Origin of the sequence: Castellaniella sp. GW247-6E4 (assembly GCF_040276065.1) — a bacterium.
GTDB lineage: Bacteria > Pseudomonadota > Gammaproteobacteria > Burkholderiales > Burkholderiaceae_B > Castellaniella.
In genome coordinates, this window is record NZ_JBELOI010000007.1 from 52,372 (window position 1) to 109,406 (window position 57,035).

General features: G+C 67.2%; 50 protein-coding genes (2 of these 50 only partly in view). 17 read left to right on the top strand and 33 right to left on the bottom strand.

From position 1 onward, the window contains the following. The 10 genes from hisG to ABS761_RS10110 form a co-directional block, all read right to left on the bottom strand. Positions 1-485 carry the 5' portion of an ATP phosphoribosyltransferase gene (gene hisG, locus ABS761_RS10065; protein WP_350408180.1) on the bottom strand. Its footprint begins 190 nt before the window's first position, so the window shows 485 of its 675 coding nt (coding positions 1-485); the start codon lies at positions 483-485; the stop codon falls past the left edge of the window. A gap of 35 nt (positions 486-520) precedes the next feature. Then, on the bottom strand, positions 521-1,774 hold the full coding sequence (murA, locus tag ABS761_RS10070) for a UDP-N-acetylglucosamine 1-carboxyvinyltransferase (protein WP_350408181.1): 1,254 nt from the start codon (positions 1,772-1,774) through the stop codon (positions 521-523). Beyond that, positions 1,767-2,015, bottom strand: a complete 249-nt coding sequence (locus tag ABS761_RS10075; protein WP_350408182.1) for a BolA family protein — start codon at positions 2,013-2,015, stop codon at positions 1,767-1,769. The genes murA and ABS761_RS10075 overlap by 8 nt, the downstream gene beginning before the upstream one ends. Before the next feature lie 2 nt (positions 2,016-2,017). Beyond that, positions 2,018-2,809: an ABC transporter permease gene (locus ABS761_RS10080; RefSeq protein WP_350408183.1), complete on the bottom strand. Its 792-nt coding sequence runs from the start codon at positions 2,807-2,809 to the stop codon at positions 2,018-2,020. Beyond that, positions 2,806-3,597 carry an ABC transporter ATP-binding protein gene (locus ABS761_RS10085; RefSeq protein ID WP_350408325.1) on the bottom strand — a complete coding sequence of 264 codons (792 nt, stop codon included), beginning with the start codon at positions 3,595-3,597 and terminating at the stop codon, positions 2,806-2,808. The genes ABS761_RS10080 and ABS761_RS10085 overlap by 4 nt, the downstream gene beginning before the upstream one ends. Positions 3,598-3,669: 72 nt before the next feature. Continuing rightward, complete coding sequence (locus ABS761_RS10090) at positions 3,670-4,317, bottom strand: MlaC/ttg2D family ABC transporter substrate-binding protein (protein WP_350408184.1); 648 nt, start codon at positions 4,315-4,317, stop codon at positions 3,670-3,672. Positions 4,318-4,331: 14 nt separating this feature from the next. After that, positions 4,332-5,129 (bottom strand): MlaA family lipoprotein, encoded by a 798-nt coding sequence (locus tag ABS761_RS10095; RefSeq protein WP_350408326.1) that lies wholly within the window; start codon positions 5,127-5,129, stop codon positions 4,332-4,334. A 147-nt stretch (positions 5,130-5,276) separates the two neighbouring features. Next, positions 5,277-5,777, bottom strand: coding sequence for an outer membrane lipid asymmetry maintenance protein MlaD (mlaD, locus tag ABS761_RS10100; protein ID WP_350408185.1), 501 nt, complete (start codon positions 5,775-5,777; stop codon positions 5,277-5,279). Positions 5,778-5,795: 18 nt separating this feature from the next. Continuing rightward, the gene (mlaE, locus tag ABS761_RS10105; RefSeq protein ID WP_350408186.1) at positions 5,796-6,584 is read right to left on the bottom strand and encodes a lipid asymmetry maintenance ABC transporter permease subunit MlaE; all 789 of its coding nucleotides are present in this window, start codon (positions 6,582-6,584) and stop codon (positions 5,796-5,798) included. After that, positions 6,581-7,405, bottom strand: coding sequence for an ABC transporter ATP-binding protein (locus tag ABS761_RS10110; RefSeq protein WP_350408187.1), 825 nt, complete (start codon positions 7,403-7,405; stop codon positions 6,581-6,583). The genes mlaE and ABS761_RS10110 overlap by 4 nt, the downstream gene beginning before the upstream one ends. A gap of 130 nt (positions 7,406-7,535) precedes the next feature. On the opposite strand from ABS761_RS10110, the gene ABS761_RS10115 reads away from it, so the two are divergent. The 4 genes from ABS761_RS10115 (at position 7,536) to ABS761_RS10130 (ending at position 9,587) form a co-directional block, all read left to right on the top strand. Then, entirely contained in the window at positions 7,536-8,087 is a 552-nt protein-coding gene (locus ABS761_RS10115; RefSeq protein WP_350408188.1) for an RNA polymerase sigma factor, read from the top strand. 11 nt (positions 8,088-8,098) lie between these two features. Further along, on the top strand, positions 8,099-8,530 hold the full coding sequence (locus ABS761_RS10120; RefSeq protein WP_350408189.1) for an anti-sigma factor family protein: 432 nt from the start codon (positions 8,099-8,101) through the stop codon (positions 8,528-8,530). Continuing rightward, positions 8,527-9,003, top strand: coding sequence for a Spy/CpxP family protein refolding chaperone (locus ABS761_RS10125; protein WP_350408190.1), 477 nt, complete (start codon positions 8,527-8,529; stop codon positions 9,001-9,003). The genes ABS761_RS10120 and ABS761_RS10125 overlap by 4 nt, the downstream gene beginning before the upstream one ends. Before the next feature lie 95 nt (positions 9,004-9,098). Continuing rightward, positions 9,099-9,587 (top strand): hypothetical protein, encoded by a 489-nt coding sequence (locus tag ABS761_RS10130; protein WP_350408191.1) that lies wholly within the window; start codon positions 9,099-9,101, stop codon positions 9,585-9,587. Between the two features lie 52 nt (positions 9,588-9,639). Here ABS761_RS10130 and ABS761_RS10135 read toward each other — a convergent pair whose 3' ends face one another. The 14 genes from ABS761_RS10135 to ABS761_RS10200 all read right to left on the bottom strand — a co-directional run bounded on the left by ABS761_RS10135 (position 9,640) and on the right by ABS761_RS10200 (position 30,494). Further along, positions 9,640-11,103 (bottom strand): glutamate synthase subunit beta, encoded by a 1,464-nt coding sequence (locus tag ABS761_RS10135; protein ID WP_350408192.1) that lies wholly within the window; start codon positions 11,101-11,103, stop codon positions 9,640-9,642. A gap of 12 nt (positions 11,104-11,115) precedes the next feature. Next, positions 11,116-15,852, bottom strand: coding sequence for a glutamate synthase-related protein (locus tag ABS761_RS10140; RefSeq protein WP_350408193.1), 4,737 nt, complete (start codon positions 15,850-15,852; stop codon positions 11,116-11,118). Between the two features lie 240 nt (positions 15,853-16,092). Then, positions 16,093-16,905 (bottom strand): 2,3-dihydro-2,3-dihydroxybenzoate dehydrogenase, encoded by an 813-nt coding sequence (locus ABS761_RS10145; RefSeq protein WP_350408194.1) that lies wholly within the window; start codon positions 16,903-16,905, stop codon positions 16,093-16,095. Continuing rightward, positions 16,902-17,540, bottom strand: coding sequence for an isochorismatase family protein (locus tag ABS761_RS10150; RefSeq protein ID WP_350408195.1), 639 nt, complete (start codon positions 17,538-17,540; stop codon positions 16,902-16,904). The genes ABS761_RS10145 and ABS761_RS10150 overlap by 4 nt, the downstream gene beginning before the upstream one ends. Then, positions 17,537-18,694, bottom strand: a complete 1,158-nt coding sequence (locus ABS761_RS10155; RefSeq protein ID WP_350408196.1) for an isochorismate synthase — start codon at positions 18,692-18,694, stop codon at positions 17,537-17,539. Before ABS761_RS10155 ends, ABS761_RS10150 begins: the two co-directional genes overlap by 4 nt. 7 nt (positions 18,695-18,701) lie before the next feature. Then, positions 18,702-19,823 (bottom strand): YncE family protein, encoded by a 1,122-nt coding sequence (locus tag ABS761_RS10160; RefSeq protein ID WP_350408197.1) that lies wholly within the window; start codon positions 19,821-19,823, stop codon positions 18,702-18,704. Further along, positions 19,820-23,845, bottom strand: coding sequence for a non-ribosomal peptide synthetase (locus ABS761_RS10165; RefSeq protein ID WP_350408198.1), 4,026 nt, complete (start codon positions 23,843-23,845; stop codon positions 19,820-19,822). Before ABS761_RS10165 ends, ABS761_RS10160 begins: the two co-directional genes overlap by 4 nt. Continuing rightward, positions 23,842-24,099: a phosphopantetheine-binding protein gene (locus ABS761_RS10170; protein ID WP_350408199.1), complete on the bottom strand. Its 258-nt coding sequence runs from the start codon at positions 24,097-24,099 to the stop codon at positions 23,842-23,844. Before ABS761_RS10170 ends, ABS761_RS10165 begins: the two co-directional genes overlap by 4 nt. Before the next feature lie 2 nt (positions 24,100-24,101). Then, positions 24,102-25,739: a (2,3-dihydroxybenzoyl)adenylate synthase gene (locus tag ABS761_RS10175; protein ID WP_350408200.1), complete on the bottom strand. Its 1,638-nt coding sequence runs from the start codon at positions 25,737-25,739 to the stop codon at positions 24,102-24,104. A gap of 101 nt (positions 25,740-25,840) precedes the next feature. Then, positions 25,841-26,539, bottom strand: coding sequence for a 4'-phosphopantetheinyl transferase family protein (locus ABS761_RS10180; protein ID WP_350408201.1), 699 nt, complete (start codon positions 26,537-26,539; stop codon positions 25,841-25,843). 8 nt (positions 26,540-26,547) lie between these two features. Further along, positions 26,548-27,354, bottom strand: coding sequence for an alpha/beta hydrolase (locus ABS761_RS10185; protein ID WP_350408202.1), 807 nt, complete (start codon positions 27,352-27,354; stop codon positions 26,548-26,550). Beyond that, complete coding sequence (locus ABS761_RS10190) at positions 27,351-28,649, bottom strand: ABC transporter substrate-binding protein (RefSeq protein WP_350408203.1); 1,299 nt, start codon at positions 28,647-28,649, stop codon at positions 27,351-27,353. Before ABS761_RS10190 ends, ABS761_RS10185 begins: the two co-directional genes overlap by 4 nt. After that, a complete protein-coding gene (locus ABS761_RS10195; RefSeq protein WP_350408204.1) occupies positions 28,646-29,431 on the bottom strand; it encodes an ABC transporter ATP-binding protein in 786 nt (261 codons plus the stop codon). The genes ABS761_RS10190 and ABS761_RS10195 overlap by 4 nt, the downstream gene beginning before the upstream one ends. A 7-nt stretch (positions 29,432-29,438) precedes the next feature. Continuing rightward, positions 29,439-30,494 carry a FecCD family ABC transporter permease gene (locus ABS761_RS10200; protein ID WP_350408205.1) on the bottom strand — a complete coding sequence of 352 codons (1,056 nt, stop codon included), beginning with the start codon at positions 30,492-30,494 and terminating at the stop codon, positions 29,439-29,441. Positions 30,495-30,612: 118 nt separating this feature from the next. Here ABS761_RS10200 and ABS761_RS10205 point away from each other — a divergent pair, with 118 nt between their 5' ends. Next, entirely contained in the window at positions 30,613-31,404 is a 792-nt protein-coding gene (locus ABS761_RS10205; RefSeq protein ID WP_350408206.1) for an alpha/beta hydrolase, read from the top strand. A gap of 21 nt (positions 31,405-31,425) precedes the next feature. Here ABS761_RS10205 and ABS761_RS10210 read toward each other — a convergent pair whose 3' ends face one another. The 7 genes from ABS761_RS10210 to ABS761_RS10240 form a co-directional block, all read right to left on the bottom strand. Then, the gene (locus tag ABS761_RS10210; protein WP_350408207.1) at positions 31,426-32,925 is read right to left on the bottom strand and encodes a M81 family metallopeptidase; all 1,500 of its coding nucleotides are present in this window, start codon (positions 32,923-32,925) and stop codon (positions 31,426-31,428) included. Continuing rightward, positions 32,922-34,214, bottom strand: a complete 1,293-nt coding sequence (locus ABS761_RS10215; RefSeq protein WP_350408208.1) for a Zn-dependent hydrolase — start codon at positions 34,212-34,214, stop codon at positions 32,922-32,924. The genes ABS761_RS10210 and ABS761_RS10215 overlap by 4 nt, the downstream gene beginning before the upstream one ends. Beyond that, positions 34,211-34,909, bottom strand: coding sequence for an ABC transporter ATP-binding protein (locus ABS761_RS10220; protein ID WP_350408209.1), 699 nt, complete (start codon positions 34,907-34,909; stop codon positions 34,211-34,213). Before ABS761_RS10220 ends, ABS761_RS10215 begins: the two co-directional genes overlap by 4 nt. Next, a complete protein-coding gene (locus ABS761_RS10225) occupies positions 34,906-35,685 on the bottom strand; it encodes an ABC transporter ATP-binding protein (RefSeq protein WP_350408210.1) in 780 nt (259 codons plus the stop codon). Before ABS761_RS10225 ends, ABS761_RS10220 begins: the two co-directional genes overlap by 4 nt. Next, the gene (locus ABS761_RS10230) at positions 35,682-36,674 is read right to left on the bottom strand and encodes a branched-chain amino acid ABC transporter permease (protein ID WP_350408327.1); all 993 of its coding nucleotides are present in this window, start codon (positions 36,672-36,674) and stop codon (positions 35,682-35,684) included. Before ABS761_RS10230 ends, ABS761_RS10225 begins: the two co-directional genes overlap by 4 nt. Next, complete coding sequence (locus ABS761_RS10235; RefSeq protein WP_350408211.1) at positions 36,674-37,531, bottom strand: branched-chain amino acid ABC transporter permease; 858 nt, start codon at positions 37,529-37,531, stop codon at positions 36,674-36,676. The genes ABS761_RS10230 and ABS761_RS10235 overlap by 1 nt, the downstream gene beginning before the upstream one ends. 126 nt (positions 37,532-37,657) lie before the next feature. After that, complete coding sequence (locus tag ABS761_RS10240; RefSeq protein ID WP_350408212.1) at positions 37,658-38,857, bottom strand: ABC transporter substrate-binding protein; 1,200 nt, start codon at positions 38,855-38,857, stop codon at positions 37,658-37,660. A 340-nt stretch (positions 38,858-39,197) separates the two neighbouring features. Between ABS761_RS10240 and ABS761_RS10245 the strand changes: the two genes are divergently transcribed. Then, positions 39,198-39,956 carry a FadR/GntR family transcriptional regulator gene (locus ABS761_RS10245; protein WP_502881411.1) on the top strand — a complete coding sequence of 253 codons (759 nt, stop codon included), beginning with the start codon at positions 39,198-39,200 and terminating at the stop codon, positions 39,954-39,956. A 148-nt stretch (positions 39,957-40,104) separates the two neighbouring features. Further along, on the top strand, positions 40,105-42,393 hold the full coding sequence (locus ABS761_RS10250; protein WP_350408214.1) for a TonB-dependent siderophore receptor: 2,289 nt from the start codon (positions 40,105-40,107) through the stop codon (positions 42,391-42,393). Here the strand turns inward: ABS761_RS10250 and ABS761_RS10255 are convergent. After that, positions 42,342-43,073: a hypothetical protein gene (locus ABS761_RS10255; RefSeq protein WP_350408215.1), complete on the bottom strand. Its 732-nt coding sequence runs from the start codon at positions 43,071-43,073 to the stop codon at positions 42,342-42,344. The genes ABS761_RS10250 and ABS761_RS10255 overlap by 52 nt on opposite strands. 126 nt (positions 43,074-43,199) lie before the next feature. Here ABS761_RS10255 and ABS761_RS10260 point away from each other — a divergent pair, with 126 nt between their 5' ends. From ABS761_RS10260 to ABS761_RS10275, 4 genes are all read left to right on the top strand, one after another. Then, positions 43,200-45,617: a 3-hydroxyacyl-CoA dehydrogenase/enoyl-CoA hydratase family protein gene (locus ABS761_RS10260; protein WP_350408216.1), complete on the top strand. Its 2,418-nt coding sequence runs from the start codon at positions 43,200-43,202 to the stop codon at positions 45,615-45,617. Between the two features lie 16 nt (positions 45,618-45,633). After that, on the top strand, positions 45,634-46,830 hold the full coding sequence (locus ABS761_RS10265; RefSeq protein WP_350408217.1) for an acetyl-CoA C-acyltransferase: 1,197 nt from the start codon (positions 45,634-45,636) through the stop codon (positions 46,828-46,830). Positions 46,831-46,839: 9 nt separating this feature from the next. Continuing rightward, positions 46,840-48,456, top strand: a complete 1,617-nt coding sequence (gene pgi, locus ABS761_RS10270) for a glucose-6-phosphate isomerase (protein WP_350408218.1) — start codon at positions 46,840-46,842, stop codon at positions 48,454-48,456. A 235-nt stretch (positions 48,457-48,691) separates the two neighbouring features. Then, positions 48,692-50,176: a nucleobase:cation symporter-2 family protein gene (locus tag ABS761_RS10275; RefSeq protein ID WP_350408219.1), complete on the top strand. Its 1,485-nt coding sequence runs from the start codon at positions 48,692-48,694 to the stop codon at positions 50,174-50,176. A 66-nt stretch (positions 50,177-50,242) separates the two neighbouring features. On the opposite strand, the gene ABS761_RS10280 is transcribed toward ABS761_RS10275, so the two are convergent. Continuing rightward, positions 50,243-51,136, bottom strand: coding sequence for a LysR substrate-binding domain-containing protein (locus ABS761_RS10280; protein WP_350408220.1), 894 nt, complete (start codon positions 51,134-51,136; stop codon positions 50,243-50,245). Positions 51,137-51,320: 184 nt separating this feature from the next. Between ABS761_RS10280 and ABS761_RS10285 the strand changes: the two genes are divergently transcribed. The 6 genes from ABS761_RS10285 to ABS761_RS10310 all read left to right on the top strand — a co-directional run. Continuing rightward, positions 51,321-52,580 (top strand): ribulose-bisphosphate carboxylase large subunit family protein, encoded by a 1,260-nt coding sequence (locus ABS761_RS10285; protein WP_350408221.1) that lies wholly within the window; start codon positions 51,321-51,323, stop codon positions 52,578-52,580. Continuing rightward, on the top strand, positions 52,577-53,941 hold the full coding sequence (locus ABS761_RS10290) for a four-carbon acid sugar kinase family protein (protein ID WP_350408222.1): 1,365 nt from the start codon (positions 52,577-52,579) through the stop codon (positions 53,939-53,941). The genes ABS761_RS10285 and ABS761_RS10290 overlap by 4 nt, the downstream gene beginning before the upstream one ends. Positions 53,942-53,970: 29 nt before the next feature. Then, entirely contained in the window at positions 53,971-54,762 is a 792-nt protein-coding gene (locus ABS761_RS10295; RefSeq protein WP_350408223.1) for an SDR family NAD(P)-dependent oxidoreductase, read from the top strand. 127 nt (positions 54,763-54,889) lie between these two features. Next, positions 54,890-55,915 carry a TRAP transporter substrate-binding protein gene (locus tag ABS761_RS10300; RefSeq protein ID WP_350408224.1) on the top strand — a complete coding sequence of 342 codons (1,026 nt, stop codon included), beginning with the start codon at positions 54,890-54,892 and terminating at the stop codon, positions 55,913-55,915. Positions 55,916-56,042: 127 nt separating this feature from the next. Continuing rightward, the gene (locus tag ABS761_RS10305; protein WP_350408225.1) at positions 56,043-56,900 is read left to right on the top strand and encodes an alpha/beta fold hydrolase; all 858 of its coding nucleotides are present in this window, start codon (positions 56,043-56,045) and stop codon (positions 56,898-56,900) included. 59 nt (positions 56,901-56,959) lie between these two features. Next, on the top strand, positions 56,960-57,035 hold the 5' end (the start) of the coding sequence (locus ABS761_RS10310) for a TRAP transporter small permease (RefSeq protein WP_350408226.1). Its footprint extends 404 nt past the window's final position; 76 of the gene's 480 nt are visible here — the first part of the coding sequence; its start codon is at positions 56,960-56,962; its stop codon lies beyond the right edge, outside the window.

The following is a 57,035-nucleotide window of genomic DNA, read 5'->3' on the forward strand; positions in this document are numbered from 1 at the left end:
CCGACCAGCGGGGCGAGCTCCATCGAGCCGTAGAGCTTGATGATGTCCACGTGCACCCCCTTGGCGGCAAAGTGCTCGCGCGCGGCGCGCACGTATTTTGTGGCGATGCGCAGGCGTGAGCCCTGGTGCACGGCGGCCTGGTAGTCAAAGCCCTCGGGCGCGGCCACGCAGAGGCGGCAGCGGGCGATGTTCAAGTCGATGGGCTGGTACAGGTTGCCGGGGTGCTGGGCCATGTGCTCGTGCAGCACATCCTTGCCGGCGATGCCGAAGTCGGCCGCGCCGTACTGCACGTAGGTCGGCACGTCCGAGGCGCGCACGATGATGATCCGCAGCTCGGGTGAGTCCGTGGGCAGGATCAGCTTGCGCGAGGTCTCGGGATTCTCGGGCACGCCGACGCCGGCCGCGGCCAGCAGGGGCATGGTTTCGTCGAAGATGCGGCCCTTGGAGAGGGCGAGCGTCAGAGGGGGGTCTTGGCTGATGCTCATGCCTGCGCGCTTCCTTGCGTGATGTCGTTGTCGGGCTAGCGGATCCGCTGGATGCGGGCGCCCAGGGCCTGGAGCTTGGCCTCCATGCGCTCGTAGCCTCGATCCAGGTGGTAGATGCGCTCGACGGTGGTTTGGCCGCGCGCGGCGAGCCCGGCGATGACCAGGCTCGCGGAGGCGCGCAGGTCGGTGGCCATGACGGTGGCGCCCGAGAGCTCAGGCACGCCGGTGACCACCGCAGTGTGGCCGTCGATGTCGATGTCCGCTCCCATGCGGCACAGCTCCTGCACGTGCATGTAGCGGTTCTCGAAGATGTTCTCGGTGATCACCGCCGTGCCCTCGGCCAGGGTGTTCAGGGCCATCACCTGAGCTTGCATGTCGGTCGGGAATCCCGGGTACTCGCTGGTGCGAAAGCTCGTCGCGCGCGGGCGGCCGTCCATCGAGGCGCGAATCCAGTCCTCGCCGCATTCGATGGCCAGGCCCGCGTCGGCGAGCTTGTCGAGGATGGCGCCCATGGTGCGGGGCGCCACGTCGCGCAGCGTCACCCGGCCGCCGGCCGCCGCCACCGCGCACAGGAAGGTGCCGGCCTCGATGCGATCGGGCACGATGCGGTGGGTGGCGCCATGCAGCGAGTCGACGCCTTCGATCACGATGCGGTCGGTGCCGTGGCCCTCGATGCGGGCGCCCATGGCGATCAGCACCTCGGCCAGGTCCACGACCTCGGGCTCGCAGGCGGCGTTCTCGAGGACGGTGCGACCCTCGGCCAGGGCGGCGGCCATCATGAGATTTTCAGTGCCCGTGACCGTCACCATATCGGTCAGGATCGAGGCGCCGCGCAGGCGTTCGGCCTGCGCCACGACGAAACCGTGCTCGATGCGGATGCGCGCGCCCATGGCCGCCAGGCCCTTGATGTGCTGGTCGACGGGGCGCTGGCCGATGGCGCAGCCCCCCGGCAGGCTGACGCGCGCCTGGCCAAAGCGCGCCAGCAGCGGCCCCAGCACGAGGATCGAGGCGCGCATGGTCTTGACCAACTCGTAGGGGGCCTCCTGGCTGTGGATCCGGTCGGCGCGCAGCCGCACCCGGCCACCGGTCTCGCGTTCGGCGTGCATGCCCATGCGCTGCAGCAGGGCCAGTGTCGTGCCGATGTCACGCAGATCGGGGACGTTGTCCAGAGCGAGGGTGTCCGCCGTCAGCAGACCGGCGCACAGGATCGGCAGCGCCGCGTTCTTGGCGCCCGAGATCGTGATCTCGCCCTCGAGTGCGACGCCGCCCTCGATGTGCAGTTTATCCATTCAGCGAGGTCTCGTATTCGGCCGGCGTCATGGTGCGCATCGACAGGGCGTGAATCTCGGCCTTCATGCGGTCGCCCAGCGCGCGGTAGACCGCTTGGTGGCGCGCCAGCGTGCGCAAGCCCTCGAAGGCGCTGCTGACGATCAGGGCCTCGAAGTGTGCGCCATCCCCGTAGACTTCGAGGTGGTGGCAGTCGAGGTTGTCGGCGATGTACTGGCGGACGTGCTCAGGGGTGGGTGACATGATCAGCTCCGTAGTTTGTAGCCGCGCGCGAGCAGGCGCAGGGCGAACAGGCTCAGGGCCAGGGCGACGGCCAGCACCACGGCGAGGCTTTGCCAGGGCGAGACGTCGGATGTGGCGAAGAATCCGTGCCGGAAACCGTCGATCATGTAGAACACCGGGTTCCAGCGCGAGACCGCCAGCCAGAATGGCGGCAGGCTGTGGATGGAATAGAACACCCCCGACAGGAAGGTCGCGGGCACGATGAGAAAGTTCTGGAAGGCGGCGAGGTGGTCGAATTTCTCCGACCACAGGCCGGCGATCAGGCCCAGCGTACCCAGGATCCAGCACGACAGCATGCCGAAGACCAACAGCCACAGCGGCTGGTGGATCGGCAGGGCGATGAAGAACAACGCCACGATCCAGACGCAGAGACCCACAAGCATGCCGCGCGCGATGGCGGCCAGCACATAGGCCATGAAAATCTGGCGGTGCGAAAATGGCGGCAGCAGCACAAAGATCAGGTTGCCGGTGATGCGGCTCTGGATCAGCGAGGACGATGGATTGGCGAAAGCATTTTGCAGCATGCTCATCATCATCAGCCCCGGGATCAGGAAGGCCGTGTACGAGATCGTGCCGTAGACCTGCACGCGGTCCTCGAGCACATGCGAAAAGATGAGCAGGTACAGCAAGGCCGTCACCACGGGGGCGGCGATGGTTTGCGTGCCGACCTTCCAGAAGCGCATGAGTTCTTTGCCCAGCAGCGTCGGGAATCCGGAGCCCATGGCCGGGCGTTCCTGGGTGACGGGACGGATCATAGTTCGGCCTCCATGACGCTGTCGTCATGCATGATGCGCACGAAGGCATCCTCGAGGTCCGCCCCCCCCGCGCGCGCGAGCAGGGCCTGTGTCGTGTCCAAGGCCACCACGCGGCCGGCCTTGAGCATGGCAATGCGCCCGCACAGGGCCTCGGCTTCTTCGAGGTAGTGGGTGGTCAGCAGGATGGTGTGGCCGGCGCGGTTCAGGCGCGAGATGAATTCCCAGAGTGCGCGGCGCAGATCCACGTCCACCCCGGCGGTGGGCTCGTCCAGGATGATGACTGGGGGGCGGTGCACCAGCGCCTGGGCGACCAGCACCCGGCGCTTCATCCCGCCCGAGAGCGCGCGCATATTGGTGTCGGCCTTGTCGAGCAGGCCCAGATTGGCGAGAACTTCGTCGATCCAGTCGTCATTGCGCCGCAGCCCGAAATAGCCCGACTGGATGCGCAGCGTCTCGCGCACGGTGAAGAACGGGTCGTAGACGATTTCCTGGGGCACCACACCCAGGGATTGGCGGGCCCGGCGGAAATCGCTCACCACGTCGTGGCCACAGACCAGGGCGCGGCCCTGGGTGGCGTGCGCGAGGCCCGCCAGGATCGAGATCAGAGTGGTCTTGCCTGCGCCGTTGGGGCCCAGCAGGCCAAAGAACTCGCCGTGGTCGACGCTGAGGCTGACATTGCGCAGGGCCTGAAAGCCAGCCGGCAGCGCCTGGCCCGACAGCATGGCCCGCAGGCTGCGCCGCGGGGGGGAATAAATTTTCGAGATGTGCTGCAGATCAAGCGCGGGCATGGGCATAGGGTCGGCTCCGTAAATGGAGCCGCAACCCCCTATTATAGCCGTGCGGCGCCGCGCGCCTGTGGCTCAGCGCCGGTTTTGCGTGGACAGCGCCTTGATCAGGCCGTCGATGCCGCTGCTGTTGATCTGTTGGGCGAACTGGTTGCGGTAGTTTTGGATGAGCCAGATGCCCTCGACGCCCAGATCGTAGATCTTCCAGCCCGCGTCGGTGCGCTCGAGGCGGTAGTCTACGCCCACTGCGGGCGAGTTGGGCTGAGTGACGGTCGAGCGCACTACCGCGTCGTCGGCCCCGGGGTCGCCGCGAAAGGGCTGGAAGTCGATGCGCGAACCGCTGTCGACCTTGGTGAAGGCGCCGCTGTAGGTGCGGATCAGGGTGCCCTTGAAGGCGCCGATCAGGGCGGCTTTTTGCTGCGGCGAGGCCTGGCGCCAGTAGCGTCCGGCGCTCAGGCGGGTGGTCTTGTCCATGTCCACGTAGGGCATGGCGTACTGCTCGACCAGGGTGGTGATGGCGGCGACGTCGCCCTGGCGGGCGCGTTCATCGGCCTTGATCGCATCGAGCATATTGTTGGCGATCGCCTCCATGAAGGCGTTGGGCTCGGCCTTGGGGTCGACGGCGCGTTGGGCCTGGGCGGGTACCACCGCGATCAGGCCCAGCACCGCGCCCAGCGCGATGCCACGCAGCCGCGATGACGTGGCGGAAAGAAAGGTGTGCATGATCGGACTGTCCATCATTCGTTGTCGGGGTCAGCATAGTCCGGCACGCCGGAATCTGTATACCCCGGGGTCTGCTCGCCCGCGGCTTCGCCGCCCTGCCGCCGCGACTGCACCATGGCCTTGCGCCGCTGCAGGTAGGCATCGCGGATGAAGCTGTATTTGTCGAGCGCGATCTGGTCGACGAGTCGGTCGGCCTCGAGGAGGTTGGCGCGCGTATCGACGATGTACAGGCCCACCAGGGCATTGCGCACCGGGATGTCGTCCATCGTCAGGATGGCGGCCGTTGGCGACGAGGGTGCGACCAGGGCGACCCCCGTGCCGACGCCGTCGCGTACGGTGCTGGACCCGAGGAAGGGCAGGACCACGTAAGGGCCCGAGTCAAAACCCCAGACCCCCAGCGTGACGCCGAAGTCGTTGGGGATCTTGCGCGCACCGTTCATCGAGGCCACGTCGATACAGCCGCCCAGGCCCATGGTGCTGTTGAACAGTACACGGCCTAGCGTATTGACGAAATCGTGTCCCCGGCCTTGGACGAAGCTGTTGACCGCCGACCACACATCGCCCAGGTTGCTGAAGACATTGTGGATACAGGTTCGCACCGGCCGGGGCGTGACGGTTTCGTAGCCTGTGGCGATGGGCTTGAGAATGGCCCGGTCCAGGGTGTCGTTGAACGCGTACATGCCGCGGTTATAGGATTCCCATGGATCGCTGGGCGTGGGCTGGGGGACATTCGCGCAACCGGCCAGCACGGCGGCCGCGGCCAGCGCCAGGCCGGCGCGCACGGCGCGCGCGGCCGGATGGCGGGCGGGCATCGGATGGGCGGACGGATTCGAGAGGTTCATGTCGGCGGCTCGGCGAGCGGTTCGTGGAGTGAAGTCACGCATTGTAAGGGCAAGAACGGCGCCGTGCGCTGGGGCTTGGACACCGCGTCGGAATGCGGAGAGGTCGCGCGGCGGGGCTCAGTGCGCGGCCTGCGGCGCTGTGCCGCCGCCTTGGGCGCCGCCCTCTTTTTCGGCCGAGCTGTAGAGGAACTTGCTGATGAGTTCCTCGAGGACCACCGCGCTTTGGGTGAACTGGATCTCGCCGCCCTGGGCCAGCATCTTGTCCTCGCCGCCCGGCGTCAGGCCGATGTACTGTTCGCCCAGCAGGCCCGAGGTCAGGATCGAGGCCGAGGAGTCCGTGGGGAATTCGTAGGCCTGTTCGAGATCCAGCGTGACGACGGCCTGATAGCGCTGGTTGTCGAAGCCGATGGTCGAGACCCGGCCCACGACCACGCCGCTGCTCTTGATGGGAGCGCGCACCTTCAGACCGCCGATATTGTCGAAATGCGCCGTCACCTGGTAGGTGGGGGCGAAGGAAAATGAGCTCATGTTGCCCGCGCGCAGCGCGAGGAACACCAGGGCGATCAGGCCCAGGAGGATGAACAGGCCCACCCAGAAGTCGGTTTTTTCACGCGTCATGTCGTTTCCATCAAATCGTCAGTTGGCGAACATCAGTGCCGTCATGAGGAAGTCCAGGCCGAGCACCGCCAAGGCGCCGTCGACCACCGTGCGCGTGGTCGCACGCGACACGCCCTCGGGCGTGGCCCGCGCCGTCCAGCCCTGGTAGAGAGCGATCAGCGTGACCACCACGCCGAACACCAGGCTCTTGACCACCCCGTTGGCGACGTCCTTGATGACGTCCACCCCGTTTTGCATCTGCGACCAGAAGGCGCCCGGATCGATGCCGATCAGCACCACGCCGACGAACCAGCCGCCCAGCACGCCGACCATCGAGAACACGGCGGCCAGCACCGGCATGGCGATCACTCCGCCCCAGAACCGTGGCGCCAGCACGCGCCGCACCGGATCGACGGCCATGACCTCCATCGCCGCGATCTGCTCGCCGGCCTTCATGAGGCCGATTTCGGCGGTCAGCGAGGTGCCGGCGCGCCCGGCAAAGAGCAGCGCCGTCACCACCGGACCCAGCTCGCGCGTGAGCGACAGCGCCACCAGCAGGCCGAGGGCTTCTTCGGAGCCGTAGCGGTTCAGCGTGTAGTAGCCCTGCAGGCCGAGAACGAAGCCCACAAACAGGCCCGAGACGCCGATGATCAGCAGCGAATGATTGCCGATGAAATGGATTTGCTGGAAAACCAGGCGCGGGCGGCGCAGCGCCACGCCGCTGCGCGCGAGGATCGCCCCGAGCAGTCGCGCGAACGCGCCCAGCCCCGTGACGATGGACAGGAATCCGCGCCCCAGGGTGGCGATGCGCGATGACAGGCCGTTCATGGGCGCCCCTTGGACGTCAACCACTGCTGGAAGGCGGGTGTGTCCGGATAGTGGAAGGCGATCGGCCCGTCGGGTTCGCCCTTGAGGAACTGGTGAACATAGGCATCCGTGGAGGCGGATAGATCCTCGGGCGTGCCCTGGGCGATCAGCGTCCTCTGGCCGATGAGGTATACCCGGTCGGCGATGGCGAAGGATTCGGCCACATCGTGGGTGATGAGGATCGAGGCGCAGCCCAGCTGGTCGGCCATATTGCGGATGAGCTGGGCGGTGATGCCCAGGGAGATCGGGTCCAGACCCGCGAAGGGTTCGTCGTAGAGGATGAGCTCGGGCTCGAGGACGACGGCGCGCGCCAGGGCGACCCGCCGCGCCATGCCGCCGGAGATCTCTGATATCCGCAGGTGCGCCGCATGGCGCAGACCCACAGCCTGGAGCGTATCCAGCACGCGCTCGAGGATCTGGTGCTCGGAGATGCAGGTGTGCTCGCGCAGCGGGAAGGCGACATTCTCGAAGACGTCGAGGTCCGTGAACAGCGCGCCCGCCTGAAAGAGGACCCCCATGCGCTGGCGCGCCTCGCGCAGCCCCTCGCCGTGCAGTGTCGCCATGTCCTGGCCGAACACCTCGATGCGGCCGGCGCGTGCAGCGAGCTGGCCGGTGGTGGCGCGCAGCAGCGTGGTCTTGCCCGAACCGGATCCGCCCATCATGGCGACGACCTGGCCCGGCAGGACCTCGAGGTCCGCGTCGCGCAGGACGGTGAAATCACCATATCCCAGTGAAACACCGTCAAATTTCACGATGGGCGTGGAGGCATCGGCTGGATTCATTTCAGGCCAAGTCTATCTCGACTTGTTATTGTACCTGTGGAAGCCGCCCTGATCGTGCAAGCGGGCGGTGCCAAGGCCTTTCTGCCGCCGGTCGGGGGAACTTTTTACGGTGTCGTTCGTTGGATTCAATGTGAACGCGGATTCCGACCTCGAGGATATACAGTATGCGGCGCGTGCCGGCGCGGGGGACACGCACGCCTATGCCTGGCTGGTTGGCCGGCATCAGGCCGCGGTCCATCGCTACCTGGTGCGCCTGACGGGCGCGCCGGATGCCGCGCGCGACCTGACCCAGGACACCTTCTTGCGCGCGTTCCAGGCCATCGGAACCTGGCGCCCCGAGGCCAAGTTCCGTACCTGGTTGTTCCGGATCGCGCATAACCTGGCGCTGGATTATCTGCGTCGGGCCCGGCAGTGGCGGCGCTTCGTGCCTCTGGACGATGGCCTCGAGGTGCCGGACCCGGCACCGGGGCCCGCTGCGCGGCTCGAAGCCACGCGAGACGCGCAGCGGCTGGAGGCGGCCCTGGCCGCCTTGCCACCCGCTCATCGCGAGATTCTGCTGCTGCGGGAAATCGAGCAGATGTCCTACGAGGACATTGCCCGGATGCTCGACTTGAACCTCGGTACTGTGCGGTCGCGCATCGCCCGTGGCCGGGCCGCCCTACTTGCCATCCTGCGACGTTGACGGAGAAAACCATGCCTTGCCCTAGAACTGTCCTGCTGTCGGCCTATATGGACCATGCCTGCACCGAGCGGCGCCGGGCGTTGATTGGCGCGCATGTCCTGGCCTGCCCCGTCTGCGCCGCCGAACTGTCCGCCTTGCGACAGCTGTGCGGCGAACTGCGAGGGCTGCAGGACCCGCCGCTGGACCTGGGCATCGCCCGCCAGTACCGGCCGCAGCCCGCCGCGCCGCGCCTCTCTGCATGGCGCCTTTGGCTCGGCTGGAGTCCCGCGGGCCTGGCGATCGCCGCCGCGCTTGCAGCAGGGCTCGGGCTGGGCGCGTTGCCGCCGGCGGCCTCGCCGTCCGGATCCGTCGTGTGGACCGCGTCATTGCGTGTTTTCGATCCCGTACCGCCTGGCGGCCTGTGCGCCGCCGGCCTGTGCAATCCCCCCAAGGAGCAGACATGAACTCCCGCGTCCTGAAGACCGTGCTGGCGGCGTCATTGGCCTTGAATATCGGTTTCATCGGCGCCGCCGGTTATCGCCAGTGGGTGCCGCCGGAGCCCTTGCCGGTCCGGCCTGCCGCCGCCTTGGCCGACCGGCTGTCCCTGTCGCCCGATCAGCGGGCCGCCTGGCATGCACTCGAGCAGCCGTTCCTGGATCACCTGGCGGCCAATTGGGCCGACATCCGTGTGCAGCGCCGGGTTTTGCTCGACGAGATATTTTCCGGGCATCCGGATGCTGGGCGCCTTGCCTCGCTCCAGGCGCGCATCGCCGGCCTGCAGGATGCCCAGCAAAAACGCGTGATCGCGCAGCTTCTGGCCGAACAGGCGGTGCTGGGCGAGGAGCAGCGCGCCATGCTCAAGGCCTTGCTGCTCGAGGAATACGGTCGGCAGGCCTCGCATGCCGAGCACTTGCATCAGGCACCGTCACAGCCTTGAACGTTAACGGCCGTGCCGGATGGAACTTTTCCGGCCTTGGGGCGTTTGTATCAACGTCGAACTGACATTCACGCGATACCTCCAGGAGCCGCCACATGAAAACTTTCACCCGCCACCTCATCATTGCCCTGAGCCTTGCCATGCCGCTGGCCGGCAGTCCCGCCCTCGCTGCTGATGCGCACGAGCACGGGCATGCCGAAACCACTGCGCTGACACTGGATCATGGCCGCAAGTGGGCCACCGACGACCCCCTGCGCCTGGCCATGGGCAATCTGCGTGGAGTGGTATCCGAGGCGCTGCCCGCGGCGCACGCGGGCACATTCACCGATGCCCAATACGACGGGCTGGGCGCGCGGACCGACCGCGAGCTGGCCTATATCGTCGAGAACTGCAAACTGCCTCCCGAGGCGGATGCCGCCTTGCACGTCATCCTGGGCGAGGTGGTCGCCAGCGCCGAGGTCGTCGGCGGCAAGCAGGCCGGCCAATCACGCGCCGGCGGGGTGGTCGGCCTGGCTCAGGCCCTGAACCGCTATGGCGAATACTTCGACCATCCCGGCTGGGAGGACATCGGCATCCCGCATTGATCGGCCGTCAGCCGCACCGCGCTTCCGCCCGCCGGGCGGATCCGCCTTCTGGTCAGCGCGGCAGCACCGACGCGCCCATCAGGAACTCGTCCACCGAGCGCGCGCACTGGCGTCCCTCGCGGATCGCCCAGACCACCAGGGACTGGCCGCGGCGCATATCGCCCGCGGCGAACACCTTGGCGCGGCTGCTGCAGTAGTCGTCGGTACTGGCCTGCGCGTTGCCGCGTCCGTCGACCGCGATTCCGAAGGCGTCCAGCACGGCGCGCACCGGGGCCACGAAGCCCATGGCCAGCAGCACCAGGTCGGCGGGCATCTCAAAGCGCGAATCCTTCACCTCGCGCATCTTCAGTTGGCCGGTGGCCTTGTCGCGCAGCCATTCCAGGCGCGCGGCGACGAGCTTTTCCACCTTGCCGCCCTTGCCTTCGAAGGATTGGGTGCCCACCGCCCAGTCGCGCTCGCAGCCTTCCTCATGCGAGCTCGAGGTGCGCAGCTTGATCGGCCAGTAAGGCCAGGTGAGCATCTTGTCCTCGGCTTCGGGCGGCTTGAACATCAGCTCGAACTGCGTCACCGAGGCCGCACCCTGGCGGTTGCTGGTACCCACGCAGTCCGAGCCCGTGTCGCCGCCGCCGATGACGATGACGTGCTTGTCCTTGGCGCTGATCGGCCGGGCGATGCGGTCGCCGTGGTTGAGCTTGTTCTGCTGGCGCAGGAAATCCATCGCGAAGTGCACGCCGCGCAGCTCGCGCCCGGGCACCGGCAGGTCGCGCGGCTGTTCGGCGCCGCCGGCCAGCACCACCGCGTCGTGGTGCTCCAGCAGATCCTCCGGTGTGACCACGGTGAGGCCGTCCTCGGCGTCCTCGGGGCGGCCCACGTAGGTCGAAGGGAAAAATTCCACGCCCTCGGCCTCCATCTGGGCCACGCGGCGGTCGATGTGGGCCTTTTCCAGCTTGAAATCCGGGATGCCGTAGCGCAGCAGGCCGCCGATGCGGTTGCTCTTTTCATAGACGGACACGCCGTGGCCGGCCCGCGCGAGCTGCTGAGCGCAGGCTAGCCCCGAGGGGCCCGAGCCGATGACGGCGACCTTTTTGCCGGTCTTGCGCGTGGGCGGCTGGGGCACGACCCAGCCTTCGGCCCAGCCCCGGTCGATGATGGCGTGCTCGATCGACTTGATGCCCACGGCTTCGAAGTTCAGGTTCAGCGTGCAGGCGGCTTCGCAAGGCGCCGGGCAGATGCGGCCGGTGAACTCGGGGAAATTGTTGGTTGACAGCAGCACGTCCAGCGCGCGGCGCCAGTCCTGGCGATAGACCAGGTCGTTCCAGTCCGGGATGACGTTGTTGACCGGACAGGCGTGGGTGCAGAACGGAATGCCGCAATCCATGCAGCGCGCGCCCTGGATCCTGGCCTGCTCGTCGGTCAGGACGGGCACGAATTCCTTCCAGTGGCGCAGTCGCGAGGCCGGGGCCTCGTAGGGGGGCGTGACCCGCTCGAACTCCATGAATCCTGTAATTTTTCCCATGTTCTCGTTTCCTTAGGCCGCCACCGTTTGAGCCTGGGCGCTCGCCCACAACTCGCCCAGTGCGCGGCGGTATTCGACCGGGGTGACCTTGACGAAGGCGCGGCGCGCCTGCGGCCAGTCGTCGAGAATCTCGCGCGCGCGGAAGCTGCCCGTGTGGCGGAAGTGGTTCTCGACCAGGCGGCGCACGATGGTCTCGTCGGTCTCGCGCTCGTGGGCGCGGGTCATGCTGTGCCAGGCGTGGCGTTCGTCGGCGCGCGACTGGATGTCGTGGGCCTCGAGGGCCTCGAGGTGGACCATGCTGGGGTTGCAGCGGCGCGCAAAGGTCTGCTTCGGATCCCAGGCGTAGGCCACGCCGCCGGACATGCCGGCCGCAAAATTGCGCCCGGTCTCGCCCAGCACCACCACGGTGCCGCCGGTCATGTACTCGCAGCCGTGGTCGCCCGTGCCCTCGACCACGGCGACGGCGCCCGAGTTGCGCACGGCAAAACGTTCGCCCACCACGCCGTTAAAGTACGCCTCGCCGCCGGTGGCGCCATACAGCACGGTGTTGCCGGCGATGATGTGATCGGGGCCGAAGCCGCGGAAGTCGTTGGGCGAGCGCACGATGATGCGGCCGCCCGACAGGCCCTTGCCCACGTAATCGTTGGCCTCGCCCACCAGGTCAAGCGTGATGCCGTGCGCGAGGAAGGCGCCAAAGCTCTGCCCGGCCGAGCCGTTGCACTGGATGTGGATGGTGTCCTCGGGCAGGCCCTCGTGGCCGTAGCGCGTGGCCACCGCGCCCGAGAGCATGGCGCCGATAGTGCGGTTGCGGTTGCGCACCGGGGTGATGAAGGATACTTTTTCGCCGCGCTCCAGGGCCGCCTTGCTGCGCTCGATCAACTGGTGGTCCAGGGCGTGCGCCAGGCCATGGTCCTGCTCGATCGTCTGGTGTACGGGCTCGGTGCTGGGCACGGCGTGAAAGATCCGGCTGAAGTCCAGGCCGTGCGCCTTCCAGTGTTCGATGCCCTTGCGCGTATCGAGCAGGTCCACCCGGCCGATCAGATCATCGAAGCGGCTGATGCCCAGCTGTGCCATGATTTCACGGACCTCCTCGGCGACGAAGAAGAAGTAGTTCACGACGTATTCGGGTTTGCCCCTGAACTTCTTGCGCAGCTCGGGATCCTGGGTGGCCACGCCGGTCGGGCAGGTGTTCAGGTGACACTTGCGCATCATGATGCAGCCCTCGACCACCAGCGGGGCGGTGGCGAAGCCGAATTCATCGGCGCCCAGCAGCGCCGCGATCGCCACGTCGCGGCCGGTCTTCATCTGGCCGTCGGCCTGGACGCGGATGCGCGTGCGCAGGCCGTTGAGCACCAGCGTCTGTTGGGTCTCGGACAGGCCGAGCTCCCAGGGGATGCCCGCATGCTTGATCGAGGAGACCGGTGAGGCGCCGGTGCCGCCGTCGTGTCCGGCGATCACCACGTGGTCGGCCTTGGCCTTGGCCACCCCGGTGGCTACGGTGCCCACACCCACTTCAGCCACGAGCTTTACCGATACCGAGGCCTGCGAGTTGACGTTCTTGAGGTCGTGGATGAGTTGCGCCAGATCCTCGATCGAATAGATATCGTGGTGCGGCGGCGGCGAGATCAGGCCCACGCCCGGCACCGAGTAGCGCAACTGGGCGATGTAATCGGTGACTTTGTGGCCGGGGAGCTGGCCGCCTTCGCCGGGCTTGGCGCCCTGCGCCATCTTGATCTGGATCTGGTCGGCGCTGCACAGGTACTCGGCGGTCACGCCAAAGCGGCCCGAGGCCACCTGTTTGATGCGCGAGCGCAGCGAGTCGCCCGCGGCCAGGGGCACGTCGCTGGCGATGCGCTCGGCCCCAAGGACGGAGGCCAGGCTGTCGCCCTTCCTTACCGTGGGCTTGCCCGCGCGCATCTCGGCACGGTAGCGCAGGGCGTCCTCGCCGCCCTCGCCGGTGTTGGATTTTCCGCCGATGCGGTTCATGGCCACGGCCAGCGTGGTGTGGGCTTCGGTCGAGATCGAACCCAGCGACATCGCGCCGGTGGCGAAGCGCTTGACGATTTCCTTGGCGGGCTCCACCTCCGCGAGCGGAATCGCCTTGGCCGGATCGACGCGGAACTCGAACAGGCCGCGCAGGGTCATGTGGCGGCGCGACTGATCGTTGATGAGCTGAGCGTATTCCTTGAAGGTCGAGTAGTTGTTGGCGCGCGTGGCGTGCTGCAGCTTTGCAATGGAATCCGGCGTCCACATGTGCTGCTCGCCGCGGATGCGAAAGGCGTACTCGCCGCCCGCGTCCAACGCGCCGGCCAATACCGGGTCGCTGCTGAAGGCCGCGTGGTGCGTGCGCAGCGCCTCCTCGGCGACCTGAAAGATATCGATGCCCTCGATGTTGCTCGGGGTGCCGGTGAAGTATTTCTGGACCAGGCTGCTGTGCAGGCCGACGGCCTCGAAAATTTGCGCGCCCGTATAGGACATGTAGGTCGAGATGCCCATCTTGGACATGACCTTCTTCAGGCCCTTGCCGATTGCCTTGATGTAATTGTGCATGGCGGTGTCGGCATCGGGCAGTATCCCCGGGCCGCCCTCGGGTGCGGCCTGGGAGCCCGCCATCGTCGACAGCGATTCCAGCGCCAGGTACGGGTGCACGGCCTCGGCGCCGTAGCCGCCCAGCAGCGCGAAATGGTGCACCTCGCGCGCCGAGCCGGTCTCGACGATCAGGCCGGTCTTGGTGCGCAGGCCCGCGCGGATCAAGTGCAGGTGGATGGCCGAGGTCGCCAGCAGGGCTGGGATGGCCACCCGCTCGGCGTCGACCCTGCGGTCGCTCACCAGCAGGATGTTGTAGCCGCTGCGCACCGCGTCGGCGGCGCTGGCGCACAGGGATGCCAGACAGGCCTCGATGCCCTCGTGGCCCCAGGCGGCCGGGTAGGTGATGTCCAGTTCATGGCAGCGGAACTTGTCGCCCGTCAGGCTGCCAATGTGGCGCAGTTGCGCCATCGCCGCCTGGTCCAGCACCGGCTGGTTGATCTCGAGGCGCAGTGGCGGGTTGACGTTGTTGATGTCCAGCAGGTTGGGTTTGGGGCCGATGAAGGACACCAGCGACATCACCAACTGCTCGCGGATCGGGTCGATCGGTGGATTGGTCACTTGCGCGAACATCTGGCGGAAATAACTGTAAAAGGGCTTGGGCCGGTCCGACAGCACCGTCAGAGGGGCGTCGTTGCCCATCGAGCCGATGGACTCCTCGCCGTTGCGCGCCATGGGCTCCAGGATGAACTTGAAGTCCTCCTGGGTCCAGCCAAAGGCTTGCTGGCGGTCCAGCAGCGAGGCGCTGGGCGGCAACGTGTCGTCGGCCTTCAGGGCCGGCAGGTTCTCGAGCTTCATGCGCAGGCGCTCGATCCATTGCTGGTACGGATGGGCGTTGGCCAGTTGCGACTTGATCTCGGCATCCTCGATGATGCGGCCCTGCTGCAGGTCGATCAGCAGCATCTTGCCGGGCTGCAGGCGCCATTTTTTGATGATGCGGTGCTCGGGGATCGACAGGGTGCCGGCCTCGGAGGCCAGGATCACCATGTCGTCGTCGGTGATCAGGTAGCGCGCCGGACGCAAGCCGTTGCGATCCAGAGTCGCGCCGATCTGTCGGCCGTCAGTGAAGGCGACCGCCGCCGGGCCGTCCCAGGGTTCCATCATCGCGGCGTGGTACTCATAGAACGCGCGCCGCGTCTCGTCCATGTCGGCGTGCTGTTCCCACGCCTCCGGGATCATGATCATCATGGCATGGGCCAGCGAATAGCCCGACATCACCAGCAGTTCCAGGCAGTTGTCAAAGGTCGCCGTGTCCGACTGGCCCTCGTAGACAATGGGATAGAGCTTGCCCAGGTCCTCGCCCAGCACGGCCGAGCTCATCACGCCCTCGCGCGCGCGCAGCCAGTTGAAGTTGCCCTTGACGGTATTGATCTCGCCATTGTGGGCGATCATGCGGTAGGGGTGGGCCAGCGGCCAGGCCGGGAAGGTATTGGTGGAAAAGCGCTGGTGCACCAGCGCCAGGGCGGATACGGTGCGGGTGTCGGCCAGGTCGCGGTAATAGACGCCGACCTGGCTGGCGAGCAGCAGGCCCTTGTAGACCACGGTGCGCACCGAGATCGACGGCACGAAATATTCCTGGCCGTGCGCGAGCTGCATGCGCTGGATCGCATGGCTGGCGGTCTTGCGGATCACGTACAGTTTGCGCTCGAGCGCGTCGGGCACCATGATGTCCTGCCCGCGACCGATGAAGAGCTGGCGGATCACCGGTTCGCAGGCGCGCACGGTGGGCGACATCCGCATGTCGTGGTCAACCGGCACATCGCGCCATCCCAGCACCACCTGGCCTTCGTCGCGCACCGCGCGTTCCAGCTCGCGTTCGCAGGCCAGGCGCGAGGCCGTTTCCTTGGGCAGGAACACCATCGCCACCCCGTATTCGTCAGGCGGCGGCAGGGTCACCCCCTGGGCGGCCATGTCCTCGCGGTAGAGCTCATCGGGAATCTGCAGCAGGATGCCCGCGCCATCGCCCATCAATTCGTCGGCGCCGACGGCGCCCCGGTGGTCGAGGTTTTCCAGGATCTTGAGCGCCTGCTGGATGATGGCGTGGCTCTTGCGCCCCTTGATGTGCGTCACGAAGCCCACGCCGCAGGCGTCGTGTTCGTGCATGGGGTGGTAGAGGCCCTGCGGGGCGGGCAGTCCGGGAGGGCAGGCAGTGGGGTGGGTCATGGAGGAACTCGCGAGGCGGATACCGGGTGCCGCGGCGCGCGGCAGAGTTCAGAAAGTTACGCCCTCTGCAGGGTGGGGACAATAGTTTCCATCCATGATCCGTCCCCTTTTATGAATGGCTAAATATCCATTCATTTAAAATAGGGACGTAACAAATAAATTGAAAAATAAAAGGAAAACTGGATTTTTCGGATCCGACTTTATGGGAAAACCCCTATATGAAAGGTTGAAAAATATTATTTAACCCTGGTCGAGGGTGGCGCCGCCGTCGATGCGCAGGTCGTGCAGGGTGATGTGGCGGGCGCGCTCGGACAGCAGGAACAGCACGGATTCGGCGATATCCCCGGGCGTGGCGATCCTGCCCAGCGGAATGCCCAGGCGCCAGCGTGCCGGATCACCCTGGATGACGGCCGCGCGCGAGCTGCCCTGAGCCCACATGGCCCGTTGCATGGCGGTGTCCGTCGATCCCGGCGAGACGATGTTGACCCGGATCCGCTGCGGCGCGAGCTCCAGCGCCAGGCAGCGGCTGAACTGCGTGACCGCCGCCTTCGAGGCCGCATATGCGGACATGCCGGCGCGCGGGGTGCCGGCGGCGTTCGAGCTGACGTTCACGATGGCCCCGGCGCCGCGGGCTCGCATGCCGCGCGCGACCGCACGGCAAACGTGGAACACGCCCGTTGCATTGACTGCGAAGCAATGCGCCCACTGCGCATCACTTAGATCGACCACGTCGCCCATCTCGAGCACGCCCGCCACGCAGGCCAGGCCGTCCAGGGGGCCCAGGGCGCCCTCAGCCTCGACGACGACCCGTTCGACCCGGTCAGGGTCGCGCACATCCAGGGGCGCCGTCCACAGGCGCCCGCCGCTGCACGGATCCGGGGCGGCGGACCGGCGCAGGGCCGCGAGACCCACCTCGTCGCTGTCGGTAGCGGCGACGGCGGCGCCCTGGGCGAGCAATTGCCGGGCGACCTCGGCGCCGATGCCGCTGGCCGCGCCGGTCACGAGGACTCGGCGGCCCGAAAACCCGGATGCAAGGGAAGGGGGGATATTCATGATGACAGGGCCTCGCAGATTTCCCGAGTCGTCAGGCTCATGCCGCAGCAGCGCGAGACATGCGCGATGGCCATCTGGTGGTCGGCCAGGCTGAAATCCGCGCACGCATCGAGGGCGAGAAACGGCTGCACGTCCTGCATGAAGGCTTCGAGGGCCGTGCTCATGCAGCCGATGTGTGCATAGACGCCGGTGATGATGAGTTGGTCGCGGCCCAGCCTGTCCAGGCGCGCGCGCAGGTCGGAACGCTGGAAGGCGCTGTAACGCCATTTCGTCAGGACGATGTCCCCGGGATGGGGGGACAGAGGTGCGGCGATGCCCGCGCCGGTTTCCTGGCCGGGCGCGGTCAGGCCGGGCCCCCAGAAGTCCTTGAGCAACGCGCGGTCGGCGTCGGGCTGCACGAGGGGTTGCGCGGTGTAGAACACCGGGATGCCCCGCGTGTCGCAGCAATTCCGCAGGCGGACGATGGCGGCGATCAAGGCTGGGATAGGCGCGCGCGCCACGTTGTATTTGCCCAGGAAGTAGTCCTGCATGTCGTGGATCAGCAGCGCCGCCCGGCGAGTGTCGGGACGCCACTGCACGCGGTTGTGCACCGGCGCGCCAGGCATGTCGTAGGACGCGAGAGAGGGGATGCTCATAGGGTGTGATCCAGGTCCAGCGCGTCCAGGATGGTGCGCAGTTTGTTGCCGGTTTCGATGCGCTCCTGCGCGGGGATCGAGCCCGGGACAATGCCGGCGCCGGCGTATAGGGTCAGGTCGCGCCCGGCGGCGTGGGCGCAGCGGATGGCCACGGACCAGGCGCCGTCGCCGGCGGTATCGCACCAGCCCACGGCGCCCGCGAAATAGCCACGCTCAAAGGGCTCGATGTCGGCGATGGCGCGCCGCGCGGCGGTGGCGGGCAGGCCGCAAACGGCCGGTGTGGGGTGCAGGGCGAGGGCGAGGTCCAGCGCGCCGATCGTCTGATCGGCCAGTTCGCCCGAAATCGGTGTGCCCAGGTGCCAGAGGCGGGCCGTGGCGGTCAGGCTGGGCCGGGCGGGGATGTCCAGGACGCGGCACAGCGGGCGCAGCGCGGCCTCGATGGCCTCGATCACCACGGCGTGCTCGCGCAAATCCTTGGGTGAATCAAGCAGCGCCCGCGCCTGGCGCGCGTCGGCGGTGGGGTCCGGATGGCGTGCCGCGGTGCCGGCCAGCGGATGGAGGGTGATCCGCCGGCCTTGGCGCCGCACCAGCAGTTCGGGGCTGGCGCCCAGGAAATAGTCGCCGCCGACCCCCAGCGGTATGGCGTAGGTGTAGCCGTTCGTATTGCGCGACCATAGGCGCCCGAGGATGCGGCGGATATCGGCGGGCTGCTCCAGCCCGATCCGCAGGGTGCGCGCCAGCACCACCTTGCGCAGCGTCGGATCGCCGCCCATGCGCCTCAGGGCCTCGCGCACGCCGTGTTCATAGTCGTCACCCGAGGGATGCTCCTGGTGCCGCAGAATACGTGCCGGGCACGCCGGGGGCTGTTCGCCCGGTGCGGCCATGCGGTACCGCGCCTCGGGTACGAGGAGCTGCGTGGGCCGGGCGGGGTCGAAGGGCAACAGGCCCAGCAGCACCGGCGCGGCCAACTGGTCCGCCGCCTCGGCCAGCAGCTCGGCGGCGCGGCGTGCGACGCCGCCCGTCGCCTGGGCGCGCAGCAGGGCGCCACGGCCATGGTAGACCCTGTCTTGAGAGGCGAACAGGCTGTCGCCCGGCCGGAAATCGGCCAGCGAACTGGGCTGCGCCGCCGGGGCGTGTGTAGCGTGGATCAGCATGCCCATGTCACTTGGCGCGCGCCTCGATGCGGATCAAGCGGTCGCCGCTCGGATCGTGCCGGCCCATGGTCTTGACCAGCAGCCAGGCCGTGCCCTGCGGGTCGATGGCGATGTGGTTCGGGGCCGAGCCCGTGGCGACCTGCGCCTGGATGGCGCCCCCGTCGTCGAGGACCGTGACCGTTCCCGCGCCGCGATTCGCCACATAGGCCAGGCGGTGCAGCGGATCGAACGCCACGTTCAGCGCACCCGCGCCGGTGTGCACGCGTTGCAGTACGCGGCCGTCGCGCGCATCGAGCACGGCGACGTCCCCCGATTTCTGCGAGGCCACGTAGATTCGTTGCGCTTGGCTGTCCACGGCGATGCCCGAGGCGCCCAGTGCGCCCGGCACGGTGTAGCGGGCGGCCTGGCGCCCGGTGGCGGTGTCGATGGCAAAGACTTCGGCCGTGTTCAGGCTGACGGTGTACAGGCGCTGGTTGGCCGCATCCAGGGTCAGGCTCATGGGCTTGGGCGCCTCGCCCCCGCCGCTCAGGGTGATGCCGGGCAGGGGCTGCAGCGTGGCCGTGTCGAACACGTGGATGACGTTGCTGGCCGGTGATGACACGTAGGCGCGGTCGTGCGCCGCGTCGATCAGCACGTCGCGCGCGTGCGGTGTGATGCCATCGGGAAACTGCTTGACCAGGGCCAGATCCGCTTGCCGGTAGACGGCGACCGAGCCGCTGCGGGTGTTGGTGGCCCATACCTGTCCGTGAGCATCGTCGATCGCGATCCCGTAGATGGCCTGGACCTGCCCGTCCTGGCGGCTTGCCTGCGGTGCGGGCGTGATGGCGGTTTCGATGCGCAGGGTGGCGGGGTTGATCTTCAACAGCCGGGATTCGCGCACGGGCGGGCGGCCCACGGCGCTGGCGACGTAGAGGCGCTGCGTGCGGGCGCTGTAGGCAATCTGGTAGACCCCCGGGGTCAGGTCGATGCCGTGCGCCTCGAGGGTCCAGGTGGGCGTGGCGGGCACGGCCGTGGCCGGCGGCGGCACCGGATCGGTGGCGGCGCAGCCGGCCGCCAGGCCCAGGCACGCGCCGGCGAGGAGGAACTGGGCGGCGCGCGCGAGCCGGCGCCGGGGAATGGTCGAAGTCATGCGGTTTCCTTGTGCTGGGGTGTGTCTGGAGAAGAAGGGCGTGCCGGGATCCACGGGTCGTTGCGCCGCGGCCGGTCGGCGGCGGCGAGGCGAGCGTCCAGGACCGGGGCGATGCGTCCAACGGCCTCGGTCGCCGGCAGGGCGGCGTGCGTGGCGGGTATTGCATGGACCGTCAGCGCCCCGACGTGGGGCCGCCAGGATTGTGGGTCGAGACCGGCATCGATGGGATCCAGGGCGGCCTGGAACAGCAGCGCCGCACCGGCGTACCGCGCGTGTCGGTGGCCGCGGACCAGACGGTTGGTGTGAGCCACCGTGTCGAAGACCGCGTCCAGCCGGGCGTCCGAGAGCGCGCCCAGGGGATGGTCTTGGGCGCGCAGGAACTCGACAACCCCTGCGCGGTTCAGCCGCTGCGGCGGCAGCGCCTGGGGGTCGGCACCGGCGATGTGCAGCAAGGCCTTGTACAGGTCCTCGGGCGCGGGTTCCGGCCGGTTGCGCCACGCTTCGCAAGGGTAGGCATCCAGCAGGGCGAGCACGCCGACCGCCGCGCCTCGCGCCTGCAACTCAGCGGCCACGGCCTGAGCCAGGATGCCGCCCACCGACCAGCCGGCCAGGTGGTAGGGCCCCGCGCCCTGCAGCGCTTGCACTCGGTCGGCATAGTCGCGCGCCATGTCCGCGAGGGTGGCGGCTGGCGCGCCGCCGTCCAGGGCCAGCGTGGGCGCCTGGAGGCCGTGGACCGTGCGCGGCGTGGCCAGAGCGCGGGCCAGGGTCCCGTAGCACCAGGACAGGCCGCCGGCCGGGTGGATGCAGAACAGGGCCGGCCGGCCCCCGTCCTCGCGCAGTGTCACCACGGGGCCGAAACCGGCCTGTGGCGCCTCGGCGGGCCCGTGGCTTGGGGTGTCCAGGTGCGCGGCCAGGCGCGCGACCGTGGGATATTGAAAGATCGTGCCCAGCGAAACGTCCCGCGTATCCCGCAACCATAAGGCCAGCCGCGCCGCCAGCAGCGAATGGCCGCCCAGTGCAAAGAAATCGTCGTCGGCGCCCGGCAGACCCGGCAGCTCGAGGATGGCGCGAAAGCCCTCGGCCACGCGGCGCTCGGACGCGGTGCGCGGCGGGCGCCCGGCTGCGGGGCCCGTGCGCTCGGGGATCGGCAGTGCCCGGCGGTCGAGCTTGCCGTTGGCGGTGACTGGCAGGTGAGGCAGGAACACCCAGGCCGAGGGCACCATGTAGTCGGGCAGATACGCCGCGGCATGGGCCGCCAGGGCGTCGGGATCCGGATCGTGGCCCGCCTCGGTCACCAGGTAGGCGGCGAGCAGGGCGTGGCCGGGCTGATCCTCGCGGGCGAGGACGGCGGCCTGTGCGACCTCGGGGCAGGCGGACAGCACCGCCTCGATCTCGCCCAGCTCGACGCGCTGGCCGCGCAGTTTCACCTGGTGGTCCAGGCGGCCCAGGTACATCACGGCGCCGTCCTCGCGGCGCGCCGCGAGGTCGCCCGTGGCGTACAGGCGGCCTGGCGGCAGGCCCGGCGGCGCGGGGATGAAGCGTTCGGCGCTCAGGTCCGGGCGGCCCAGATAGCCGATCGCGAGCTGCCGTCCGCTCAAGTAGAGTTGGCCCGGAGTGCCCGGCGGCACGGGCCGCAGCCGCTCGTCCAGTACGTGCAGTCCGGTGTTCCAGACCGGCCGGCCGATGGGGACGGGCTGACTGTCGTCGCCGGCATGGGCCTCCCAGTATGAGACGTCGACGGCGGCTTCGGTGGGGCCGTACAGATTGTGCAATCCCGCCCGGAGCGTCCGGTGGAAGCGGTCGCGCAGCGACGCCGGCAGGGCCTCGCCGCTGCAGAACACGAGCCGTGCGCCCAGGCCCCTGGCCGAGGGCTCCTCCAGCACGGCGGCCAGCATCGACGGCACGAAATGCAGTACGGTGATGCCATGGGCGCGTATCAGGCGGCACAGCCACGCCGGGTCGCGGTGGGCGTCGGGCGGCGCCACCACCAGGCGCGCGTCGCTCAGGAAAGGCAGGAACAGCTCCCAGACCGACACATCGAACGTGGCGGGGGTTTTTTGCAGGATGCGGTCCCCGGGGCCGATGGCATAGTGCTCGCGCATCCACTCCAGCCGGTTGACGATGGCCGCGTGCGGCACGATGACGCCCTTCGGGGCGCCTGTCGAGCCCGAGGTGTAGATCACGTAGGCCGGATCCTCGGGGCCGGCGATCGGCTCGTCCACCGCATCGGGCTCGCCGGCCGCCAGCTCGGCCGGCGACAGCGGCTGCGTCGCCAGGCCCTCGCACAGCGCCGCGGGCCCCAGCAGGGCGCATGCGCGCGAGTCCTCGAGGATTCGGCGCAGGCGGGCGGCGGGCTGGCGTGGGTCCAGCGGCAGGTAGGCCGCGCCGCTGCGCAGGATGGCCAGCAGGCACAGCACCCGCTGCGCCGAGCGCGGCAGCGCCACGGCCACGCGTTCCCCCGGGCGGGCGCCGGCGGCCCGCAGGCGGGCGCAGGCCGCTTGCGTCCACGCGTCGATGTCCGCGCAGGTCCAGGCGCCATCGGCGTCCTCCAGGGCCACGCGCGCGGCGTGCGCCCGCAGGCGCGCCTGGATGCGCGACCAGAGCGTGCCCGCAGGCAGGGGGTGGTCCGTGCGGTTGGGTGCGAGCGCCCAGCGCTCGTGTTCCCGGGGCGTCAGGGTAGGCACCTCGGTCAGCCGGGGCGCGCGCAGGGCCGCCGCCAGGAATGCTGTCAGGCGCGCCAAGTGGGCCTGCGCCTGGGCCGCGGAGTACAGGGCCGGGTTGGCTTCGACCTCGATGCGCAGGTCGCCGCCGTCGGGTGCGGCGCGGAAACTGAACGTCAGGTCCTCCACCGGGCCAGTGCACAGCACGGCCTGGGAGGCGTCCAGCCCAGCCGCCGCGTAGGGTGCGTCAAAGGGCAGGACATTGAGAATGGGGCCGTGCAGGCGGGGCAGGCCGCCGGGCAGCGCCAGGTCGCGGCGCAGGTGCTCGGCACGATAGCGGCTGTGGCGGCGGATGCCGCGCAGGGCGCGTGCCGCGGCGGCCAGCAGTTCGGGCAGGGGGGCGGTCTCGTCCAGGGGGCAGACCCACGGCACCACGTTCATGACCGTGGCCACGGCGCGCGCGCTACGGCTGCCCAGGCGCCCCATGGCGGGCACGCCCACCACGCAGTCGGCGGGGCCGAGATGCCGGGCCACATAGGCGGCGCCCAGGGCTGTGAGGATGTCGGGCCAGCTTACCTCGGTGGCGGCTTCCAGGGCTTGCAGGGCGTCCACCAGGGCGATGGGCGCGGCGTGTTCCTCGCGCAGGCAGGTTGCGGCGCTGAGGGCGGTGCCGGTGGCCAGGCTGGCGGCCGGCATGCGCCCCGCGCAGTGTGCCAGCCAGAACGCGCGGGCCGCGTCGCGCGCGGCGCTGCTCCGCCAGGCCCGGTCCTCGGCCCAGACCGGCGCGAGCGGCGCGAGCGGCGGCTCCCCGGACGTGGTTCCGGTGACCAGCGCGTGATACAGCCGTATCGCCCGCCCCTCGACCAGCGCCATGCCGTAGCCGTCGGCGGCCAGATGATGGACGCGCTGGTACCACAGGGTCGTCGTGGGGCCGCAGAGGAACAGGACCTGGCGTGCGAGGGGATCGATGAGCGGGTTCACGGGGCGCGCGAGGTCGCGGCGTATCCAGGCTCGGGCCTGTTCCAGGGCCTGCGACTCGGGGCTTGCGCGCAGGTCGCGGACCTCCAGGCGCGGCGCGCGGGCCGGGTCCAGCGCCTGTACGGGGCCAGCGGGGTGCTCGTCGAAGCGCAGGGACAGGGCTTGCGCTTCGGCCAGGGCCTGATTCACGGCCTGCGTGAAGCGCGGCACATCCAGCGCGGTGCGCAGCGTGGTGCAGTGTGCCGGATTGAAGATCGGGCTGGTCGGATCCAGGCGCTGGGCGTACCACAGGCCCTCCTGAGCCTCGGTCAGCGGTGCCCAATCCGGCGGCGCGGTATCGGCTGTGGGCGTTGAGCCGCCCGCCGCGTGGTGCGGGAGGCTCATGCCGTCGAGCCCATGCCCCGGGACGCGACGGTCCACCAGTGCGCCAGGGTGGCCTCGGCCGCGAGATCCGCGAAATCCAGGGTGGCGCCGTCCGCGCGCCAGCGCGAGGCGAGCCGCATGATGCGCATGGAGTCCAGGCCCAGGTCCATGAGGTTGTCGTCATCGCGGATATCCGCCGGGTCCTCGTGCAGCACGTGGGCGATGTCCTCACGCATGCGCTCCAGCGTCAACGGACTTGAGGTCGATGCGGGCATGGTCATTCTCCTGATGTGTCCTGCCGCGCCAGCAACTGGGCCCGCAGCTCGGCACGCAAGGCCTTGCGGCTGATCTTCAGGGCGGCGGTCGAGGCGAAGCGTTCAACGAACACGACCTGGTCTGGGACCTTGAAGTCCGCCACGCCGCGCTCCCGGATCCATTGCTTGAGCGCCGCCGGGCGCGGTTTGTCGCCCTTGGGGATGATGAAGGCGCAACTGCGCTCGCCCAGATACTCGTCGGGCACCGACACTACGGCGGCGTCATAGACCTGGGGGTGCGACAGCAGATGGTCTTCGATCTCTTCCGCGGAGATCTTTTCTCCTGCCCGGTTGATGTGGTCGCCCGCGCGGCCCTGGACCTCGAGGTAGCCTTCTGGCGTCATGCGCACCACATCGCCGGTGCGGTAGTAGCCGTCCGCGGTGAACGCACGTGCGTTGGCGGACGGGTTGTCGTGGTAGGCGCGGATCGTGTAGGGGCCGCGCGTGAGCAGGTGCCCGGCCTGGCCCGGAGGGACCGGCTGGCCCGCGTCGTCCAGGATCAGGATCTCGTCGTCGGGGCTGATCGGGCGGCCCTGCGTGTGGATGATGAGGTCGTCGGGATCGTCCAGGCGTGTGTAGTTGACCAGCCCCTCGGCCATGCCGAAGACCTGCTGCAGGGTCGCGCCCAGCACCGGGCGCACGCGGCGGGCAACTTCGGTCGAGAGCTTGGCCCCACCGACCTGGATGGTTTGCAGGCTGCTCAGGTCGTGGGGTGTGTTGGGCGCCAGGTCCAGCCATTGCAGCAGCAGCGGAGGCACCAGGCTGGTGACCGTCACGCCCTCGCGCGCGATCAGCACAAAGGCCGACTCCGGATCGGGCGAGGGGCTGAGTACGACCCGTCCGCCGGCGTACAGCGTGCCGAGGAAGCCTGGCGAGCTCATAGGGAAATTGTGCGCGATCGGCAAGGCGCCGAGAAAGACCGTGTCCGGCCCCAGGCCGCAGATTCGCGCCGATTCGCGCAGGGTGTAGATGTAGTCGTCGTGGGTGCGCGGGATCAGTTTGGACAAACCAGTGCTGCCGCCCGAAATCTGCAGAAAAGCGACGTCCGGTCCCTGCGACACGGTGGCTGGAGTCGCGGTGCCATCGGTCGCGTACAGGGGTTCCAGGGCCGTGTGCCCTCCGGCTTCGCCGACAATCCAGGCGCGCTCGACCCAGGGGCAGCGCGCGCGCAGTTCGCGCGCCAGCACGCGGTAGTCACAGCTCCCGTGGGTCGCGGCGGCCACGTAGGCGCGCGCCACCGAGCCCCTGGCGAAATGCTCGATTTCCGCGATGCGATGGGCGGGCAAGGCGTAGACCGGGATCAGGCCGGCGCGAAACAGGCCCATCACCACGCCGATGAAATCGGGGATGTTGGGCAGGTGCACTAGGACGCGGTCGCCGCGCTGCAAGCCGGCTTGCAAAAAACCAGCGGCCAGGGCCGACGCTCTGCGGTCCAGTTCGGCGTAGCTCCAGCGCTGGTCGCCGCCGGTGACCGCGACCCGGTCCGGATGCGCCGTGGCGCGCTCGCGCAGCCACGCGCCAAAGGTTTCGTTGCGCCAGTGGCCGGCGGCGCGATAGCGCTCGGCGAATTCGGCGGGCCATGTCTGGGCTGGCGCATGCATCTAGGGAATGAATTTAATCATGATAATGAGAATGATTATATTCTAAGAGTATAGAAATTTTCCTTGCGCCAGTCCATCCTGAAATCGGGTTCAGCTTCCGTTCAGGCCCGTATTCCGGGGCTCTCCAGCCAGTCGTCCAGGTTCAGCCGCAGCAGGCGCCAGGCCGGCGGCGCGGCGGCCGCCGGCAGGCACAGGGCGGCGCAGTGCAGCGGCGATTGCCATAGCACGCGGACGTGCAGGCCCTCGGCCTGTGGTGCTCCGCCAACCCGGCGCCAGCCACCGACCGCCGTCGCCAGCCGCAGGCGACCCGGCTCGAGGGCGAGGCCCAGGCCGCAGGTCTTGAGGACGGCTTCGCGGCAGACCCACTCGACACAGAAAGCCCGCGGCGCAACCAGTGCCCCGGCGGTGCCGGCGGGTTCGCCGGTCACCCGCAGCAGCAGCGCCTCGTCGACGGTGTCGGGACAGGTTTCCACGTCCACGCCCAGCGGATGCGGGCCGAGGGCGACGAGCACCTGGGATCCGCTGTGGGCAATGTTGAAATGCCACTGGGGCGGGCTGTGCGCCAGCGCCGGCTTGCCGTGCGGGCCGGCGACCAAGCGCACCTCGGCCGGCGCCAGGCCCAGGCGCGTGGCCAGCAAGCGCCGCGCCAGCGCGCGCCCGGCCAGGCTGCGCAGGCGGTCCGCCGGCTGGTGCAGGCGGGCGATCCATTGCCATTCCTCGGGCGGCAGGTCGTGGCGCAGGCGCCGTGCCTGGCCGGCGTCCGGCAGGCCGTGCGAGGCGATGACCAAGGTCTCGATCATGGCGGTTATCAGGATGCCGCCAGCGCGATGGCGCGCCGGGCCGATGCGGACAGGGCCTCGCCGTGACCGATGCCCTCCAGTGGTTCCAGCCGGCAGTCCAGGCCGCGGATGTCGGCCAGGCGCCGGCCCAGCGCCCGCAGGGCCGGCAACGTGGGCACGCCGCCCCTTCTGCGGGCCTGCGGCGCCGCGGGGTCGCGAGGTTGCGGGTGCCATGCCTCATGGGTGCCGGCCATCAGCGTGAGGCGCAGCGGGCGCGTCGGCGGTGCTGCCCGCAGATTGTCGAGCAGGTCGCCGATGAGGCCCTTGCGCCACCACAAGGAGGGGCTGGCGCCGATCGTATGCGCAAAGGCGCCGGGCCGGCTCGCCAGCGCGTACAGCGCGCACAGGCCACCGTAAGAGTGGCCGTAGAGACTCGTGCGACTGCCGTCGATGACGATTTGCGCGCGCGCCCAGTCCATCATCGGGCCCAGCAGTTCGTCCAGGAAAGCGTCGGCGCCTCCGCACTGCCAGCGGGGCACGCGCGGGTCGGGCCAGCGCCCGCCGTCCGGCGCGGGCGGTGTGTAGTCCAGGGCGCGGCCCGCGAGTGTCTGTTCCTTGCCCGGGTCGTGGCCGGGGATCAGCACGGCGCAGCGGGCCAGGGCGTCCGGCGCGGGCGCCAGCGGCCAGACCCAGTCGCCGTCCAGCAGGACCAGGAGGGGCCAGCCGGCGGGCGGCGGCGGGCCGTCCGGAGCGTACAGGCGCAGACGCCGCGCCGGCCGCCTCCCGGCCGCATCCGCCGCCAGGAGGGTGCTCAGCGGGCGCCCCGGCATGCTCATGGCCGGGGCTGCAGGTTCACGAGGTAGGTGCCCCGCAAGGGCACGGCGAGAAACTGGGTGTTGATGGCACGCAGCGTGGCGGCCGGATCGATGTCGGCGAACCGGTCCGGGTGGATCCAGTGCGCGAGCGCCTCGATGAACACCACGTGCAGGGGGGAGTCGTTGAAGGCATGCCAGATGCCGTGACTGTTGCCCGAGCGTACGGCCGGCAGGGCATCGAGATGGTTGCCCTCGATCACGCGTCGCAGGCTGGCGCGCGCCGTGGCGTCGTCCACGCCGGCGCCGATGGCCAGGCCCTTGGCCATGCGCGAGCCCGTGCCCGTGGCCACGTAGACCCGCGGCGCGCGCGAGTTGATGTATTCGAAGTTCAGCTTGCCCGTCGCCGTTTTCAGGATGTCGGCACCGATGTTGTGGCCGCCCGCGTAGCGGATCATTTCATTGAAGGTCCCCACGCCCGGCGAATTGCAGCAGTCAGTGCTGCCCGCGTGCGCGTGGACGAAGACCGGCGGGCGGTCGGCGTCGGCGAGGCCGTCCAGCCGCCGCGCGACGGTCCCCAGGTGCTCTTCGTAAAAGTGGATGAACGCCTCGGCACGCTCCTCGTGGCCGATCGCCCGGCCCAGCGCCCGCAGGCTGGGGATGGTGTTCTCCATGGGCCGCATGAAAAAGTCGATCACGATCACGGGGATGCCGGCCGTCTCCAGGCGGCCGATGAGCGGCGACTCGGCGGCCGCCTGGCCCGGCGCCAGGCCGGCGAACGACGCGGTCATGACCACGAGGTCCGGGCGCAGCGCCAGCGTGCTTTCCACCGAGAACGAATCGGCCCGGTGACGCCCCACCACTGGCACTTGGGCCAAGCTGGGAAACCGCGCGAGCGCCGCCTCATAGTCCGGCTCGAAAGAGGTCTTGAACTCGTCGGACCAGCCCGCCAGGATCGCCGCTGGATCCGGTGTCAGCAGCGACAGGACCTGAAAGTGCCGGGCCTGGGCGAGGACCACGCGCTGCGCGGGTCCCGGCAGGGAAACCTGCCGGCCGAGGATGTCGGTGACCTCGATGGCGGCCGCCGCGGCCGGCGGCGCGAACATCGCTGCGCCGGCCAGCAGCGCCGACAACAGCAGCGCCGGCAGCGCGGTGCGCAGGCGTGCGAGGCGTTGCCCGGGCTGGGCTCGCGGCGAGGGGGCGACCATGGGGGCGGCGGGGCAAGGAGTCGAGGGATGGGGACGCATGGATTGATGGCGGTCGGGCGGCGGTCCCGGGCGCAGCGCCCGGGGCGGAATCGAGGTCGGGCTGAGGGTCATGAGGTCGGCGCGCACAGTCCGTCGATGAGAATGTGGGCCAGCCCCCGCGAGCAGGTCTCGACCCGGGCCGACACCTCATAGACCCGGGCCAGCGATTCCGGCGTGATGACCTCGTGTGGCCTGCCGTGGCCGGCCAGCTCGCCGGCGCGGATCAGCAGCGCCTCGTCGCTGCGCTGCAGGGCGATATTCAGATCGTGCAGCACGATCAACGTGGTCAGGTGGTGCTCGCGCGTTTCCTGGGTAAGCAGATCCATCACGTGGCACTGGTAGTTCAGATCCAGGGCCGAGAGCGGTTCGTCGAGCAGCAGCAGTCGCGGCTTGCGGATCAGGGCCTGGGCCAGGCCCACCAGCTGCTTCTGCCCGCCCGAGAGCTGGTCCAGGTAGTGCATGGCGAGGTGCTCGATGCCCAGGCGGCGCAGCACGTCCAGGATGCGTTGGGGATCGACGGCCTGGGCTTGCGGGTCCAGGTCGGAGGCGCGCGCGGCGACCAGGACGGACTCGAACACTCTCAGGTGGACCGCCGCCGGCAGAGACTGCGGCAGATAGACCACGCGCTGCGCCCGCCGCTCGAAGGACAGGCGCGTGAGGTCCTGCCCGTCCAGCATCACCTGTCCGTGCGCGGCCTTCAGCAGGCCGGCCAGGGCCTTGAGCAATGTGGATTTGCCGCTGCCGTTGGGGCCCAGCAGCGACACCACCCGGCCGGGCATCAGCGGGCCGGCCGACAGGTTCCGGATGATGGGGCGGCGGCCGTAGGCCACCGACAGGTCCTGGATCTGGAACACAGCGGCCCTACCTCATCTGGCGGCGCAGCACCACCGCCAGGAAAAACGGCACGCCCACCAGCGAGGTGACGATGCCGACAGGGATGATGATGCCGGGCACGATGTTCTTGGAGGCAATGGAGGCCAGCGACAGGATGGTGCCGCCCACCAGGGCGCTGCCCGGCAGGTAGAAGCGATGATCCTCGCCGAACAGGCGGCGTGCGATGTGCGGTGCGATCAGGCCGATGAAGCCGATCGTGCCCACGAAGGACACCGCCAGCGCCGCCAGCAGGCTGATGCGCACCAGGGCCGTGAGGCGCAGGCGCGGCACGTCGATGCCGAAACTCGCCGCCCGGTCCTCGCCCAGGCGCAGCGCCGTCAGTTTCCAGGTGTCGCGCAGCGACAGCGGCAGCAGGATGGCGAACGCCAGCAGCATGATGCCGACCTTGGGCCAGGACGAGCGCGCCAGGCTGCCCATGGTCCAGAACACCAGGCCCTGCAGGGCTTCGGCGCTGGCGACGAACTGGACCAGCGACACGGCGGCGTTGAACGAGAACACCAGCGCGATGCCAAACAGCACCAGCCCTGCCGTGCTCATCGAGCCCCAGCGCGCCACCGCATCCAGCAGCAGGGCGGACACCAGGGCGAAGACGAACGCGTTGGCCGCGATGGCCCAGGATTGCGGCACTCCCGGCAGCGACAGTCCGAGGACGATGGCCAGCGACGCGCCGAAGGCGGCCGCCGACGAGATTCCGAGCGTAAAGGGACTGGCCAGCGGATTGTTCAGGATGGTCTGCATCTCGGCGCCGGCCAGTCCCAGGGCCAGTCCGATGGCGACGGCCATCAGCGCATATGGCAGGCGGATGTCCCAGACGATCACTCGAGTGGTCGGATCGGCTTGCGCGGGGTGGAACAGCGCATGGCTGAGCTCCGCCCAGCCCAGGCCCGAGGGACCGAGCATGAAGTCCGCCAGGATCGATACCAAGATCACGGCGCCCAGCGCCGCGACCAGCAGCCAGCGGCGGCGCAGCATGTGCCGGTAGTGGAGCAGGGCTGGGGCGGCGGGCGTCAGGGAGGAGTCCATGCCAAGGGGGCGACGGGCCGCGCATGCGTGGGCATGCTCGGGCCATGAAAAGAATGAGAACCGTTTACAGCATGGAAAGTATAGTGGATCATGGGGTCTTCCGTCCCGGACGTCATCCATGCCCGCTGCGCCCACGCCCTTCATGTTGCCTCTGGCCGACGGTCGCGCCTGCGCGGTGCGGATTGCCGCGCCGTCCCGGCCCCCGCCCGCGGCGGGCTGGTCCTGCGCCTATGTGCTGGATGCGCATCAATTCGACATGATGTGCGCCGACCCGTCCGGCCTGCCGGGGGTGCTCGTCGGCGTTGCGCCGGGCGCGCCCGCGGACCGGGTATGGGACTATACCCCCCGGCGTCGCGGACGCACGCCGCCGCCTGGCGTCGCCGGCCACGCCGCGCACTGGTGGCGAGCCCTGGAGCGCGTGCGCGGCCGCGTGGCGCAGGAGGGGTATCGCCTCGATGACCGGCGGCGGGTGTTCTGCGGCCATTCCCTGGGCGCCTTGTTCGGTCTGTATGCCATGACGCACCGGCCCGACGCGTTCGACGGCTATGTACTGTCCAGTCCCTCGGTCTGGTGGGGCGATCGCCATGTGGTCCGCCTGCTGCGCCGGCGGCGGGACTGGCTGTGCGCCAGCGGCGTGCCCGCGCTGGGCGTCTTTCTCACGGTGGGCGAGCATGAACAGGGGCTGGGGCCGGACGATGCGGATGCGGACCCGGAGGAACAGGTGCGGCGCCTGGCCATGCGGCGCGCGCGCGGCATGGTGGACGGCGCGCGGGATCTGGCGGCGGAGTTCGCGCGCTGTCCGGGCCTGCGCCTGCACAGCGCCCTCCTGCCAGGGCGCGGCCACCGCACGGCGTCGCGCGACGCTCTGCTGCCGGGATGGCGTTGGCTGTTGGCGGGCCAGCACGGCTGAGGGCTGGATGCTGGACGCCTCTCAGCCCGCGTAGTCCGTCATGCCGGGTCCGGCGTCCTCCAGGGGGTACAGCGGTCGCGCCCGGCGCTTGAACGGGAACAACGACCAGTCCGAGCTGGTGGCACCAGGGCTGTCGCATTCGACCAGCCCGGCCGAGATCGGCACGAACACCGGGCGGCAATACATGCGGGATTTCAACAGTAGAAAGCGCGCCTCGCGCGGATCCTGGCCCAGGCTCTCGAAGACCCCGAGATCCCAGGGCTCGTGCGTGCGCTCGGTCAGCACCAGGCGCGCGGCGCCGATGTCCAGCACGGCGCTGCGCCCCATGCAGGCGCGCTGGCCGGTGTAGGTGGGCCCGGTGATGGTGTACCAGCCGTCGCTGAGCGCCAGCACGGTGCCCTGCAAGGCCATGGGCCGCGCTTGGCGGCCGATGCGCTCTAGAGACTGCTTGTTGCCGACCGGCAGGGCCACGGCGGCTCCCACCCCGGCCTGGTGCAGGGCGTCGACCGCCCGAGGGTCGCAGTACAGCCCCGCCAGAATGCCTTCGAGGCCCAGATCCAGGGCGGCCGAGAGCACATCCATGGTGTCGCACGTCCCGCCGGACATGCAGTTGTCGCCGTGGTCCAGCAGCATCACCGGCCGGGTGGCGGCGCGCGCCATGTCCTGCGCGCGCGCCAGGGATTCGGCGAGCGGCTCGCGGTCATAGCAAAACCCCGCCCGCTTGCCCCAGATGCCCTCGGCCAGCGCGTCCGCCGCCCGTTGTGCCGCGTTGCGATCGCCGTCGGCGACGGTCACCACGCTCAAGCACGGGAAGGCGATGTCGGCCAGGCCGAACCCGGGCAGCACCGAGGCGGCCAGCAGGCCGCTGGACTCGGCCGCGCGGGCCGCCTCGACCGCCGCGCGCATGGCCGGCGTATCGGTGGCGCTGCGCAGCGTATGGCTGACCAGCGGCAGCCGGCGCCAGGCGACGACCGGCCGCGAGTTGCCGGCGAGCATGTCGAACAACAGGCGTCCGGCATGCGCGCCCGTCTCGTACATGTCGATGTGCGGATAGGTCTTGAAACTGACGATTACATCGGCGTGATCGATCATTTTCTGCGTGACGTTGCCGTGCAGGTCCAGCGCCACCGCGATGGGCACGCCGGGCAGGCGCGCGCGCAGGCGTTCCAGCAAATCGCCTTCGCCGTCGTCGGTGGTCTCGGCCACCATGGCGCCGTGCAGGTCCAGCAGCAGCGCGTCGCATCCGGGGGCCGCATCGACGATGGTGTCGCAGATGTGCCGATAGGCCTCGCCGTCGACGGGGCCGCTGGGATAGGCCGAGGCATCGATGGGCGTGACCATGTCCGCCCCGTGTTGCTGCGCCAGGTCGATGAAGGCCGCCATCGCGGTGCGCTTGCCCAGATTGGCTGCCAGGGCGTCGGCGCCATATACCGGCCCCTGTGGGCCGAAAGCGGACAGAGGCGTGGCGACGGGCGAGAACGTATTGGTTTCATGATTCGTGCGGGCGATCAGAACTTTCATGAGGCACTCCTGTCGATGGCGCCCACGCCCGCGATGCGCAGCATGGCGTGCAGCAGTACGTTACAGCCCGCCTCCAGATGGTCGGGCTGCGCGTCCTCCACCTCGTTGTGGCTGATGCCGTTCTTGCACGGCACGAAGATCATGGCGGAGGGCGCCACGCGAGCCAGATACACCGCGTCGTGGCCAGCGCCGCTGATGACCGGCATGACGCTGTAGGACAGGCGCTCGGCGTATTCCCCGACCAGTCCGACCAGCTCGGGATCGAAGGCCTGCGGCGGGAAGTACACCACCGGTTCGAGGGACACACTCAGGCCGCCACCCTCGCCGAGCTCGGAGCAGGCCTGCGCCAGGGCCTGATCCATGGCGTCCAGCACCTGGTCGTCGGCCGCGCGCAGGTCCACCGTCAGGCGTACGCGGCCAGGGATGACGTTGCGCGAATTCGGAAAGCTGTCGATCCATCCCACGGTGCCGCGGCCGTGCGGCGCGTGGCGCAGCGCGATGTCGTTGACCGACTGGATGAGCCGCGCGGCGGCCAGCAGGGCGTCCCGGCGCATTGCCATGGGCGTCGGGCCGGCATGGGCCTCTTGGCCCTGGATGATGACGTCGTACCAGCGCTGGCCCAGCGCGCCCTGCACGGCGCCGATCACCGTGTCGTGGGCCTCCAGTACCGGGCCCTGCTCGATGTGCGCCTCGAAGTAGGCGCGCACCGGCACCGGGCCGTCGGGCTGTCGGCCGGCATAGCCGATGCGATCCAAGGCCTCGGCCACCGATACACCCTCGCGGTCGCGCTGCGCCAAGGCGTGCTCGAGCGTGAAGGCGCCCGCAAAGACGCCGGACCCCATCATGACGGGCACGAAGCGCGAGCCTTCCTCGTTGGTCCAGGCCACGACTTCTAGGGGCGCCTCGGTCCGGATGCCGCGCTCGTTCAGGGTGCGCAGCACCTCGATGCCTGCCAGCACGCCGTAGTTGCCGTCGAACTTGCCGCCGGTGGGCTGGGTGTCGATGTGGCTGCCCGCCATGACGGGGGGCAGATCGTCGCGCGTGCCGGCGCGGCGCATGAAAAGATTGCCGATGGCGTCGACCCGGACCGTGCAGCCCAGCTCTGTGGCCCACCGGCGCACCAGGTCGCGCCCCTGGCCGTCCAGGTCCGTCAGCGCCAGGCGGCAGACTCCGCCCTTCTCGGTGGCGCCGATCCGGGCGAGTTGCATCAGCGAGGCCCACAAACGGTCGCCGTCGATGCGCAACCCGGAAATGTCCGGTTCAGAGCGTTCATTCAGTCTTGCGGTCATACATTGACTCCCAGATAGCGGTCCTTGACCGCATGATCGGCCCGGAATTCATCGTTCGAGCCTGAGTAGACGATTTGCCCCTGTTCCAGGATGAAGTGGCGGTCGGCGAGCTGGGTGCAGACCTCGAGGTTCTGCTCGACCAGCAGGATCGAGACGCCCGATTGCCGGATCTGCTTGATCTGCGCCACGATCTCCTCGACGATGACCGGCGCCAGGCCCTCGACGGGTTCGTCGAGCATCAGCAGGCGCGGATGGTTCATCAGCGCGCGCCCGATCGCGAGCATTTGCTGCTCGCCGCCCGACAACTGGCCGCCGCCGTTGCCGCGGCGCTCTTTCAGGCGCGGAAAGATGCGATAGACGTCGTCCAACTGCCAGGGCGAGTCGCGCCGCAGGCCCAGATTGAGGTTTTCCTCGACGGTCAGGAGCTTGAAGATGCCGCGGTTCTCGGGCACCAGGCAGATGCCGCGCCCCGCGACGCGGTGCGCGGGCAGGCCGGCGATCTCCTGGCCCTGGAAGACGATCGAGCCGGGGCGCGGCGCAATCAGGCCGGCGATGGTCTTGAGCGTGGTCGACTTGCCGGCGCCGTTGCGGCCCAGCAGCGTGGCCACGCCGCCTTCCGGGACGTCCAGCGACACGCCCTGCAGGATGTGGCTCTTGCCGTAATAGCTGTGAATTTCCTTGACGGACAGGGTCATGCCGCGCCTCCGGTGATCATATTGCCCAAGTAGGCGCTGCGCACGCGCGCGTCATTGCGGATCTCGTCGGGCTTGCCCTCGACCAGCACCTGGCCTTGCTGCATGACGGTGATGGTGTCCGAGATGTCCATGACGATGCCCATGTTGTGCTCGATCAGCACGACCGTGTGATCGCCGCGCAGCCCGTAGATCAGTGCCTTCATGGCGTCGATGTCGTCGACGCCCATGCCCGAGGTGGGCTCGTCCAGAAAGATCGCCTTGGGCCGCGCGGCCAGGGCCATGCCGACCTCGAGGCGGCGCTGCTGGCCGTGCGATAGCGTGCCCGCGGCAAGATGGTCCACGCGGCCCAGGCCCATGCGCTCGAGGATCTCGTCGATCGCCTCGCGGCGCGCGCGCGCGCCGGTCGGCGGCCACCAGCCGTCCGCGGCCCCGAGCCGGTGCACGCCCTGCGCGGCCAGTCGCAGGTTCTCGCGTACGTCCAGCGAGGGAAAGAGGCTGGTCACCTGAAAAGAACGTGCAATGCCGTGGCGCACGCGCTGGTGGTCGGCCAGCGCGGTGACGTCCACCCCGTCGAACTCGATGGTGCCGGTGGTGGCCGGCAAGGTGCCGGTCAAGGTATGGAACAGCGTGGTCTTGCCCGCACCGTTGGGGCCGATGACCGAGTGGATGGTGTTGCGCGCCACCAACAGGTTCACGTCCTGCACGGCGGTGAACTTGCCAAAGCGCTTGGTGACGCCGCGCGCGCGCAGAATTGGATGAGCGGATGGGGCGGTCATGGGAGCTGCTCCGGTTGGGTGGCGTCGGGCGCGGCGCGGCGGCGTTTGCGCAGCAGGTGCCAGAGGCTTTCGAGCACGCCCCACAGGCCGCGCTGCATGTACAGGCTGACGAGCATGAGCAGCACGCCCAGCAACAGCAGCCAGCGCGGCCAGACGAACGAGAGCCAGTCCGCCGACAGCACATAAAAGCCCGCGCCCAGCAGCGAGGCGAACAGATTGGATGTGCCGCCGATGATGGTCATCACCAGGATCATTTCGCTGCTGTGGTATTCGATGCTCGAGAGCGGCGCGATGCCGGCCATCATGGCCAGCAGGCCGCCGGCCAGCGCGGTGACGCCGCCCGAGAGCGCGAAGACCGCCAGCTTCAGGCCGTGCACGTCGTAGCCGACGGCGGCCGCGCGCGTCTCGTTGTCGCGGATGGCGAGCAGGGTGCGGCCGAACACCGAGGCGGTGATCCGTTGCAGCAGCCAGAACGCCAGCAGGAAGCACAGCGCCACAAAGCGATAGAACTGCCATGGGGAATCGAGTGACAGGAGCTCCACCCCCAGGATCGACAGCGGTGGGCGCGGCACGCCCAACAGGCCGTTGTCGCCGCCCGTCAGGTCGGTCATGGTGTAGGCCAGGAAGTAGAACATCTGTGCCATCGCCAGGGTCAGCAGCGCGAAATACACATTGCGCTGCCGGATGGCGAGCCAGCCCACGAAGACCGCGCTGACCACGCCGGCCAGTATGGTCAGGGGCAGCGTCAGGGCCAGCGGCAGGTCCAACCGCACCAGCAGGATCCCCAAGGTGTAGCTGCCCACGCCAAAGAATATCCCCTGGCCGAACGAGAGCAGGCCCGTGAAGCCCAGCAGCAGATTGCAGCCCAGCACGGCCAGCGCATAGATCAGCACTTCTGAGGCCAGCGAACCCGATTCGATGAACACGGGCATGAGCAGCACGACGGCCAGGGCCATCAACAATTGATGATTGTCCTTGATCGCTTGCATCATCCTCTCCCGAGCAGTCCGTGCGGACGCAGCAGCAGCACCGCGCCCATGGCCACGTAGATCATGAGCTGTGCGCCCTGGGGCCACAGCGTGCTCATCAGGCTTTGCACGATACCGATCAGCAGGCCGCCCACCAGCGCGCCCGAGAACCTACCCATGCCGCCGACGACCACGACCACAAAGGCGATGGCCAGGGCCTCCAGGCCCATGAACGGCTCGGCGCCGCGGATAGGCGCAGCCAGCACACCGGCCAGCGCGGCGGTGGCGACCCCCAAGCCGAAGGTCAGGCTGAAGATCTGCGTCACGTTGATGCCCAGCAGCGATACCATGTCGGTGGACTCGCTGCCGGCGCGCACGGCGCTGCCCAGCCGGGTGCCCTCCAGCAGCCACCACAGCGCGGCGGCGAACACGGCGGTGAACAGGATCACGAACAGCCGGTACTTGGGATAGATGAAGCTGCCCCACATGACCACGCCCTTGAGCATGTCGGGCGGCGCCACGTTCTCGCCGATCGGACCCCAGACCATGATGACGCCTTCCTGGATGATCAGGGCCAGCCCGACGGTGAGGAGGATGTGGAATTCATGCGCCTTGTCGTAGACATGGCGCAGAACGACGCGCTCGAGGGTCCAGCCTACGAAGCCCACCAGAAAAGGCACGACGGCCAGCGCCACCCAGAAGTCCAGGCCCCATTCGACGGCCTGGTAGCAGAAATAGGCGCCCAGCAGGTAGAACGCACCGTGGGCGAAGTTGACGAATCGCAGCAGGCCAAAGATGATCGACATCCCCACCGCCAGTAGGAAGTAGAGCATGCCGATGCCGATGCCGTTGACGACTTGCAGCAGATAAACGTTCATGAAGGCCTTTGTCGAACGGGATGCGGGAGGTGGTCCGGGCCGCGGCCCCGTCATCCGGTTGAGGTCGGCCCGCCAGCGTCCGAGTCCGGGGCCGGCGGGCGGGTTTGAGCCTGGTGTGCGGTCCGACTAGAGCTTGCAGCCCGCCTGTTCCGGCGACAGGAAGGACTGGCCGCTGCTGATGATGTCGGCGTAGTCGTCCTTGTCCTTCATGGCGGACTTGGCCTTGGCCTTGAGCAGGTAATAGTTCTTCAATACCTGGTGGTCCGCGGCGCGGATGGTCTCGGGGCCGGTCAGACCGTCGTACTGCATGCCTTCCATGGCCTTGATGACCTGTGCGGGCTCCGCGCTGCCCGCCTTGGCGATGGCGTCCAGCATGATCCGGGTGCAGGTATACGAGCCCGCCAGGCTGTAGTTGGGGTTGTACTTAAGCTTGTCCTGGCACAGCTTGACCAGCGCGTGATTGGCGGCGCTGTCGATGCCGTGCCAATATTGGGCGCCGAAGTAGACCCCCTCGCAGGTGTCGGCGCCCAGCCCCTCGAACTGCTCCAGCCCCGACGCCCAGGCCACCAGGATGACAGTGTTCTGCTTCATGCCGAAGCTGACCGCCTGGCGCAGCGTGTCGGAGGATTGCGAGCCGAAATTCAAGAGCAGCAGCACGTCGGGCTTGGCGGCCATGGCGTTGGTCAGGTAGCCGCTGAATTCCTTTTCCGTCAGGGAGTGGTAGCTGTTGCCGACGTGCTCGAGACCCTTTTCCTTGAAGATCGTTTTGGCGGCATCCAGCAGCCCATCGCCAAAGACATACTGCGGCGTGATGGTGTACCAGCGCTTGGCATTGGGATAGAGGTCGATCAGCGGACGCACCGTCTGGTTGATGGCGCCGAAGGTGGGGACCGACCAGCGGAACGTGGCGCGGTTGCAGTCCTTGCCGGTGATTTCGTCGGCACCCGCGGTGGTGATGAACACACCGCCCAGGCGCTCGATCTCTTTGCCCATGGCCAGCGATTCGGACGACAGGATGCCGCCCGCGAAGAACCGGGCATTGCGCTGCTGGACCGCCTCTTGCACCTTGCGCACGGCGGTGGCGGGCTTGCCCTCGGTGTCCAGTGCGGTATAGGCCAGGGGCTTGCCCAGGACCTTGCCGTATTCCTCCAGCGCTACCTTCATGCCGATGTCGGCGAACTTGCCGTTGGCGGCGAACGCGCCTGAAATCGGGACTGGACAGCCGAACTGGATGGCGTCGGACTGGGCCATGGCGGCGCGCGCCGAAAGCAGGGATCCCGGAAGGGTGCTCAGCGCTGTCAATTTGAGTATGTCGCGGCGATTCACGTGGTGTCTCCTGGCCGCCGGGGGCGGCGTGTTGATAGGTGGGGGCCTTTGCCTTGAAGATCCGGTCTGCGCCGGTGCCCTTGTAGATAATCCTATTTATCATGATAAATAGGATTGTGGGTATAATGAATTTTCGGGATTTTCGTGTCAAGCGGATTCGACTCAGGTGAAACCCGAAGACGCCTTTCGCCGCCGATGTGCGGGACGGGATGGACGTTGGATGGGGTCGATCAGGAGCAAAGAATTGTTGAACGTTACACGAGGCAAGTCGCGGGCCGCGGTGCGCAGCTCGGCGCAGCCCAAGCGCAGCGATCTGGTCGCTGAGGAAATCAAGCGCCTCATGACGGCGAAAAACCTGCTGCCCGGTGATCGCCTGCCGCGTGAAACCGAGCTGCAAGAGATGTTCAACGTCAGCAAGAGCACGGTGCGCGAGGCCTTGAAGTCCCTGGAGGTCCAGGGCCTGATTCGAGTGACCACCGGGCCCAGCGGCGGCGGCATGGCGGTCGAGGTGCCGCTGGACCGCGCATTCCAGCTCATGCAGAACTACTTGTTCTTCAAGGAAGTCTCGATCGACGACATCTATCAGGCGCGCAAGCTGCTCGAGCCCGAACTCGCCGCCAGCGCCGTGCCGCACCTGACCGAGGCGCAATTCGATGCGCTCGAGCGCAACATCGACGAATGCGATCCCCTGCGCGATCCCGAGGCCGATCAGTTCTCGCAACGCCAAGAGGACATGACCTTTCACGACATTCTGGCGGCGGCCAGCCCGAACCCGTTCCTGCGGTTCGTGTGCGAGATGATCAATCAGATGCTGCGCCAGTTGACGGTCTACGACAACCAGATGCCGATGCGCGAACAACAGCATTTCGGCGCCAACAACGTCGAGTTCCACCGGCGGCTGGTGGCTGCCGCGCGCGCACGCGATCCCGATACGGTGCGCACCCTCATGCGCGAGCACATGCAGGATGCCCAGGTCTCGGTGCGGCGCCTGCACGGCCGGCTGCATGGGCGCCTGATCCTCGATTCCGAGATGTCGCGCCGCGCGGTGGCCGCGCGCGCCCGCCGGCTGGCGCGCCGGGCTGGCCGGGACGACGGGTAGCCCGGCGGCGGGCGCTGGTCCTGCGCGCTCCGTGGTTCATGGGTAATTTCAATAATAAATGATATCAATTTGATTGTGATAATCATTATCGTTTATATTTTCGAGGATTCATATCGACCCATCGCCACTCGCATCGCAAGGAACCCGCATGATCGCCCTCAAGCCCAAGGGCCACGCCCTGCCGTCCGTCGGTCTTCTCGTCGTCCTGGGCCTCGCCGCCGCCCCCGTCGGCGCCCAATCGCAGTCCGCCGGCGACGTGGCCCAGCTGGACCGCGTGGTCGTCAAGGCCGAGCAGGAACTCAAGCAGACTCCGGGCGCTTCGACCATCACGGCGGCCGACATCGAGAAGGCGCCGCCCGCCAACGACGTGGCGGAAATCATCCGCACCATGCCCGGCGTGAACCTCACCGGCAATTCCTCCAGCGGCCAGCGCGGCAACAACCGCCAGATCGATATCCGCGGCATGGGACCGGAAAACACCCTGATCCTGATCGACGGCAAGCCCGTGTCCGCGCGCGGGTCGGTGCGCTTCGGTTGGCGCGGCGAACGCGATACGCGCGGCGACACGAACTGGGTACCGCCTGAAATGATTGAGCGCATCGAGGTCCTGCGTGGTCCCGCCGCCGCGCGCTACGGCAACGGCGCGGCCGGCGGCGTGGTCAATATCATCACCAAGCCCGCCGCCGATACCCTCACCGGATCGGTCTCGACCTACATCAATGCGCCGCATCACAGCGACGAGGGCTCCACCGCGCGCACGACCTTCAGCCTGGCCGGCCCGCTGTCGGACAGCCTGGACTTCCGCCTGTACGGCAGTGCGGCGAACTTCCAGGGCGACGCCTACGACATCAACCAGGACCACGCCTCGGCGCGCGGCGGCGCCAACAAGGACACGTTCCCCGCCGGCCGCGAGGGATTCAAGAACCGCGACATCGGTGGCGTGCTCAGCTGGACGCCCGCCGCCGGCCACACGATCGACTTCGGCGCGAGCTATGGCCGAGAGGGCAACATCTATGTCGGCGACACGCAGAATACGAACAGCAATGCCATCGTCAAGTCTCAGGTGGGCAACGAAACCAACCGGGCCTATCGGCAGGCCTACTCGATCACGCATACCGGCGACTGGAACGCCGATACGCACACCCTCAGTTACCTGCATTACGAGCAGACCCGCAACACCCGCCTGATGGAGGGGCTGGCGGGGGGCACGGAGGGTCTCTTCAACGATCCGCTGGCGGCCGGTCTCGGCGGGTACGGGGACATCGACCTGCGCACCCTGACGGCGCATACCGAGTTGAGCCGGCGCCTGAACTGGGGCGGCGTGGACCAGATGGGGACTTTCGGCCTCGAATGGGTGCGCCAGGACCTGGAGGACAACGCCTCGGACCTGGCCTCGCGCAATACGCCGAACGCCAAGATGCCGAAAGTGCCCTTCGCCTACACGCCCAAGGTCCACGCCAACATCTATTCGCTGTTCGCGGAGGACAACCTGTACATCGGTGAGCATTGGACCGTCACGCCGGGCCTGCGTTTCGATCGCCACACCCAGCAAGGCAACAACTGGAGCCCTTCCCTGAACCTGTCCTACCTCGTCGATGAGCGGTGGACGATCAAGGCCGGCATCGCACGCGCCTACAAGGCGCCCAACCTGTACCAGAGCAACGCCGGCTATGCGCTCTATAGCGCCGGCAACGGCTGCTGGGGCAATGCGTCCGGCGGCACCACCGGTTGCTTCCTGGTGGGGAACCCGGACCTGAAGGCCGAAACTAGCCTCAACAAGGAATTGGGCGTGGAGTACCGCAGCACCGAGGGCCTGGGCGCCAGCCTGACCTACTTCCACAACGACTACCGGAACAAGATCGAGGCCGGACGCACGCCCGTCGGCCGCTTCGTGAACAGCATCGGCCTGCCGACCAATGTCTTTCAATGGGAAAACATCCCGCGCGCCGTCGTCCAGGGCCTGGAAGGCAACCTGACCTGGCCGTTTGCGCAGGACTGGCTGTGGTCGACGAATGTCACCTACATGATCGAGTCCGAGAACAAGGACACCGGCGAACACCTGTCGACCATTCCCGAATACACGATCAACAGCACCCTGGACTGGTCCGTGACCCCGGCCTGGTCCCTGCGCGCCAAGGCAACGGTCTATGGCGAACAGGAAGGGCCCAAGTATGACTACTATGGTAATCCCCTGACCGGCAGCGCCACGGACAAGGTCCCGCCCTACGCCGTCTTTGGGCTCAGCACCCGGTACCAGGTCAGCAAACACCTGCGGGTGACGATGGGCGTGGACAATGTGTTCGACAAGCGCCTGTTTCGCGCGGGCAACGCCATCGGCGTCAATATGGAAACCCCCAACTACATCAGCGGGGCCGGCGCCTACACCTACAACCAGCCCGGCCGCACGTTTTTCCTCGAGGCCACGACCTCGTTCTGAGGCGCGTGCCGCGGCCGTCCGCGCGGGGCCGGCGCCACCCGCCGCGACGCCAGGCGCCCCAGGTGGGCGAGGAATATCCGCTCGCCCAGGGCCCACTGGCCCAGGATCGCGGCCTCGATCTGGGCGCCCTGGCCGGCGTCGGCACCCGCCTCGAGGCGCTGGCGGTAGCCAGCCTGCCGGGAAAACGGCGTGTTGCCCTCATTCCAGTAATCTGCGTGATCGACCAGCATGGGATCGGCGCGCAGACCGATGTGCCCCGCCGCGGACGACCAAGGCCAGTGCGCCGGTGTATCCACGTAGCCCAGCGCCGCCGGCAGTGATTCCAGCCAGACCATCGCCGGCAGCACCCAGCGGCCCGGCTCGAGCAGGGCGTTGTGATAGCGGCCCTGGTAGGCCCGCCCGCGCTGCAGGCTCGCGCCCATGCGCCGGCCCAGGCCCTGGATCACGCGCGACAGGCCCTGCGCGTCGGCGGGGGTGCCCAACAGGCACAGGCGATCGGGGGTGATCACCCAGGCATGCAGCGCGAGCCCGTGCTGTGCGACCTCGCGGCCCAGCCAATCCCGCAGGCGCTCCATGTCGACCGCCGGGGCGGGTTCGGATGCTTGCGCGAATGCCCGCGCAAAGCAGGCTTGCGCCAACTGAGGGATGCGGGGGGCGTAGAGGCGAGGGAGTCGGGCCATGTGACGGTCGGTGTCCCGCGTTAGGATGCGTCGACAGGGGAACGGCCCTATTATAGAAAGGATGGCGCGCTCCGCCGCGCGGCCCGCACGCGTCGCGGGTCAATTTTTGGCAAGGACACGACACACATGCATACCAGCCAACCAGTTTCTCCCTCCATTCGCCGGGTCGCGGTCTGCGGCGCCGGGGTCATGGGCGCACAGATCGCCGCGCACTGCGTCAACGCGGGCGTGCCGGTCATCCTCTACGATCTCGCCGCGCCGGACGGCGACAAGAACGCCGGCGTGCGGCGCGCCATCGAGCACCTGCGAAAGCTCAGCCCCGCGCCCCTGGCGCGCGACGATCTCGCCGACCTGATCCAGGCGGCAAACTACGATGACGGGCTGGGGCTGCTGGCGGACTGCGACCTGGTGATCGAGGCGATCGCCGAGCGCCTCGACTGGAAGCGCGACCTCTACCACAAGCTCGCCCCCGCGCTGAATCCGCGCGCCATCATCGCCAGCAATACCTCGGGGCTGTCCATCGCCTCGCTCTCCGAGGCCCTGCCCGAGGCTGTGCGCCATCGCTTCTGCGGGGTGCATTTCTTCAACCCGCCGCGCTACATGACGCTGGTCGAGTTGATTCCCACGGCCGCGACCGAGCCCGCGCTGCTCGACATCCTGGAAACGTTCCTGGTGTCGCGGCTGGGCAAGGGGGTGGTGCGCGCCAAGGATACGCCGAACTTCATCGGCAACCGCATCGGCGTGTTCGGCATTCTCTCGGTCTTTCATCACACCCGGGCCTTTGGCCTGCCCTACGAGCTCGTCGACGAGCTCACCGGCACCCGCCTGGGACGCGCCAAGTCCGGCACCTTTCGGACCGCCGACGTGGTTGGCCTCGATACGCTGGCGCACGTCGTCGGCACCATGCGCGACCAGTTGCCCGACGATCCCTTCAGCCCGCATTTCCAGGTGCCGCCCGAGGTGGACGCGCTGATTGCAAAGGGCGCCCTGGGGCAGAAATCCGGGGCCGGCTTCTTTCGCAAAGAAGGCAAGGTGATCCTGCGCCTGGACCCGGCCAAGGGCGAGTACGTGCCCACGGGTGCAGCGCTCGACGACGCGGTCAAGGACATCCTCGGCGAGCGGGACGCGGCCCGGCGCCTGCGCGCCCTGCACGATTCCGAGCACCCGCAGGCCCAGTTCGTCTGGGCCGTCCTGCGCGACATTTTCCACTACAGCGCCACGCGCCTGGCGGAAATCGCCGACAATGCGCGTGAGCTCGACGAGGCGATGAAATGGGGCTTTGGCCACCGGCAGGGGCCTTTCGAGATCTGGCAGGCCGCCGGCTGGCGCCAGATTGCCGACTGGATCAGCCAGGACATCGCCGCGGGTCGCACCCTGTCGTCCGAACCGCTGCCCGCCTGGGCCATCCGCGGCCCCGTGTGGGAGCACCAGGCCGTCCATACGCCCGAGGGTTCGTTCAGTCCGGCGGCCGGCGTCTACCGGCCGCGCAGCGCACTGCCGGTGTACCAGCGCCAGATCGGTGCCCCACGCCTCGTGGGTGAAGGGCCCGGCCCGGCGCCGCACATCGTGCACGAGGACGATGCGGTGCGCTGCTGGACTTTGCCCGATCCCCATCCGCGCGATGTGCTCATCGTTTCGTTCAAGACTCGCATGCACACCCTCGCCCCGGATGTCGTGCGCGGCGTGGTGCGCGCGATCGCCCGGGCCGAGTCGGACTACAAGGCCCTGGTCATCGGCCAGCTCGAGGATCCGTTCTCGGCGGGCGCCGACCTCAAGGCCCTGATGCCCGCTTTCATGGCGGGCGGCGTCAAGGCCATCGAGCCCCTCCAGCGGGAAATGCAGGAAATGTCCATGCGCCTGCGCCACGCCCGCGTTCCGGTCGTGGCCGCCATGGCGGGGATGGCCCTGGGCGGCGGCTGCGAGCTGGCGGTGCATTGCGCGCGCCGCGTGGCCCATATCGAAACCTATATCGGGCTGGTCGAGGCGGGCCTGGGCCTGGTGCCGGGAGCGGGCGGTCTCACTCATGGCGCGCGCCGCGCCGCCGAACGCCAGGCGGGGTGCGCGCCCGACGCGCCCCTGCAGGCGATGCTCAAGCCCTTTCTCATGGCCGCCGCCACCGCGCAGGTCTCCAAGTCCGCCCTGGATGCGCGCCGGATTGGTTACCTGCGCGAATCCGATCCCATCGTCATGAACCGCCGCGAGCTGCTGTACGTCGCCGTGCGCGAGGCCGCCAATCTCGCCGATCAGGGCTGGCACGCGCCGCTGCCGGCGCGCTTTGCGGTGGCCGGGCGCGATGCCTTCGCCACCTTCAAGGCACAATTGGTCAATATGCATGTGGGCGGCTTCATCTCGGACCACGACTTCCACGTGGCCGAGCGGATCGCCTACGCCATGTGCGGCGGCGACCTCGATCCCGGCTCGCTGGTCGACGAGGCCTGGATGCTGGGCCTCGAGCGCGAGGCCTTCCTCGGGCTGCTCGCCAGCCCCAAGACCCAAGAGCGCATTGCCGGTCTGCTGCAGACCGGCAAGCCGACCCGCAATTGAGATCCAAGGAGATCCGATGAGTGCATTGCAACAAGCCTATATCGCCGCGGCGACGCGCGCACCGATCGGCAAGGCGCCGCGCGGCATGTATTCCCATACCCGGCCCGACGATCTGCTGGCCAAGGCCATCCGCGGGGTTATGGCGCAGGCGCCGGGCCTGGATCCGGCCGCGGTCGAGGACGCCATCATCGGCTGCGCCATCCCCGAGGGTCCCCAAGGCCTGAACGTCGCGCGCATCGGCGCGCTGCTCTCGGGCCTGCCCAGCAGCGTGGCCGGCGTGACGGTGAACCGCTTCTGCGCTTCGGGGCTGACGGCGATCGCGATGGCCGCCGATCGCATCCGCGTAGGCGAGGCCGACGTCATCCTCGCCGGCGGCGTGGAATCCATGAGCCTCGTGCCCACCCTGGGCGTGGGCACCTCCTTCAGCCCGGACATCTACCTCAAGGAGGACAACATCGGGATCGCCTACGGCATGGGCGCCACGGCCGAGCAGGTCGCCATGCGCTGGCGAATCTCGCGCGAGGATCAGGACGCTTTCGCCCTGCGCTCGCACCAGCGCGCGCTGGCGGCCCAGCAATCCGGCGAGTTCGCCGACGAGATGTTGCCGATCGAGATCGTGCGCCGTACCCCCGACTTGTCCACCGGCGATGTGCGCGAGGATCGCCACACCGCGACCCTGGACGAGGGTCCGCGCCCGGACACCAGCCTCGAGGCCCTGGCCCGCCTGCGGCCCGTGTTCGCCGCACGCGGCAGTGTCACCGCCGGCAACAGCTCGCAGACCTCGGACGGCGCCGGCGCGTTGCTGGTCGTGTCCGAACGCGCCCTCAAGACCCATCAGCTCACCCCGCTTGCGCGCTTCGTGTGCTTTGCCGTCAAGGGCGTGCCGCCCGAGATCATGGGCATCGGCCCCAAAGAGGCCATCCCGGCCGCCTTGCGGCTCGCCGGGCTCACGCTGGACCAGATGGGCTGGATTGAATTGAACGAGGCATTTGCGGCACAGTCCCTGGCCGTCATCCGCGACCTGGGCCTCGACGAGGCGGTCGTCAACCCCATGGGCGGCGCCATCGCGCTGGGTCATCCACTGGGCGCCACCGGCGCGATCCGTTCGGCCACCACCATCCATGCCATGCGCCGCCACGGCTTGCGATACGGCATGGTCACCATGTGTGTCGGCACCGGCATGGGCGCCGCCGGGATCTTCGAGCGCTGCTGAGTCCGCACCATGACATCCATGCCCGATGTTCCCGCCCTTGCCGCCGACCGGGCGCCGCCCTTGACCGATTTGCCTGAATGGGCGCATTTCGCCGCGGCCGCGCGGGCCTGCACGCTGCAGGCCAACGGCGTCCCCGACCTGATCGAGGCGCCCGGCGTGACCGTGGATTTCAGCGGTCAGCGCCATTCGGATGCCTTGGGACAGGCCGGCCGCGCGCTTCTCGAGGCCCGCGGTTTTGACGTTCAGCGTGCGCGCCTACTGGCGGGCGAGGCCGTCAACATCACCGAGGCGCGGCCCGCCTGGCACACCGCGCTGCGGGCGCCGGACGCCCCGCCCGAGGTCCTCGCCGAGCGCGCCCGCATGGACGCCTGGGTGCGCAGCGCGGATGCCGAGCGGCGCTGGAGCAACCTCGTGCACATCGGCATCGGCGGTAGCGACTGGGGCGTGCGCCTGGCCGTCTCAGCTTTCGGCTATACCGGTCTGTGGCGCCAGGTGCGCTTCGTGGCCAACATCGATGGTCATGCGATCGAGGGCGGGCTGGCCGGCCTCGATCCCCGCGACACGCTGATCGTACTGGCCTCTAAATCCTTCACCACCGCCGAGACCCTGCAAAATGGCGAGCGGGCGCGCGAATGGCTGGCGGCCGCCGGTGTCGATCCCCGGGCGAACTTCGCCGCCATCACCGCCTACCCAGAGCGCGCCGTCGCCTGGGGCGTGCCCGAGGGCAATATCTTTCGCCTGTGGGATTGGGTTGGCGGGCGGTTTTCCTTGTGGTCGGCGGTCAGCCTGACCACGGCGCTGGCGGTCAGCACCGACGTGCTGGCGGGCATGCGTGCGGGCGCCGCCGCCATGGACCAGCATTTCGCCGAGGCGCCGGTCGGCGCCAACGCGCCGGTGCGCATGGCGTTGGCGGGCGTCGTCAACCGCAGCGTGCTGGGGCACGGATCGCTGAACATCGCCCCGTACGATTCACGCCTGGCGCAGCTCGTCCCCTACATCCAGCAGCTCGACATGGAGTCTCTGGGCAAATCCGTGGACCTCGACGGCCGCCCGGTCGGCGTACCCACCGGGCCGGCCGTCTGGGGCATGCCGGGCACCGATGCCCAGCACACCTTTTTCCAGTGGCTGCACCAGGGCAGCGACGGTGCGCCGGTGGACTTCATCCTGTGCCGCACGGCCGACCATCACTGGCCGGCGCATCACCGCGCCCTGCTGGCCAATTGCCTGGCCCAGCGCGAGGCCCTGATGCGCGGCAAGACTTTCGAACAGGCGCGCGCCGAGTGCCTCCGCGAGGGCCTGGATCCGGTGCGCGCCGATTGGTTGGCGCGCCACCGCATGCATCCGGGCGGGCGGTCCAACCATCTCATCGTGCTGCCGCGCTTGTCGCCCTACACCCTGGGTGCGCTGCTGGCGCTCTACGAGCACCGGGTCTTCGTCCAGGGGGTGATCTGGGGCATCGATCCCTTTGACCAATGGGGCGTGGAGTACGGCAAAATCCTCGCACGTGGAATCGTCGAGGCGCTTTCCCCAGAGACACCGCCGGGCCCGGACGGAGGCGCCGCGCGGGACCGGGGCGCCGGGCACGACGCTTCGACGCGCCACTGGATCGAGCAGCTCAAGGGATAAGCATCGTTCGTCCAGCGCATAGGGACTTACCCGGCCCGGCTTGCCGGGCCGCCGGTTTTTCCTCAGAAATACCAGGGTAATCCCTGGATTATGCGAGGTGGCGCAAGCGCCCTATATCGCTTGCCTTATGGTCGCACGCCGGTCGCTCCGGTAGAGTCTTCAAGACGGTCGGGCCCCGCGGGCCCCGCGAGTCTCGCCGGCCGTCCCCACAACCAATAGACCATTGGAGACAAGCATGAGCAATCCCACTGCTCCGGTCGACGAGATCCTGCCATTCGGCAAGTTGACCGCGCTGGGCCTGCAGCACGTGCTGGTGATGTACGCGGGCGCGGTGGCCGTGCCGCTGATCATCGGCCGCGCCTTGAGCCTGGATTCCCACGAGGTGTCCCTGCTGATCGCCGCCGACCTGTTCGCCTGCGGCATCGTCACCATCATCCAGTCCCTGGGCGCCACCCAGTGGTTCGGGATCAAGCTTCCGGTGATGATGGGCGTGAGCTTCGCACCGGTCGGACCCATGATCCACATCGCCAGCAGCAATCCTGGGCACGAGGGAGCCCAGTTGTTGTTCGGAACCATTATCGCGGCGGGGATCGTCACCATCATCATCGCGCCATGGATCAGCCGCCTGCTGCGGTTCTTTCCGCCTGTGGTGACCGGCACCATCATCGCCATCATCGGCATCACGCTGATGCGGGTGGGCATCAACTGGATCTTTGGCAACCCCTTCGGCCCCACCGCGCCCAACGTGATCAATCCGGAGTACTCCACCTGGCTGCAGCAGGCACAGGCCGCCGCGGGCGCGCCGGGCTCGGCCATCCCGGCGGTGCCCAAGGGCCTGTCGATCCTGCCGACCATGCCCAACCCGCGGTACGCCGACCTGACGGGGGTGGGCATCGCCGCGATCGTGCTGCTGTCCATCCTGGTGATCGCCAAGTTCAGCAAGGGATTCCTCGGCAACATCGCGGTGCTGCTCGGCATTGTCGTCGGCGCCGTCATCACCTCCGCCATGGGCATCATGACTTACGAGAAAGTCGCCAAGGCGCCCTGGGTCGACATCGTCCTGCCCTTTCATTTCGGCATGCCCCGGTTCGATGTCTTCATGATCATCACCATGGTCCTGGTGATGATCGTCATCCTCATCGAGTCGACCGGCATGTTCCTCGCCCTGTCCGACATGACCGGCAAAAAGATCACCCAAAAGGACCTGGCGCGCGGTCTGCGCACCGATGGCCTGGGCACCCTGGTGGGCGGGATCTTCAACACTTTCCCGTATTCCAGTTTTTCCCAGAACGTCGGCCTGGTCGCCGTCACCGGCGTGCGCAGCCGCTACGTTTGCGTCATGGGCGGCGTGATCCTGGTCATCCTCGGGTTGCTGCCCAAACTCGCGGCGCTGGTCGAATCATTGCCCACCGTCGTCCTGGGCGGCGCCGGCTTGGTCATGTTCGGCATGGTCACGGCCACCGGCATCCGCATCCTCGGCGGCGTGGACTTCAGGGCCAACCGCCACAACGCCGTCATCGTTGCGATCTCGATCGGCGTCGGGATGATTCCGGTGGTCGCGCCGAACTTCCGTCAGTGGATGCCGCATGCGATTCACCCGCTGATCGAATCCGGCATCCTGTTGACCTCGTTGTCGGCCGTCCTGCTGAACGTGTTCTTCAACGGCGCGCCGCATGACACCGACGCCGCCGTCGAGGCGGCCAAGCACGCCGAGGCTTGAGCAAGGCCTGTTCAGTCCATCGCAGTCGATCGCAGGTAGTAGCCGCCTCGAGTCATCGTGCGCGTTTCACTCCATGCGCTCGCGGATCCAGTTGGCCAGCTTGCGCACATCCGTGCGCAAGCGCTCGTGTGGTGCGATCCATAGATTAAGCGTATAGGGGCTCACGATGAAGCCGAATGGCGCCACGAGTCGGCCCGATTCGAGCTCCTCTTTCACCAAATAATGTGGCACGAGAGCAATGCCCAGTCGGGACACAGCCGCCTCGATCGCCAGATAGAAGTGCTCGTAGCGTTCGGTCGAGGTCAACTCGATATCCTCGCAGTTCATCAGCGCTAACCATTCTTTCCAGGCGTAGGGCCGCGTGGCCGATTCCAGAATGCGTGCACGCGCGAGCGAAGCAGTGGACGAGATGCCAGTGCGTGCTAGATAGTCTGGATGGCAGACGGGGCCGATCTGCTCGTGCAGCAATGGCTCGATGATCGCGTCGCGCGGCGGCTGGTTCATGCTGGCGCGGATCGCCAGGCTGATCTGGTCTCGGATGAAGTTGACTTCCCCATGGTTCATGTCGAGTTGGATCTCTACGCTTGGGTTGGCGCGTTTGAATTCGCTCAAACGCGGGATGAGCCATTTCATCATCATGGTCGCGGAGCATGACAGGGTGAGCGGTCCCGGCGCCAGCTGCGCCACCGCCTCGCGCATCAGGCGAAACGCCTCAGTCAGTTGCTTGGCGAGAGCTCCTCCCTCTGGCGTGGGCGTTACGGCTCGAGGTAAGCGCACCAGTAGAGGGACACCGAATTGTTCTTCCAGCAGGCGGATGTGCCGGCTGATTGCTCCATGCGTGACAAATAACTCTTTGGCTGCTGCTGTCATGGAGCCAAGGCGGACGGACGCCTCGAAAGCGCGCAAAGAGGTTAAGCGTAGATGTTGTTTAGGATCGTCGGTGCGAATCTCTGGATCCATCAGGAAAACTCACATATAAGCGCAGAAAAATCAAATGACAGCCTCAGGGAGTGTAGATAGGATTGAGTCAATTTACAAACAACGTTGTTTAAATTGTTTTGAAAAATTCGCACTTTTCTCACAAGTCGCATCAGTCGTCGATCTCTCGTTGGTTGCTTGATGCCGCTCCGAACTTGGAAGCACAATGTCACAGCACCGTATAGAGGCGGACTATCTCGTCGAGACGTCGGACGATCCCGAACGTACGGTGGCCACCATTGCCGGCGAACAATCCAGCGGTACATTCGTTCGGGTCCCGGGGGAAACCCCTAAACTGCTCGAGCGCGCCGCGGCGCGGGTGGTGAAGTTCGAGGTCGTCGACCGCTTCATCGGCCAGCGAGCGCTGCCTACGGCGCACCCGACGCCGGACAACGAACACCTCACGCGCGCCAAGTTCACGCTCTCATGGCCGCTGGCCACGCTGGGCCCTTCATTGCCCAACCTGATGGCCACAGTCGCTGGCAACCTCTTCGAGCTTCGCCAAGTCAGCGGTTTGCGCTTGCTGGACATCCGTTTGCCTGAGCCATTCGCTGTGGCGTATTCGGGACCGAGGTTTGGGACCGAAGGCACACGGCGTCTGGCTGGCGTGCGAGGTCGTCCCCTGATTGGCACCATCATCAAGCCCAGTGTCGGTTTTTCCGCGCAGGATACGGCGGCCCTGGTGTCCAAGCTATGCGCTGCTGGCATTGACTTCATCAAGGATGACGAACTGCAGTCCGATGGGCCCAACTGCCCATTCGATGACCGTGTGGCCGCGGTAATGCGTGAGGTGAATGCCTGCGCCGACCGCACCGGCAAGAAGACCATGTATGCCTTCAATCTTACGGGCGATGTCGAGGAGATGAAGCGACGCCACGAGGTCCTGCTCAAGCATGGCGCGACCTGTTTGATGGCGAGCATCAACTCCGTGGGCCTGGCGGGCATGATTGAGCTGGCAAAGTTCTCGCAGTTGCCCATCCATGCGCATCGCAACGGCTGGGGCTACCTGTCGCGTCATCCGCTGCTGGGCTGGTCGTTTGCCGCCTGGAGCAAGATCTGGCGCCTGGCTGGAGCGGATCATATGCACGTCAACGGCCTAGCCAACAAGTTCTCGGAGCCCGACGACAGCGTGATCGAATCGGCTCGCTCATGCTTCGAACCCATGTTCGAGTCCAAGGCCTGCGCCGTGATGCCGGTGTTCTCCTCGGGCCAGTCGGTGACCCAGGTGCCAGACACCTATGCGGCCGTCAACACCACAGACCTGATCGTGACGGCGGGGGGCGGCATCCTCGCCCACCCGGGCGGGCCGGAGGCTGGCGTGAGAGCGCTACGCGAAGCGTGGGATGCCGCGCTGCAGGGGGTGCCACAAGCTGACTATGCGCGTACCCACCCTGCGCTGTCCATGGCGATGAGGGCCGCCGTATGAATTCGGGTCGCGTGCTCCCCGAGGGTCCTTTGATTGCGTTCTATGGCGACGACTTCACCGGCTCGTCGGCGGCCATGGAGGTACTGGCCTTCGCGGGTTTCGAGACGATCTTGTTCCTTGCCCCACCCTCGCCCGAGCGCCTGGCTCAATTCGCTCATTATCGTGGTATCGGTATTGCCAGTGTGGCGCGGTCACGGCCGCCCGAGTGGATGGACGAGCATCTGCCAACGGCCTTCGACCAACTGGCAAGCACCGGGGCGCCCATCATCCACTACAAGGTATGCTCGACTTTCGACTCCGCGCCCCATATCGGCAGCATCGGCCGCGCGGCTGAGATTGGTCAAAGACGTTTTCAAGGCTGGACTCCGCTTGTGGTTTCGGATCTGGGCATGGGCCGCTTTCAGGCATTTGGCAATCTGTTCGCACATGCCGATGGCATGGGCTACCGGCTTGACCGCCATCCCACCATGTCCGCCCACCCCACCACACCCATGCATGAAGCCGACCTGGGTCGGCACCTGGCCGCGCAGACTCGACTGCCCGTGGGGCTCGTGGATTTCGTCACAATGAAATGCGGTCGAGCCGACGCGTTGCTGGCACGGGAAATCGAGCGCGGCATGGCCATCGTATCGATGGACATGCTGGATGTGGAGACGCAGCGCGAGGTTGGGCGCCTGATATGGGAACGAGGCGGCACACAGCAGTTCGTGCTGGGTTCTCAAGGTGTCGAGCAGGCGTTGATCGCATACTGGCGCGCATCCGGGCTGGTCCCCGCCGCCATCGCCGGCGCGCAATGCTCACGAGTGGAACGCGTTGCGGCCGTATCGGGATCTGTGTCGCCGATCACGGCGGCACAGATCCGCCACGCAAGTTCGCAAGGCTTCGAGCCGATCATGCTGGATGCGCAATTGGCGGTCGACACGGACCTGCTGGCGGCAGAGGTACGGCGTGTGATCGATCTGGCCCGTCAGGCGCTCGAGCGGGGCCGCGACCCCCTGGTTTTCACGGCTGCAGGCCCTGACGATCCGCGTGTCGTGGTGTTTCGCGAGGCTGTCGGGGCCAGCGGTGTGGAAATCGCCACCGCAAACGACCGGCTCGGCGCGGCATTGGGCGACATCCTCAGCGCACTGGTGCGCCAGTGCAATCTGCGACGCGTCGTAATTTCTGGCGGCGACACGTCCGGCCACGCAACCTCCCGTCTGGGAATCGACGCGTTGACCGCCATCGCGCCGCTATCGCCGGGCGTGCCGTTGTGCCGCGCCCATTCGCTCGACCCCGCCATTGACGGCTTGGAGATCGCCCTCAAGGGCGGCCAGACTGGCGCTGTCGATTTTTTTGTAACTGTCAGGGACAGGCACTGACACGACTTACCACTGTGACAGGACACGCTATGAGACTGCAAGGAAAGATCGCACTTATCACCGGAGGGGCGCGTGGAATTGGTTTCGCCATCGCCTCGGCGCTCGGGCGCCAAGGCGCTAGCATCGTCATCGCCGACATCAACGCCCAAGGCGCCAATGACGCAGCGGCGAAGCTGCGCGAGACTGGTATCCAGGCTCAAGGCTTCATGGTCGACGTGTCCGACGCGCATTCAGTTGAAACGCTCCTCGAGGCGATCATCTCTCAATTCGGACAGCTCGACATTCTGATCAACAACGCTGGTATCGGCGGCAACACTACGTTCTTGGACATTACGCTGGAGACCTGGAACCGTACGATCGCGATCAACCTCACTGGCGCTTTTATCGTCGCCCAGGCCTGTGCGAGGCGCATGGTGGCGCAGGGCCATGGCGGGAAGATCATCAATATTGCATCGTTGTCGGGCCAACGAGGCGGCAACGGCCGTGGCGCCTACGGTGCGGCCAAGGCCGGTCTTGAACTGCTCACCAAGGTGATGGCCGTAGAGCTGGCGCCGCATGGAATCAACGTGAACAACATCGCGCCCGGTGCCATCGAAACCGAAATGGCCGCGACTGCACACGACGCCGCCACACGGACCGCCTACAACTACCTCATTCCGATGGTCCGCTACGGTACGCCCGATGAAATTGGCGATGCCGCGGTATTCCTGTGTTCGGACGAAGCCCGCTACGTGCAGGGCCACACGCTCAACGTCGATGGTGGCTTCCGTGCCGCGGGGCTGATGTTCGGCGACCGGAAAGCGCCGTCGAGCGGAGGGTGATCAACAAAATGGCCCTCGCTCTATCAAGGGTTCAATCATTGGAGGATTTTATCGATTTGCCCAGTTTAGATCTTCGATAGATCGTCCCTTGCTTCTATTTATAATCTCAATTTGGAGTTCCATTTCGATGAAAAAAGTTTTGATAAAGTGTCTTGCGTTGCTTATGGCGGCGTCGACCTCATTTGCTGTCCATGCAGAGCCTCAAAATTTGCGCTTGGCGTATGTCTTTTCGACTACGAGCACCCAACATGAAGCCGCCCAGCGATTTTCCCAATTGGTCGCGGAACGCACCAATAACAGGTTTGCCGTCACCCTCTTTCCCAATGGCCAGCTTGGCGGCGACGAGGCTATCGGCAGAGCGCTTTCCAACAATACTCTGGAGTTGAGCTTTCTGAGCCAAGGGTCGCTATCCGGCGTAGATTCACTGCTGGACATCTATGCCTTGCCGTATATTGCGCCCACATATCAAGCGGCCGATACGCTGATCCTCCGTCCTGATGGAGTTATCCAGACCACCTTACGCGATGCGCTGGGAAAGCATAACATCATTAGTCTGGCACCATTGGAAATTGGGTTTAGAGGGTTCTCCAACTCAAAACGCCCGGTCCATACACCCGAGGATATGCGTGGGATTAAAATCCGAGTGCCCGGCTTGGCCAACATACGCGCATTCTTTAATGCGTTGAAGGTCCAAAATACGGTCATCCCATACCCGGACCTGTTTAATGCATTGCAACAGGGAACAGTTGATGGGCAAGAGGGCGGCATCAATCTGTTTTACCCATCGAGGCTGTTTGAGGCTCAGAAATACTTCACGAGCCTCAATCATGTATACGATATAGCCACTATTGTTGCCGGTGGCCAGTTCTGGAATGGCCTTTCTTCCTCTGATCGTGAATTGTTTCAGGCTATAGCCGAAGAAGTGTCTAAAGGACAGATCCAAGCCAGCCGCCAGATGACTAATACATACATAACGAAGCTGGAGGAAGCTGGAATCTCCATGGTGACGCTTACGGCAGACGAGATGAAGCCGTTTCAATCCGCCGGCCAGAAAGTTTGGGAGCAACGGGCGGATGTTTACGGAAAAGAACGCATAGCGTCACTCCTCAAGGAAGTCGACGACGCTGGCGCACAATCGAGCAACAAAAAATAGTTATAGAAACTATCGAATCCGCCTGATTCATGCAACAACCTCCCTTGGTCTGTCCGGGGGAGGTTATTTACCAAAAAGAATATAGATGTGCCAGCGCCTTTGCGCGATAGTACCGGAGAAAATACAAATGGATTTATATGCATCCGAGCGTAAATATTGGCAAGGAGACGATGGGCAATACCTTGCGTACATAGATCGCGGTCAGGGCCCAACAATTCTTCTTCTGCATGGGTGGCCAGAAAGCTTGTACGCTTGGCGTCATGTCATACCGCGATTGAGCCAGGAATATCGCGTCATAGCGCCGGATTTGCCAGGGCTGGGTGATTCGGATCGCGCATTAGGCACGTACGCAAAAGCGGACATTGCCGCCCAGATCCGGCGGCTATTGTCATATTTAAAGATAGAGACGTGTGTCGTCGTCGGCCATGATTGGGGCGGTGTGGTGGCTTTTTGCTTGGCCGCGTCCTATCCAGAGATGGCCACGCATTTGGTCACCTTGGACATCACGATACCGGGGGATGGCCGTGCCGCTTATTCCGAACATGGTCGCAGGTGGCATCATGCACTGCACCAAATAAATGATCTCCCTGAGATTCTGATAGAAGGGAGAGAGAAAGAATATTATGGCTGGTTCTGGGATTATTACGGATACAAGGCTGGCGCCATCACCGAGCTTGACAAGCAAGAGTACCTGCGGACATATCGGAGGGCAGGCACGCTGAGGACCGGGCTTGCATACTACCGGAGTATTCCGGAGGACGCGCGGTGGGTACAGTTGCATTTGGAACAGCAAGGGCTGATTGCGACTCCCACATTGGCTCTTGGTGGGGCCAAGGCCTACGGACGAGGGGAAAGCGCCGTCGAGTCCTTGAGTATGGTCGCCAAAGACGTCATCGGATGCAGCGTCCCGGATGTGGGGCATTGGCTACCCGAGGAAGCGCCGGCTTTTGTTTGTGATGAAATTCTAAAATTTATAAAGAATTGACGGCTTGTCTCTTATTGAATTAAGTGATCAAGACAGGATGAGTTGGATGGAGGTTTGAAATGCGCGATATGGCAAACCGTATCAGCACCCGGCTGGCATTATGCGAAAAGGCTATTTGCATCGTAAGCCTCATTG

Bases quoted from the DNA above. Each gene is read 5' to 3' on its own strand.
- ABS761_RS10265 (WP_350408217.1), top strand. From the start codon at position 45,634: ATGAGTGCATTGCAACAAGCCTATATCGCCGCGGCGACGCGCGCACCG.
- murA (WP_350408181.1), bottom strand. From the start codon at position 1,774: ATGGATAAACTGCACATCGAGGGCGGCGTCGCACTCGAGGGCGAGATC.
- ABS761_RS10230 (WP_350408327.1), bottom strand. From the start codon at position 36,674: ATGCAAGCGATCAAGGACAATCATCAATTGTTGATGGCCCTGGCCGTC.
- ABS761_RS10150 (WP_350408195.1), bottom strand. From the start codon at position 17,540: ATGAGCATCCCCTCTCTCGCGTCCTACGACATGCCTGGCGCGCCGGTG.
- ABS761_RS10305 (WP_350408225.1), top strand. From the start codon at position 56,043: ATGGATTTATATGCATCCGAGCGTAAATATTGGCAAGGAGACGATGGG.
- ABS761_RS10085 (WP_350408325.1), bottom strand. From the start codon at position 3,597: ATGCCCGCGCTTGATCTGCAGCACATCTCGAAAATTTATTCCCCCCCG.
- ABS761_RS10125 (WP_350408190.1), top strand. From the start codon at position 8,527: ATGAACTCCCGCGTCCTGAAGACCGTGCTGGCGGCGTCATTGGCCTTG.
- ABS761_RS10275 (WP_350408219.1), top strand. From the start codon at position 48,692: ATGAGCAATCCCACTGCTCCGGTCGACGAGATCCTGCCATTCGGCAAG.
- ABS761_RS10215 (WP_350408208.1), bottom strand. From the start codon at position 34,214: ATGACCGCAAGACTGAATGAACGCTCTGAACCGGACATTTCCGGGTTG.
- ABS761_RS10160 (WP_350408197.1), bottom strand. From the start codon at position 19,823: ATGACTTCGACCATTCCCCGGCGCCGGCTCGCGCGCGCCGCCCAGTTC.
- ABS761_RS10200 (WP_350408205.1), bottom strand. From the start codon at position 30,494: ATGGACTCCTCCCTGACGCCCGCCGCCCCAGCCCTGCTCCACTACCGG.
- ABS761_RS10235 (WP_350408211.1), bottom strand. From the start codon at position 37,531: ATGAACGTTTATCTGCTGCAAGTCGTCAACGGCATCGGCATCGGCATG.
- ABS761_RS10075 (WP_350408182.1), bottom strand. From the start codon at position 2,015: ATGTCACCCACCCCTGAGCACGTCCGCCAGTACATCGCCGACAACCTC.
- ABS761_RS10245 (WP_502881411.1), top strand. From the start codon at position 39,198: ATGACGGCGAAAAACCTGCTGCCCGGTGATCGCCTGCCGCGTGAAACC.
- ABS761_RS10145 (WP_350408194.1), bottom strand. From the start codon at position 16,905: ATGAATATCCCCCCTTCCCTTGCATCCGGGTTTTCGGGCCGCCGAGTC.
- ABS761_RS10205 (WP_350408206.1), top strand. From the start codon at position 30,613: ATGCCCGCTGCGCCCACGCCCTTCATGTTGCCTCTGGCCGACGGTCGC.
- ABS761_RS10185 (WP_350408202.1), bottom strand. From the start codon at position 27,354: ATGAGCATGCCGGGGCGCCCGCTGAGCACCCTCCTGGCGGCGGATGCG.
- ABS761_RS10250 (WP_350408214.1), top strand. From the start codon at position 40,105: ATGATCGCCCTCAAGCCCAAGGGCCACGCCCTGCCGTCCGTCGGTCTT.
- ABS761_RS10110 (WP_350408187.1), bottom strand. From the start codon at position 7,405: ATGAATCCAGCCGATGCCTCCACGCCCATCGTGAAATTTGACGGTGTT.
- ABS761_RS10140 (WP_350408193.1), bottom strand. From the start codon at position 15,852: ATGACCCACCCCACTGCCTGCCCTCCCGGACTGCCCGCCCCGCAGGGC.
- ABS761_RS10130 (WP_350408191.1), top strand. From the start codon at position 9,099: ATGAAAACTTTCACCCGCCACCTCATCATTGCCCTGAGCCTTGCCATG.
- ABS761_RS10210 (WP_350408207.1), bottom strand. From the start codon at position 32,925: ATGAAAGTTCTGATCGCCCGCACGAATCATGAAACCAATACGTTCTCG.
- mlaD (WP_350408185.1), bottom strand. From the start codon at position 5,777: ATGACGCGTGAAAAAACCGACTTCTGGGTGGGCCTGTTCATCCTCCTG.
- ABS761_RS10220 (WP_350408209.1), bottom strand. From the start codon at position 34,909: ATGACCCTGTCCGTCAAGGAAATTCACAGCTATTACGGCAAGAGCCAC.
- ABS761_RS10260 (WP_350408216.1), top strand. From the start codon at position 43,200: ATGCATACCAGCCAACCAGTTTCTCCCTCCATTCGCCGGGTCGCGGTC.
- ABS761_RS10165 (WP_350408198.1), bottom strand. From the start codon at position 23,845: ATGAGCCTCCCGCACCACGCGGCGGGCGGCTCAACGCCCACAGCCGAT.
- ABS761_RS10080 (WP_350408183.1), bottom strand. From the start codon at position 2,809: ATGATCCGTCCCGTCACCCAGGAACGCCCGGCCATGGGCTCCGGATTC.
- mlaE (WP_350408186.1), bottom strand. From the start codon at position 6,584: ATGAACGGCCTGTCATCGCGCATCGCCACCCTGGGGCGCGGATTCCTG.
- ABS761_RS10095 (WP_350408326.1), bottom strand. From the start codon at position 5,129: ATGCCCGCCCGCCATCCGGCCGCGCGCGCCGTGCGCGCCGGCCTGGCG.
- ABS761_RS10295 (WP_350408223.1), top strand. From the start codon at position 53,971: ATGAGACTGCAAGGAAAGATCGCACTTATCACCGGAGGGGCGCGTGGA.
- ABS761_RS10155 (WP_350408196.1), bottom strand. From the start codon at position 18,694: ATGCTGATCCACGCTACACACGCCCCGGCGGCGCAGCCCAGTTCGCTG.
- ABS761_RS10225 (WP_350408210.1), bottom strand. From the start codon at position 35,685: ATGACCGCCCCATCCGCTCATCCAATTCTGCGCGCGCGCGGCGTCACC.
- ABS761_RS10285 (WP_350408221.1), top strand. From the start codon at position 51,321: ATGTCACAGCACCGTATAGAGGCGGACTATCTCGTCGAGACGTCGGAC.
- ABS761_RS10255 (WP_350408215.1), bottom strand. From the start codon at position 43,073: ATGGCCCGACTCCCTCGCCTCTACGCCCCCCGCATCCCTCAGTTGGCG.
- pgi (WP_350408218.1), top strand. From the start codon at position 46,840: ATGACATCCATGCCCGATGTTCCCGCCCTTGCCGCCGACCGGGCGCCG.
- ABS761_RS10120 (WP_350408189.1), top strand. From the start codon at position 8,099: ATGCCTTGCCCTAGAACTGTCCTGCTGTCGGCCTATATGGACCATGCC.
- ABS761_RS10135 (WP_350408192.1), bottom strand. From the start codon at position 11,103: ATGGGAAAAATTACAGGATTCATGGAGTTCGAGCGGGTCACGCCCCCC.
- ABS761_RS10280 (WP_350408220.1), bottom strand. From the start codon at position 51,136: ATGGATCCAGAGATTCGCACCGACGATCCTAAACAACATCTACGCTTA.
- ABS761_RS10290 (WP_350408222.1), top strand. From the start codon at position 52,577: ATGAATTCGGGTCGCGTGCTCCCCGAGGGTCCTTTGATTGCGTTCTAT.
- ABS761_RS10170 (WP_350408199.1), bottom strand. From the start codon at position 24,099: ATGCCCGCATCGACCTCAAGTCCGTTGACGCTGGAGCGCATGCGTGAG.
- ABS761_RS10180 (WP_350408201.1), bottom strand. From the start codon at position 26,539: ATGATCGAGACCTTGGTCATCGCCTCGCACGGCCTGCCGGACGCCGGC.
- ABS761_RS10175 (WP_350408200.1), bottom strand. From the start codon at position 25,739: ATGCATGCGCCAGCCCAGACATGGCCCGCCGAATTCGCCGAGCGCTAT.
- ABS761_RS10090 (WP_350408184.1), bottom strand. From the start codon at position 4,317: ATGCACACCTTTCTTTCCGCCACGTCATCGCGGCTGCGTGGCATCGCG.
- ABS761_RS10300 (WP_350408224.1), top strand. From the start codon at position 54,890: ATGAAAAAAGTTTTGATAAAGTGTCTTGCGTTGCTTATGGCGGCGTCG.
- ABS761_RS10190 (WP_350408203.1), bottom strand. From the start codon at position 28,649: ATGACCCTCAGCCCGACCTCGATTCCGCCCCGGGCGCTGCGCCCGGGA.